At 70.2% G+C, this 57671-nt stretch carries 49 protein-coding genes (2 of these 49 running past the window's edge); 32 read left to right on the top strand and 17 right to left on the bottom strand.

The genetic code is table 11. The features are described 5' to 3' along the window. Positions 1–347, top strand: the end of a protein-coding gene (locus OV208_RS04070; protein WP_267572468.1) for a hypothetical protein. Its footprint begins 685 nt before the window's first position; the window shows 347 of its 1032 coding nt (coding positions 686–1032); the start codon falls outside the window, past its left edge; the stop codon is at positions 345–347. Positions 348–350: 3 nt separating this feature from the next. On the opposite strand, the gene OV208_RS04065 is transcribed toward OV208_RS04070, so the two are convergent. Continuing rightward, positions 351–2936, bottom strand: coding sequence for a GAF domain-containing protein (locus tag OV208_RS04065; RefSeq protein WP_267572467.1), 2586 nt, complete (start codon positions 2934–2936; stop codon positions 351–353). Between the two features lie 330 nt (positions 2937–3266). Here OV208_RS04065 and OV208_RS04060 point away from each other — a divergent pair, with 330 nt between their 5' ends. Together OV208_RS04060 and OV208_RS04055 are read left to right on the top strand one after the other, a co-directional pair. Next, complete coding sequence (locus tag OV208_RS04060; RefSeq protein ID WP_267572813.1) at positions 3267–5114, top strand: potassium transporter Kup; 1848 nt, start codon at positions 3267–3269, stop codon at positions 5112–5114. Positions 5115–5533: 419 nt separating this feature from the next. Next, positions 5534–6547, top strand: a complete 1014-nt coding sequence (locus OV208_RS04055; RefSeq protein ID WP_267572466.1) for a hypothetical protein — start codon at positions 5534–5536, stop codon at positions 6545–6547. Positions 6548–6598: 51 nt separating this feature from the next. Here OV208_RS04055 and OV208_RS04050 read toward each other — a convergent pair whose 3' ends face one another. Continuing rightward, positions 6599–7180: a DUF2378 family protein gene (locus OV208_RS04050; RefSeq protein ID WP_267572465.1), complete on the bottom strand. Its 582-nt coding sequence runs from the start codon at positions 7178–7180 to the stop codon at positions 6599–6601. Positions 7181–7384: 204 nt separating this feature from the next. Continuing rightward, positions 7385–8122: a metallophosphoesterase gene (locus OV208_RS04045; protein WP_267572464.1), complete on the bottom strand. Its 738-nt coding sequence runs from the start codon at positions 8120–8122 to the stop codon at positions 7385–7387. 441 nt (positions 8123–8563) lie between these two features. On the opposite strand from OV208_RS04045, the gene OV208_RS04040 reads away from it, so the two are divergent. After that, positions 8564–10180 (top strand): N-acetylmuramoyl-L-alanine amidase, encoded by a 1617-nt coding sequence (locus tag OV208_RS04040; protein ID WP_267572463.1) that lies wholly within the window; start codon positions 8564–8566, stop codon positions 10178–10180. A 67-nt stretch (positions 10181–10247) separates the two neighbouring features. Continuing rightward, positions 10248–11309 (top strand): TolB family protein, encoded by a 1062-nt coding sequence (locus tag OV208_RS04035; protein WP_267572462.1) that lies wholly within the window; start codon positions 10248–10250, stop codon positions 11307–11309. Here OV208_RS04035 and OV208_RS04030 read toward each other — a convergent pair. The 3 genes from OV208_RS04030 to OV208_RS04020 form a co-directional block, all read right to left on the bottom strand. Next, the gene (locus tag OV208_RS04030; protein ID WP_267572461.1) at positions 11306–13300 is read right to left on the bottom strand and encodes a PAS domain-containing sensor histidine kinase; all 1995 of its coding nucleotides are present in this window, start codon (positions 13298–13300) and stop codon (positions 11306–11308) included. The genes OV208_RS04035 and OV208_RS04030 overlap by 4 nt on opposite strands. A 235-nt stretch (positions 13301–13535) precedes the next feature. Beyond that, positions 13536–14378, bottom strand: a complete 843-nt coding sequence (locus OV208_RS04025; RefSeq protein WP_267572460.1) for a carboxypeptidase regulatory-like domain-containing protein — start codon at positions 14376–14378, stop codon at positions 13536–13538. Between the two features lie 260 nt (positions 14379–14638). Further along, positions 14639–15655: a hypothetical protein gene (locus OV208_RS04020; protein WP_267572459.1), complete on the bottom strand. Its 1017-nt coding sequence runs from the start codon at positions 15653–15655 to the stop codon at positions 14639–14641. Positions 15656–15865: 210 nt separating this feature from the next. Here OV208_RS04020 and OV208_RS04015 point away from each other — a divergent pair, with 210 nt between their 5' ends. After that, entirely contained in the window at positions 15866–16864 is a 999-nt protein-coding gene (locus OV208_RS04015) for a hypothetical protein (protein ID WP_267572458.1), read from the top strand. Between the two features lie 69 nt (positions 16865–16933). Here the strand turns inward: OV208_RS04015 and OV208_RS04010 are convergent, their stop codons facing one another. Both OV208_RS04010 and OV208_RS04005 read right to left on the bottom strand, forming a co-directional pair. Continuing rightward, positions 16934–17605: a DsbA family oxidoreductase gene (locus tag OV208_RS04010; protein ID WP_267572457.1), complete on the bottom strand. Its 672-nt coding sequence runs from the start codon at positions 17603–17605 to the stop codon at positions 16934–16936. A gap of 203 nt (positions 17606–17808) precedes the next feature. After that, entirely contained in the window at positions 17809–18828 is a 1020-nt protein-coding gene (locus OV208_RS04005; RefSeq protein ID WP_267572456.1) for an ATP-grasp domain-containing protein, read from the bottom strand. 77 nt (positions 18829–18905) lie between these two features. Here OV208_RS04005 and OV208_RS04000 point away from each other — a divergent pair, with 77 nt between their 5' ends. The 5 genes from OV208_RS04000 (at position 18906) to OV208_RS03980 (ending at position 27690) form a co-directional block, all read left to right on the top strand. Beyond that, positions 18906–20339 (top strand): sigma 54-interacting transcriptional regulator, encoded by a 1434-nt coding sequence (locus OV208_RS04000; protein WP_267572455.1) that lies wholly within the window; start codon positions 18906–18908, stop codon positions 20337–20339. A 38-nt stretch (positions 20340–20377) separates the two neighbouring features. Then, positions 20378–20701, top strand: coding sequence for a hypothetical protein (locus OV208_RS03995; RefSeq protein ID WP_267572454.1), 324 nt, complete (start codon positions 20378–20380; stop codon positions 20699–20701). 82 nt (positions 20702–20783) lie between these two features. Beyond that, entirely contained in the window at positions 20784–23678 is a 2895-nt protein-coding gene (gene ileS / locus OV208_RS03990; protein ID WP_267572453.1) for an isoleucine--tRNA ligase, read from the top strand. Positions 23679–23743: 65 nt separating this feature from the next. Then, on the top strand, positions 23744–26551 hold the full coding sequence (locus tag OV208_RS03985) for a xanthine dehydrogenase family protein molybdopterin-binding subunit (protein ID WP_267572452.1): 2808 nt from the start codon (positions 23744–23746) through the stop codon (positions 26549–26551). After that, a complete protein-coding gene (locus tag OV208_RS03980) occupies positions 26548–27690 on the top strand; it encodes a (2Fe-2S)-binding protein (RefSeq protein WP_267572451.1) in 1143 nt (380 codons plus the stop codon). The genes OV208_RS03985 and OV208_RS03980 overlap by 4 nt, the downstream gene beginning before the upstream one ends. Positions 27691–27701: 11 nt before the next feature. On the opposite strand, the gene OV208_RS03975 is transcribed toward OV208_RS03980, so the two are convergent. After that, entirely contained in the window at positions 27702–28463 is a 762-nt protein-coding gene (locus tag OV208_RS03975; RefSeq protein ID WP_267572450.1) for a Mut7-C RNAse domain-containing protein, read from the bottom strand. 267 nt (positions 28464–28730) lie between these two features. On the opposite strand from OV208_RS03975, the gene OV208_RS03970 reads away from it, so the two are divergent. Then, entirely contained in the window at positions 28731–30014 is a 1284-nt protein-coding gene (locus OV208_RS03970) for an endonuclease/exonuclease/phosphatase family protein (protein WP_267572449.1), read from the top strand. A 73-nt stretch (positions 30015–30087) separates the two neighbouring features. On the opposite strand, the gene OV208_RS03965 is transcribed toward OV208_RS03970, so the two are convergent. Continuing rightward, entirely contained in the window at positions 30088–30441 is a 354-nt protein-coding gene (locus OV208_RS03965; protein WP_267572448.1) for a hypothetical protein, read from the bottom strand. Between the two features lie 140 nt (positions 30442–30581). Between OV208_RS03965 and lspA (OV208_RS03960) the strand changes: the two genes are divergently transcribed. The 6 genes from lspA (OV208_RS03960) to OV208_RS03935 all read left to right on the top strand — a co-directional run bounded on the left by lspA (OV208_RS03960) (position 30582) and on the right by OV208_RS03935 (position 35602). Beyond that, a complete protein-coding gene (gene lspA / locus OV208_RS03960) occupies positions 30582–31217 on the top strand; it encodes a signal peptidase II (protein ID WP_267572447.1) in 636 nt (211 codons plus the stop codon). A 32-nt stretch (positions 31218–31249) separates the two neighbouring features. Beyond that, positions 31250–31858: a signal peptidase II gene (lspA, locus tag OV208_RS03955; RefSeq protein ID WP_267572446.1), complete on the top strand. Its 609-nt coding sequence runs from the start codon at positions 31250–31252 to the stop codon at positions 31856–31858. Between the two features lie 124 nt (positions 31859–31982). Next, positions 31983–33284 carry a prolipoprotein diacylglyceryl transferase gene (locus tag OV208_RS03950; RefSeq protein ID WP_267572445.1) on the top strand — a complete coding sequence of 434 codons (1302 nt, stop codon included), beginning with the start codon at positions 31983–31985 and terminating at the stop codon, positions 33282–33284. 39 nt (positions 33285–33323) lie between these two features. Further along, positions 33324–34373, top strand: a complete 1050-nt coding sequence (locus tag OV208_RS03945; protein WP_267572444.1) for an MXAN_5187 C-terminal domain-containing protein — start codon at positions 33324–33326, stop codon at positions 34371–34373. Positions 34374–34386: 13 nt separating this feature from the next. Beyond that, the gene (locus OV208_RS03940) at positions 34387–34908 is read left to right on the top strand and encodes a KdsC family phosphatase (protein ID WP_267572443.1); all 522 of its coding nucleotides are present in this window, start codon (positions 34387–34389) and stop codon (positions 34906–34908) included. 307 nt (positions 34909–35215) lie between these two features. Then, the gene (locus OV208_RS03935; RefSeq protein ID WP_324291339.1) at positions 35216–35602 is read left to right on the top strand and encodes a hypothetical protein; all 387 of its coding nucleotides are present in this window, start codon (positions 35216–35218) and stop codon (positions 35600–35602) included. Positions 35603–35609: 7 nt separating this feature from the next. Here OV208_RS03935 and OV208_RS03930 read toward each other — a convergent pair whose 3' ends face one another. Then, positions 35610–36437 carry an SDR family NAD(P)-dependent oxidoreductase gene (locus OV208_RS03930; RefSeq protein WP_267572441.1) on the bottom strand — a complete coding sequence of 276 codons (828 nt, stop codon included), beginning with the start codon at positions 36435–36437 and terminating at the stop codon, positions 35610–35612. A gap of 181 nt (positions 36438–36618) precedes the next feature. Between OV208_RS03930 and OV208_RS03925 the strand changes: the two genes are divergently transcribed. The 3 genes from OV208_RS03925 to OV208_RS03915 all read left to right on the top strand — a co-directional run bounded on the left by OV208_RS03925 (position 36619) and on the right by OV208_RS03915 (position 38643). Next, a complete protein-coding gene (locus OV208_RS03925) occupies positions 36619–36873 on the top strand; it encodes a hypothetical protein (protein WP_324291338.1) in 255 nt (84 codons plus the stop codon). Further along, the gene (locus tag OV208_RS03920) at positions 36870–37790 is read left to right on the top strand and encodes a tetratricopeptide repeat protein (RefSeq protein ID WP_267572440.1); all 921 of its coding nucleotides are present in this window, start codon (positions 36870–36872) and stop codon (positions 37788–37790) included. Before OV208_RS03925 ends, OV208_RS03920 begins: the two co-directional genes overlap by 4 nt. A gap of 103 nt (positions 37791–37893) precedes the next feature. Next, positions 37894–38643, top strand: a complete 750-nt coding sequence (locus tag OV208_RS03915; RefSeq protein WP_267572439.1) for an SDR family NAD(P)-dependent oxidoreductase — start codon at positions 37894–37896, stop codon at positions 38641–38643. 10 nt (positions 38644–38653) lie between these two features. On the opposite strand, the gene OV208_RS03910 is transcribed toward OV208_RS03915, so the two are convergent. The 4 genes from OV208_RS03910 to gloA form a co-directional block, all read right to left on the bottom strand. After that, positions 38654–39562, bottom strand: a complete 909-nt coding sequence (locus OV208_RS03910) for a DUF6929 family protein (RefSeq protein WP_267572438.1) — start codon at positions 39560–39562, stop codon at positions 38654–38656. A 30-nt stretch (positions 39563–39592) separates the two neighbouring features. After that, entirely contained in the window at positions 39593–40921 is a 1329-nt protein-coding gene (mgtE, locus tag OV208_RS03905) for a magnesium transporter (protein WP_267572437.1), read from the bottom strand. 202 nt (positions 40922–41123) lie between these two features. Next, entirely contained in the window at positions 41124–41288 is a 165-nt protein-coding gene (locus tag OV208_RS03900) for a hypothetical protein (protein WP_267572436.1), read from the bottom strand. Between the two features lie 25 nt (positions 41289–41313). Continuing rightward, the gene (gloA, locus tag OV208_RS03895) at positions 41314–41700 is read right to left on the bottom strand and encodes a lactoylglutathione lyase (RefSeq protein ID WP_244237915.1); all 387 of its coding nucleotides are present in this window, start codon (positions 41698–41700) and stop codon (positions 41314–41316) included. 192 nt (positions 41701–41892) lie between these two features. Between gloA and hemL the strand changes: the two genes are divergently transcribed. Beyond that, entirely contained in the window at positions 41893–43188 is a 1296-nt protein-coding gene (gene hemL / locus OV208_RS03890; RefSeq protein WP_267572435.1) for a glutamate-1-semialdehyde 2,1-aminomutase, read from the top strand. Beyond that, a complete protein-coding gene (locus OV208_RS03885) occupies positions 43172–45877 on the top strand; it encodes a protein kinase domain-containing protein (protein ID WP_267572434.1) in 2706 nt (901 codons plus the stop codon). Before hemL ends, OV208_RS03885 begins: the two co-directional genes overlap by 17 nt. 56 nt (positions 45878–45933) lie before the next feature. On the opposite strand, the gene OV208_RS03880 is transcribed toward OV208_RS03885, so the two are convergent. Next, entirely contained in the window at positions 45934–48600 is a 2667-nt protein-coding gene (locus tag OV208_RS03880; protein WP_267572433.1) for an ATP-binding protein, read from the bottom strand. A 314-nt stretch (positions 48601–48914) separates the two neighbouring features. On the opposite strand from OV208_RS03880, the gene OV208_RS03875 reads away from it, so the two are divergent. The 7 genes from OV208_RS03875 (at position 48915) to OV208_RS03845 (ending at position 56343) form a co-directional block, all read left to right on the top strand. Continuing rightward, on the top strand, positions 48915–49190 hold the full coding sequence (locus OV208_RS03875; protein ID WP_267572432.1) for a PqqD family protein: 276 nt from the start codon (positions 48915–48917) through the stop codon (positions 49188–49190). A gap of 775 nt (positions 49191–49965) precedes the next feature. Continuing rightward, complete coding sequence (locus OV208_RS03870) at positions 49966–50589, top strand: hypothetical protein (protein WP_267572431.1); 624 nt, start codon at positions 49966–49968, stop codon at positions 50587–50589. After that, positions 50586–51899, top strand: a complete 1314-nt coding sequence (locus OV208_RS03865; RefSeq protein WP_267572430.1) for an MFS transporter — start codon at positions 50586–50588, stop codon at positions 51897–51899. The genes OV208_RS03870 and OV208_RS03865 overlap by 4 nt, the downstream gene beginning before the upstream one ends. Beyond that, entirely contained in the window at positions 51896–54025 is a 2130-nt protein-coding gene (locus OV208_RS03860) for a carbohydrate binding family 9 domain-containing protein (protein ID WP_267572429.1), read from the top strand. The genes OV208_RS03865 and OV208_RS03860 overlap by 4 nt, the downstream gene beginning before the upstream one ends. 14 nt (positions 54026–54039) lie before the next feature. Then, on the top strand, positions 54040–54882 hold the full coding sequence (locus OV208_RS03855; protein WP_267572428.1) for a class I SAM-dependent methyltransferase: 843 nt from the start codon (positions 54040–54042) through the stop codon (positions 54880–54882). A gap of 18 nt (positions 54883–54900) precedes the next feature. After that, the gene (locus OV208_RS03850; protein ID WP_267572427.1) at positions 54901–55731 is read left to right on the top strand and encodes a DUF692 domain-containing protein; all 831 of its coding nucleotides are present in this window, start codon (positions 54901–54903) and stop codon (positions 55729–55731) included. Positions 55732–55743: 12 nt separating this feature from the next. Next, a complete protein-coding gene (locus OV208_RS03845) occupies positions 55744–56343 on the top strand; it encodes a hypothetical protein (protein WP_267572426.1) in 600 nt (199 codons plus the stop codon). Positions 56344–56361: 18 nt separating this feature from the next. Here the strand turns inward: OV208_RS03845 and OV208_RS03840 are convergent, their stop codons facing one another. Further along, positions 56362–56907, bottom strand: coding sequence for a YbhB/YbcL family Raf kinase inhibitor-like protein (locus OV208_RS03840; protein WP_267572425.1), 546 nt, complete (start codon positions 56905–56907; stop codon positions 56362–56364). 376 nt (positions 56908–57283) lie between these two features. Here OV208_RS03840 and OV208_RS03835 point away from each other — a divergent pair, with 376 nt between their 5' ends. Both OV208_RS03835 and OV208_RS03830 read left to right on the top strand, forming a co-directional pair. Further along, positions 57284–57550: an AtpZ/AtpI family protein gene (locus tag OV208_RS03835; protein WP_267572424.1), complete on the top strand. Its 267-nt coding sequence runs from the start codon at positions 57284–57286 to the stop codon at positions 57548–57550. Next, a protein-coding gene (locus OV208_RS03830; protein ID WP_267572423.1) for a hypothetical protein crosses the window boundary here: on the top strand, positions 57547–57671 show its 5' end (the start). 289 nt of this gene lie beyond the right edge of the window; the window shows 125 of its 414 coding nt (coding positions 1–125); its start codon is at positions 57547–57549; its stop codon lies off the right edge, out of view. Before OV208_RS03835 ends, OV208_RS03830 begins: the two co-directional genes overlap by 4 nt.

Here is a 57671-nt window from a genome sequence, read left to right as displayed (position 1 = left end):
GCCAGCGCTGCGACAAGGGCTACGAAGGCGAAGTGCCCGTCTGCCAGCCCTTCGTGGGACAGGCCTGCCAGGACGACGCGCCCTGCGCCGCCAACCAGGACTGCCTGCGCGGCTTCGCGGAGCCCAGCCTCGAAACCCAGGCCTTCGAATGCCGCACGCGCTGTTCGCAAGAAGCCCCCTGCGCCCGGGGCCTCACCTGCGACGCGGCCAGCGGCTACTGCGTCCAGGCCTGCGCCCAGGATGCGGACTGCGCCGCCCCCGAACGCTGCCACGTCCTGCACCCCCGGTCCCCCGAGCGCGGCTGTGGCGTCATCGCCGAGGGCCTCCCCACCATCCTCCGCCGTTGACGCTCAGCCGCGCGGCAGGTCCACGCGGAACGTGGAGCCTTCGCCCAGGACGCTGTCCACCTCGATGAAGCCGCCCATCGCCTCGACAATCTGGCGGGCGATCCACAGGCCCAGCCCGAAGCCGCCGTAGTTGCGCTCGGACACCGCGCGCTCGAAGCGGTGGAACAGGCGCGGCAGGTGCTCCCTCGCGATGCCGATGCCGCCGTCCTTCACCCGCAGCCGCGCCCTGCCTTCGGCCACCTCCAAATCCACGCGCACCGGGTTGCCCCGCCCGTACTTCAGCGCGTTGGACATCAGGTTCGTGAGCACCTGATCCAACCGCAGCCGGTCCCACTGCCCCCGCACCTCCGGCGCCAGGGACAATTCCAGCGGCGTGCCCGAGCGCGCGAACTCCGGCTCGAAGCGCTCCGCCACCTCCCGCACCAGCGCGCCCAGCTCCAGCGGCACCAGCACCAGCTCCAGCTTCCCCGCGCTCAGGCGCGACACGTCCAACAGGTCGTTCACCAGCAGCGTCTGCCGCTTCACCTGCCGGTCCACCCGCTCCAGGCCCCGCCGCAGGCGCTCCGGGTCGAACTGCGCCCCCGAACGCGCAAGCCCCGCCATCAGGCTCTGCACCTGGAGCACCAGCGCGCTGATGGGCGTCTTCAGCTCATGGCTCGCGATGGACAGGAACTCCTCGCGCAGCCGGATGGCCTGCCGAGCGTCCCGGTAGAGGCTCGCGTTGTCCAACGCCAGCGCCGCCCGCCGCGCCAGCTCCTGCGCCAGCGACAGGTCCTGCGCGTCGTACGCCCGCTTCGACGTGACGAACGTCAGCGCCCCCAGCGTGTGCCCCCGCACCTGCAAGGGCACACACAGGTACGCGAACGTCCCGCCCGCGCAAGCGCTCGTCGGGTCCGCGTCCGACAGCCCCGAGCGCGTCTCCGGCCGCCCCGACTGGATGACCCGCGTCACCACCACCAGCCCCGGAGGCGGCACCTCGGAGACCTCGCCTCCGCCCGCCGTGGCCACGCACCGCACCGCGCCGGATTCGTCCTCCAGGAACACGCCGCACGTCTCCGCGTACGCGGGCACCGCCAGGTGCGCCACGCGCTCCAGCGTCTCCTCCTCCTCCAGGCTCCCCGCCAGCACCCCGCCGGCCTCCGCGAGGAAGCGCTGCGCCGCCTCGCCCCGCTGACGCTCGGTGATGTCCACCATCATGGTCAGGCACTGCGGCGGCCCGTTCGCCGGGTACACCCGGCCCGTCCACACCGCCATCTGCACCGCGCTGCCGTCCCGCCTGCGCCCCGCCAGGGGGGCGCCGTCCAGCACCGTGCCCCGCGTGGCCCGCTCCAGGCTGTGCCGGAACGCGTCCCAGTGCTCCGGCGGCACCGCCGGCAACACCTTCCCCATCACCTCCTCCGCCGTCCACCCCAGCATCCGCTCCGCGGCCGGATTCCACAGCCGCACCGTGCCGTCCGGATCCAACAGCATGATGGCCGCGGGGCTCGCCTGGATGATGGCCTCCAGCGTCTGGTGCGCCTCGCGCAGCGCCGCCCGCGCCCGCTGCTCCCCCTCCAGGAGCCGAGCGCGCGACAGCGCCTGCGCCGCGTGGTGAGCCACCAACTGGAGGAAGGCCCGCTCGTCCTCGTCGAACCCGTGCGGCATGCTGAACGCGAACACCAGCGCCCCCAGCGCGCGGCCGTCCACCACCAGGGGCAGACACGCCGACGACAGGGCGGGCTTGCGCATTCCCTCCAGCGCGTCCCCCCGCTCCAGCCACACGGGCCGCAACTCCCGCAGACAGCGGGCCGCGGGCGCCTCTTCGGTGAGGGGCACCCGCCGCAGCCGCTCCTCCGCGTCCGGGGTGCAGCCCGCGCAGCGCAGCAGGGTGACGCGCGCCGTGTCCGGGTCCACCAGCCACAGGCCCCCGCCCGTCGCGTCCGCCACCGCCAGCCCCTGCTCCAGCACCACCTCCGCCACGCGCGTGGCGGTGAGCGCCTCCGACAGCTCCGCGGTGACGTGCTGCAGCCGCGCGAGCCGCCCCGCCGCCACCTCCGCCGCCTGACGGGCCTGCCGCTCCGCCGCGTACGCCCGCGCCACGTCCAGCGCCATGGCCGCCCGGTCCGCCAGCTCCTGGAGCAACAGCTGTTCCCCAGGGTCGAACGGTTCGCTGTCCCTGGGCTCCGGCGCGTCCCGCCACACCGTCAGCGTCCCCATCGCCTGCCCGCGCGCCCGCAGGGGCAGCACCAGCACCGCCTCCACCCCCTGCGCCTGGCCCGTGTCCAGCACCTCCGCCGCCACGCCCTCGTCCGCGCGCATCCGCTGGGAGATGAGCGCCTGGAAGCGCGCCCGCGACTCCGGCGCGGAAGACGCCGACGCCACCGTGCGCAGCCACAGTCCATCCTCCGAGAGCAGCCGCAGCGCGCACGCGGTCCCCAGGAGCGGCACCACCAGCCCGCACAGCCGCTCCATCACCGCGGGGGGCTCCAGCGATGCATCCGCCAACACCCTCGAGGCCTCGGCCAGAAGCGCCAGCCGCTCCTCGATCTCCGGAGCATGCGCCCCGAAATGCCGCGCCTCGCCCAGCCTGCTGGTCGCCACCATCGTCATGCCATCCCCCCGCTGCCTCTCCATGGAAACACAGCAGCCCCCGGCACGCACTGCGTCCCAGGTCCCGCCATCCCCGCTTTCGCGGATGCAGGACACCCAAACCCCGGGACCGTTGGTGGAATGCACGCGCCTCGTTCCCGGGAGCGGCGCCCCGGGGGGCAGGGGGCCTGGGTGCCCACATGGGAGCACCTGGGAGCGGTTGGAAAGCAAAGGAGGGAGGTGGCCACGGTTGCGGCGGCCCGGGGTTCGGCTAAAGCGGGGGCCGTGAACGCACCCTCGGACTCAACGGCCCCCTCTTCGGAGGGGCCGGAATCCCCCAAACGCATCGCGATGCTGGCGCTGGGCGCGCTGGGCATCGTCTACGGAGACATCGGAACCAGCCCGCTGTACGCGCTGCGCGAGTGCTTCTCCGGTGTGCACGGCGTCACCCCGACGCCGGCCAACGTGCTGGGCGTGCTGTCGCTCATCGTCTGGGCGCTCATCATCGTCGTGTCGGTGAAGTACCTCATCTTCGTGATGCGCGCGGACAACCGGGGCGAGGGCGGCATCCTGGCGCTGATGGCCCTGGCCATGCAGCGCCCCCGGGGCCAGTCGCACCGAGCGCGGCCCATGCTCATCACCCTGGGCCTGTTCGGCGCGGCGCTCATCTACGGCGACGGGGTCATCACCCCGGCCATCTCCGTGCTGAGCGCGGTGGAGGGCCTGAGCGTGGCCACGCCCGTCTTCGAGCCGTACGTGATTCCCATCTCGCTCGTCATCCTGGCGCTGCTGTTCCTGGTGCAGCGCAAGGGGACGGGCGGCATCGGTTCGGTGTTCGGGCCGCTCATGTGCGTGTGGTTCCTGGTGCTGGCGGTGCTGGGCGTGAAGGAGCTCGTCCACAACCCCGCGGTGCTCTGGTCGCTGTCGCCCGTGCACGCCGTGACCTTCTTCATGGACAACGGGTGGCACGGCTTCCTGGTGCTGGGCGCCGTCATCCTGGTGGTGACGGGCGGCGAGGCGCTCTACGCGGACATGGGCCACTTCGGCGCGGGCCCCATCCGGCGCGCCTGGTTCCTGCTGGTGCTGCCGTCGCTGGTGCTCAACTACCTGGGGCAGGGCGCGCTGCTGCTGCGCCACGCGGAGGCCGCCCGTAACCCCTTCTTCCTCCTGGCCCCTGACTGGGCGCTGTACCCGCTGGTGGCCCTGTCCACCGCCGCCGCGGTGATTGCGTCGCAGGCCCTCATCTCCGGCTCCTTCTCCACCACCCGGCAGGCGATGCAGCTGGGCTACTGCCCGCGCATGGAGGTGGTGCACACGTCCGCGGAGGAGATGGGGCAGATCTACCTGCCCGGCATCAACGGCGCGCTGCTGGTGGGCGTCATCACACTGGTGCTGGGCTTCGGCTCCTCCAGCCGGCTGGCGGCCGCGTACGGCATCGCGGTGACGACGACCATGGGCATCACCACGATGCTCGCGTACGTGGTGGCCCGCGAGCGCTGGGGCGTCCGCCGCGCCGTGGCGCTGCCCATCGCGGGGCTGTTCATGCTGGTGGACCTGGCCTTCTTCGGCGCCAACGCGGCGAAGATCGCCGACGGCGGCTGGTTCCCGCTGCTGCTCGCCGTGTGCGTCTTCACCCTGATGACCACGTGGAAGCGGGGGCGCGACATCCTCTCGGCCAAGCTGCGCGCGGCGAGCATCAGCCTCAAGGACCTGCTGGACAGCTTCGGGGACCACCCGCCGGTGCGCGTGCCCGGCACCGCCATCTTCATGACGGGCAACCCGGAAGGCACCCCCCCGGCGCTCCTGCACAACCTGAAGCACAACAAGGTGCTGCACGAGCAGGTGGTGCTGCTCACCATCATCTCCGAGGAGATTCCCCACGTGGTGGGCGCGGAGCGCGTGGAGGTGGAGCCCCTGGAGCAGGGCTTCGTGCGCGTCATCGCCCGCTACGGCTTCATGGAGAACCCCAGCATCCCGGACATCCTCAAGCGCTGCCGGGAGAAGGGCCTCCAGTTCCAGCTCATGGGCACCAGCTTCTTCCTGGGCCGCGAAACCCTCATCCCCACCAAGAAGCGCGCCATGGCCGGCTGGCGCGAGGCCCTCTTCTCCTGGATGAGCCGCAACGCCCGCAGCGCCACCGCCTACTTCCGGATTCCCCCCAACCGCGTGGTGGAGCTGGGAAGCCAGGTGGAGCTGTAATCCGGCACCGGGGGCCTTCCCGGCCTCCGGCGCCTGACGCACCCGGACTTCACCCCGTGAATAGAAAATGTTTCGGCATTCACGCGGTGTCTTGGTTGCTGGAGGGCCCAGTCCGCTGTACAAGCCCCCGGAATCACTCAAAAAACGCCTGTAACCCCGGGGTCGGATTGACCCTTCAGTGGATGACACTGTTCGTCATCAGGGGGTTTACGTCGCGCTACAGGTGCTCCATCTTGGCCGCCCGGCGTCCGTGAATTCCGGTTCGGATAAAAAAATACGGTAGGGCAGCAACACTTTCGCCGATCAATCGAGAATCTTTTCGCGGGGCAGAAATAATCCTGTCCCGACGTACGAGAACTTGGTTACCCTGCGGCCAGGTGTCCCCCGACACCCGGCGTCTGAAACGAGGTCAGCCTTCCATGCTCCAGGCCATCGCCCCCGCCTCCATGTCCTCCTCGGTTTCCGCCGTGAAGTCCGTCATGCCGTGGACGGACCGGCCGCTGATGCCTCTGTCGGAGGCGGCGCCGTACACGGTGCTGAGCGCGCAGGAGCTGTACCCGCGAATCTGCGTGCGTGATCCGTACTTCGCGCTCAAGGACGTGACGGTGCTGCCGGGTGAGGTGGTGGCTCGGGTGCCGGTGCAGATGGACCCCGACGCGCAGGCGATGCCGATTGGCCTGGGCGAGGCGGGCCGTCACCTGGCCATCCTGGGCTCCTGCGCCTCCGCGCTGGTGGCGCCCAAGGACGGGCAGCACTTCTATCTGGCGAGCGCCGCGCGCGGTCAGTGGCTGGCGCCCCAGGCGCAGGAGCGCACCTCGGACCTGCTGTGGGCCCTGGCGCAGGCGGAGTACACGGGCAAGCGCACCTGCACGGCGCGCACGCTGCTCTCCGCGTCGGACGGCACGCCGCTGTTCCGGCTGGAGGTGGACTACAACGTGCTGTCCGCCGCCGCCTTCACCCGCCTGTTCGGTCAGGCGAAGCTGGAGATGCGCGCCGCGCCCCGTCCCGCGGACAACGTGCAGCGCACGCCGGAAGAGTGGGCGAAGCTGCGGTCCAACCCCTACAGCAAGCCGCTGGAGCTGACGGACTGGCGGACGGAGGGGGACGCGCTGCAGTCGTCGCTGGTCGTCACCCCGGAGCTGTGCAAGGGCCACTTCGCGATGCACCCGGTGATGCCGGTGGCCGTCGTCGCGGGCGGCATGACGCGCATGGCGACCACGCTGGGCCGCGCGCTGGAGAAGAGCGAGACCGCCCGCTTCGTGGCGAAGGACGTGAAGCTGGCCGCGGACAGCCTGGCCTATTCGGGCCAGACGGTGGTGTTCGGGTCCCAACGCACGAAGGTGCGCGGCGCGGACCACACGTTCGCGTGCACCGCGTCCGTGGGTGAGCGCGTCGTCGCGCAGCTGGATGTGACCTTCACCCGCGTCGACTGAAGTTCAGGCGACGCGGTGCGGGGAGCGACGGGTTCGGGAGGACCGAGGCCCTCAGCTCCACTGGATGTCGTAGTCCACGCGGTCCAGGCCCTGCTGCTTCGCGGTGACGCTGCCCGTGAGCCCCAGGACCTTGAGCGAACCGGTGAGGATGCCCACGTGGTACGCGGGCGGCATCATGTCCCGGCGCATGCGCAGGGTGCCGGACTTGGTCCCCGTGGTGAGGTACTCGCGGTTGCCGTAGGACACCGCCGCGCTGTACGCCATCTGCGCGCCAGCGAAGAGCTTCTGCGGGTCTCCGCGGGAGATGATGCCGAAGATGAGCATCCCCGGTCCGGTGGAGTAGCGCGTGATGCTCACCTCGCCGCACGCCTGGAACACGGCCTCGGCGGAACCCAGTTGGCCCTCCAGCAGGTCGGCCACGGTGTAGAGCAGGGTGAGCAGCTCCCGCGCCGGATACGAGCGCAGCTCCGCGTAGTCGTGGTCCAGCTCCCCCACGCGAACCTTCTCCATCCCGTTCGCGCCCGCGTGCTGCTGCACCAGGCTGAACACGGATTTGAAGATGAGCCCTCGGACGGAATCCCCCGACTGAAGGATGGCGATCCTGGCGGCGAGCTCGGTCTTGTCCGACGGCATGACTTCCAACTCCTTGCTTCCCGGTAGTGAGGAAGCCAACCCCAGCTTAACGGGACACTCCCGTCTGTCGACAAAGCACACGCAACGCTCCGCCCATCCGGTGGGATTCCCAGGCACAACGCCCCGTGTCGGGCTCCCGGGCCAACGTGGTGGGTCGGGTGCATCCCAGCCCGCCGAGCGCGGGGAGGGGACGCCCCCACTTCGTCACTGTTCGTCGAGCAGCAGGGGCGTGAAGCCGGCGGCGTCGCACGAGGCGAGCACGTACTTCACGCCGCCCCGCTCCCCGGTGAAGCCCGCGCTGATGCCGCTCGCGTGCAGGTGGCCGTAGACGCAGACCTTGGGCGCGAACGCTTCGATGGGGGCGCTGAACGCGGTGGTCCGCTCGTTGGCGTACACCGGCGGGAAGTGCACGGCGACGATGCGCGTGAGCGGTGTGCGACTGGCCTGCTCCTTCTTGTGCGCATCCTCCATCGACGCGGTGAGCCTTCGCGTCTCGCGCTCCACGTAGCCCGCGTCGGACGGCTCGTCGCCCATCTCCCCGCCGGGCATGGGCGGCGCTTCCGGCGCGGTCCACAGCCGCGTGCCGGCGATGACCCACGGGCCCATCACCACCGCGCTGTTGTGGAGGAAGCCCTCCAGCGTGCGGAACGGCTCCAGCAACTTGCGCAGCTTGGACGCGGAGTCGCCCCACCAGTAGTCGTGGTTGCCGCGCACCAGCACCTTGCGCCCGGGCCGCGCGTCCAGCCACGCCAGGTCGTCCATCACCTCATGCGCCCGCGTGGCCCAGGAGATGTCGCCCGCGACGATGACCACGTCCTCCGGCCGCACCCGTTCGTCCCACGCGCGTTGCAGCGGGAGCGGATGGTCCGTCCAACCGAAGCGGTGCATGTCCTTCTGCCGCGTGGAGGGCAGGTGCGTGTCGCCAATGCCGAAGAGCCGCATGATGCTGGCGTCATAGCGGATGGCCCGGCCCCGTGTTGGCCCTTCGCACCCGCTCGTACCTCCCCGCCCCTGGGGCCGATCGCCCTCGCGGTCCGCCCATGTCCGAAATCCCGCCTGATACAGGAAAAGATGTAACAAAACGTTACGTCAAAGATGTCCTGAAAAACGTCAGTGCGACAGGCATGCACCATCCTCGCCGCAATCCGTATCCTTGGGTCCTGGGATGTAGGCAATTCCATGATTTCAGGTGTTTGGAAACAAGGGGTGTCGGAGGGGGTTCGCGAGGGTGGTGCATGGATGTACCGATCACGGAAGAAAACTGGACGAAGGTGACGGGCTGGACGGGGCTGGCACGCATGGTGCTGTAGAAAGGACGTGGGCCTCTCCCGTGGAAATGCGGGGGCGGGCCATGGAGTCCTCCCCCGACTTTGGAGTTCCCTCATGTCAACGTTCCGCAATCCGTTCGCGGCGGCCGCCGCCGCCCTGGTGCTGTCCGCGTGTGGTCCCCAGGCGCAGCAGCCCACGGAGCCCGCCCCCTCCGAGACCGAGACCCCGTCGCAGCCGACGGACACGACCGGCAGCGCGACGCCGCGTGAGCTGGATCCGCTGTTCGCGCAGGCCGCGCAGGAGTTCAACGTCCCGGCGGAGCTGCTCAAGGCGGTTTCCTACACGGAGACGCGCTGGCAGATGGTGCGCGGCACGGAGGAGTTCCCGGGCCAGCAGCCCGCGTTCGGCCTGATGGCCCTGCGCGGCGCGGACCTGGAGCAGGGCGCGGCGCTGGCCGGTGTGTCGGCGGACGCGGTGCGCACGGACGCGTCGGCGAACATCCGCGCGGGCGCGGCGCTGCTCTCCCAGTTCGCCACCGAGGCGAAGGTGGAGCGCGGGGACCTGGGCGCGTGGGCGTCGGTGGTCGCGCGGCTGAGCGGCATCAGCAACGCGGACGCGCAGGCGGAGCACGTGCACAAGGGCGTGTACGCGGTCATCAACGAGGGCGCGGTGGCGCTCAACACGGACGGCTCGGTGGCCGCCACGCTGGAGCCCGTGCAGGTGGAGGCGAAGTTCGCGCGTCCCCAGGTCCGCGCGATGGCGGCGGGGCCGAACTACCCGGCGTCCATCTGGCGTCCGTCGCCCAGCAGCAACTACGGCGCGCGCGCGTCGGGTTCGACGGGCGACCCGTCGATGATCATCATCCACACGTGTGAAGGCGCCTACTCCTCGTGCTGGAGCTGGCTCACCAACAGCGCGTCGGGCGTGAGCGCGCACTACGTGGTGAACGAGAGCGGCAGCGAAGTGTCCCAGCTGGTGAACGAGGCCAACCGCGCCTTCCACATCGGCGCGACGTACGACTGCACGCTCAACAGCAGCAAGGAGTGCTGGCTCAACGGCACGCAGTCCAACCACTTCACCATCGGCATCGAGCACGGCGGGTTCGCCAGCGGGACGTTCACGTCGGGCCTCATCGAGACGTCCGCGAAGCTGTCGTGCGACATCGCGCGTGACAACGCCATCCTGATGGACAGCTACCACATCGTGGCGCACGGCAAGCTGCAGCCGGCGACGCGCACGGACCCGGGTCCCAACTGGCCGTGGGCGTCCTACCTCAGCAAGATCAACGGCTACTGCGGCACGGCGCCGTCCGCTGACATCATCATCGACAGCAACACCGCCAACAACGACGCCTCCAAGGCGCGCTTCGAGCTGACGGGCGCGTGGACCGCGGGCAGCAGCGCCGGCTACTACGGCAGCGGCTACTACTTCGCGAACACGGAGGCCGTCTCCGCGCCGGCGACGTTCTGGTTCTACCTGCCCACCGCGCAGACGCGCACGGTGGACGCCTGGTGGGTGGAGGGCACGAACCGCGCCTCCGCCGCGGCGTTCATCTCCTTCAACGCGGCTGGCACCAACCTGGGCACGGCGACCGTGAACCAGCAGGCCAACGGCGGCAAGTGGGTGCAACTGGGCTCGTACAGCTTCACCGCTGGCTGGAACAAGGTGCAGCTGAGCCGCTGGACGACGGCGGGCTCGGTGGTCATCGCCGACGCCGTCCGGGTGCGCTGAAGTGAAGGCACGGGGCCTTGAACGGAAGGCGCGTTTGGGGCCCCACCGGGCACGGACGTGGTGCGCCGTGCTCGGGTTGCTGGGTGCCGTGGGGTGCGAGGGCCGCTGTGGCGGCGCTTCCACCCCGGTCCCTGGCACCCCGTCACAGCTGTCGGACGCGGAGCGGCGGGCCCTGCCGGGCACCATCGTCTTCCTCTCCGAACGGGCGGGACAGAAGGACGTCTGGCGGGTGACGCCTGACGGGAAGGAGACGCAGGTCACCTCCGCGCCGGAGGATGAATACCCCGGCCCGCCGTCGCCGGACGGCAAGCAACTGCTGGTGGTGGCGTCGGGCGAGGCGAACGGGCGCGTGTTCCAGCAACTGCGCGTGCAGCCCCTGGACGGCGGCGCGACGGTGGCGCTGCATCCGCCCCGGACCCGCGCGCGCAACGCGAGCTGGGGCCCGGACGGCACGTGGCTGGTGACGGAGTCGGACGCGCAGGGCTTCAGCGACGTGGTGCGCGCGCTGCCCACCGCGAACGCCGTGGACACGCAGCTGACGCACGTGAAGCAGGGCTGCTTCGAACCGTCGGTGTCTCCGGACGGCACGCAGGTGGCGTGCGTATGCAGCGGCGACGGGGACCCGGAGGTCTACGTCTACCGCGCGGACGGCACGGGCGAGCCTCGCCGCATCACCACGTTCTACATGGAGGACCGCTCACCGCAGTGGAGCCCGGATGGCCAGTGGCTCCTGTTCGTGAGCAACCGCGAGCGCCGGGAGCGGATGTACCTGGTGCGGCCGGATGGCTCCGACCTGCGCGCGCTGTCGGGTGAAGGCTACGCGGGCGACGAGCGCGAGGCCGCGTTCAGCCCGGACAGCCAGCGCGTGGCGTACGTGGCGCGGTCTCCGGACGGCAAGAGCCGCCTCTGGCTGGCGAAGGTGGCGGGTGGGGCGCCGGTGGCGCTCACGGACGGCACCCACCGCGACGACATGCCGGCGTGGAGTCCGGACGGCAAGGCGCTGGTGTTCGTCTCCGAGCGCGATGGCGACACCGACCTGTACCTGATGCGCGCGGACGGCACGGGCCAGACGCGGCTGACCACCGCGAAGGGCGCGGACTGGCTGCCCCGCTGGTTCGTGTCCCGCTAGCCGGCGCGTTGCCTCACGGTTTCGGTCTCATTGGCTTCGGTCTCACTGGCTTCGGGCTCCGCGGCGGCCTCCAGCGGCACGCTGAAGAAGAAGGTGGCGCCCTGGTCCGGTTCGCTCTCCACCCAGATGTGGCCGCCGTGGGCCTCCACGATGAGCCGGCTGATGTAGAGCCCCAGGCCCAGCCCCTTGCCGTCCGCGGAGCGTCCGTCCTCGGTGCGGTAGTACTTGTCGAACAGGCGCGCGGCGTCTTGGGCGGCCAGGCCCGCGCCCAGGTTGCTCACCGACACCACGGCCTGGTCGTGCACGGCGGAGAGGCGCACGTCCACCGGCGTGCCCTTGGGGCTGTACTTGATGGCGTTGGTCAGGAGGTTGGTCACCACGCGCTCCAGCCGCGCGGCGTCCATGGGGACGGGGGGAATGGAGGTCCCCAGGTGCAGCCGGAAGCGCTCGCGCGCGTCGGGGGCCACGTCGCGCTCCAGCACCTCTTCCAGGAAGCGGCCCAGGTCGCGCGGTGCGCGGCGCAGCGTCACGCTGCCGGACTCCAGGCGTGAGCCCTCCAGCAGCTCTTCAATCATCGTGTTCATCCACTCCACGTTGTGGATGATGGCCTGGGCCATGTGGCCTTCGCGCTCCAGCTTCCGCTCGTGCAGCGCGCGCTGGAGCAGGTGGGCGCGCAGGTTGATGGTGTGCAGGGGGTTGCGCAGGTCGTGGGAGATGAGGCCCACGTACTCCTCGCGCAGCTTCTCCAGGTCGCGGCGTTCGGTGACGTCGCGCAGGATGGCGATGGTCGTGGCGTCGTCCTCGCCCTCCAGCGGGGACAGCCGCACTTCCAACGGCACGCAGGTGCCGTCCTGGCGCCGGCCGGACACCATCCGCCCGCCTCCGGTGGGGCGCGGCGTGGCGCTGGGGTTGGATGGTCCGTGGAGCCCTTCGGGCACCAGCAGCTCCACGCTCCGGTCCAGCAGGGCTTCGCGCCGGTAGCCGAACACGCGCTCCGCCTCCGCGTTGGCGAAGCGCACCCGGCCGGTGGCGTCCAACACGACCATCGGGTCGGGCGCGGTGTCCAGGAAGGTGCGGAATCGCACCTCGGAGGCCTCCAGCGCGGTGGTGGCCCGCCTGCGTTCGGTGTCCAGCAGGTCCAGCGCGCGCGCCGCCATCAGCACCAGCGTGGCGCCGCCAGCGGCCACCACGGTGGCGAAGAGGGGGAACTTCGCGTCGTGGCCGAGCGCGCCCGACAGGTGCAGCACCACCAGCGTCAGCCCCAGCACCGGTGGCCCCAGCAGCGTCACCGGCACCAGCCGCCGCGCCAAGAAGCCGCCCAGCGTGTCCTGCGTGAGCCGCGCCATCAGCCCCAGATCCGGGCGCGCGCACAGCGTACCCACCGCCAGGAGGATGAGCATGCAGGTGGTGTGCAGCCCCATGCTGCGCTCCTGGAAGAACGGCACGGCGGCGGGCGTCACCAGCGGGCCCAGCAGGAAGCCGTTGAGGCCCATCAGCGCCGCCATCAACGCCAGCGCCACCAGCGCGTCCGACCACGACAGCCGCTGGGGCGCGCCCTTGTCCAACAGCGCCAGCGCCGGGCCCAGCAGCAGCAGGCACAGCGACGTCAGGGGCGAGGGCTTGATGCCGGGGGACGCGAAGCCGTCTGCTCCGAAGAGGCGCAGCAACAGCGCATCCAGTCCTCCGGTGCCGCCGGTGATGAAGCTGTCCAGGAGGCTCGCCGCGCCCAGGACGGCGGTGGCCCAGGCCAGCACGGTGCCCAACTGGCGATGCTTCGCGCTCGCGTGGCACCTCAGGCGCGTGCCGAGCGCGCCGCCCGCGAACATCAAGCCGAGCGCGGCGCTGGGGCGCATCGCCGGCAGCGCGGCGCCCATGGACTTGAGCACCATGACGTCCAGTGCCCACCCCACCAGCACCAACAGGCCCACCAGGCAGGCTGCGGCCGCGGAACTGCGCGCAAGGGCACGGACCAACGCCGTGCTTCGTGGCATGGATCGGCCGCTCATTGTCCGCGTCCCCCCTGGAACGCCAGCATCGCACCTGCCCGAACATCACGCCTTCAGGGGTGCTCCGGCAATACGACGCCAGGGCCGCCGCATGTCCGCCGAAGGCAGGGATATCCGACCTGTCGGGGTGAGATGCGACAACGGGCGGACACCGCGCGGCGGTGGAAGTCCGGCCCGACCTCCCTCGAAGAAGGCCCGCCACGGGGCCGTCGAGGGTGGGTCATGGCGCGTAGCGTCCAGGGTACACGGTGAGGACCACGCCCAGGCCGGGGCCGACGTCCACGTTGCGCGCGACGTAGGCGTCCTGTCCTTCCACGGACACCTTGAAGGACTCAACGACGCCCGCGGAGTGCACGTAGAGGAACAGTCCGTGGGACGCGGTGCCCGCCTGGCTCACGGAGGCGAGGTCCTCGGACGGGTAGTAGAGCCGGTCCGAAAGGTCGCTCCGGTCGAGCGCCACGCGCACGCCGCTGACGGGCTGGCCGTTCAGGTCCACCACGCGGCCGAGCACGAAGCCCGCGGTGGCCAATGTGGCCGCCGGGTCGCCGGTGTGGCCCGCGAGGCGGGGCGCTCCCACGGCGGCGCCCAACTGGTCGACGAAGGCGATGGGCAGGGCCCACGCCCGCGCGTCGATGATGTCCGTTCGTGGACGGGTGCCGGTGAAGGCGGTGTCGTAGACGAGCGTGGTGCTGCGCACGAGGCCGTCGTGCGCGAGGCCCATCCCCAGCCCCTGGTGGATGTCGCGCACGGGCACGTCGGTGACGCGGAACGAGCCGTCCTCGGACACCTCGCCGGTGGCGAAGGTGGCGGCCGCGTCGTTGACGGCCACGCGCAGGGGCTCCTCGACCGTCAGCGCCATCCCGGCCAGCGAAGGCGCGTCCGCGCGCATGGCCTCCGGGAACACTGCGGCCTGTCCGCTCACGAGGATGCGAAGGTTCTCCAAGTCCACGGCCTCGGCGTCCTCGGTCCGCACGCCGGGGTCCGGTGTGAAGCCGCCGTCGCCACAGGCCATCGCCATCAGCCCGAGCACGGCACCACCCGCCGCCCGAATTAGTTGTCTCATCGCGCCGCAACATCTTCACGGTCCGTCGCGATCGCAATCCGTTCCCGGGCTCCGTCCGTCCCCTGCAGGACGCCCCGGTGCGCGCGAGGGAGGGATGCCTGGGACGGCGAGGCTTCCGGATGTTGAAAACACGTCGGCACCGGGAGCCTGCCTTCCGCCAGTGACGGAAGGCCGCGCCCGGTGCCGGGGTCCTGCATGGGATGCGGAGGAGCGCACGGAGCGCCTGGCCGCGCGCTCCGCTCTGGGTGTTGGAGCCGGAGCTACTTGCCCGTGTTCCAGCCGCCACCGCTGCTTCCGCTGCTGCTGCCACTGCTCCGTCCGCTGCTGCCACTGCTCCGTCCGCTGCTGCCACTGCTGCCGCCGCTGCTGCTGCCACTGCTCCCGCTGCTGCTTCGGCCGCTGCTGCCGGGGCTGCCCCAGCCGCCACCGCTGCTCCCACTGCTGCCGCCGCTGTTGCTCCGGCCACTGCCGCTGTTGCCGCTGCCGCTGTTGCTGCTCCCGCTGTTGCTGCTCCCGCTGTTGCTGCTCCCGCTGTTGCTGCTCCCGGGGCTGCTCCAGCCGCCACCGCTGCTGCCGCTGCTACGGGGGCTGTCGTTGTCCTTGTCGTCGTCGCGGCTCTTGTTGCTGTTGCCGGGGCTGCTCCAGCCGCTGCCCTTGTTGTCGTCGTCGTTGTCACGCCGGCTGTTCGCGGCGGGAGCGGCGTTGTTGCGGCCCCAGCCACTGTTGGAGGAACCACTGGGCGGACGGGCGCCGGTGCCGGTGCCGCCCGGGGGGCCGCGGCGGCCTACGTTGGAGTTGCCGTTGTACGGAGCCGGCTGACGCGACGGGCCGCTGTTGTAGCGGATGTTCCCGGCGGAGGCCGCGTGGGTCCGGTCCCAGCGGTAGCCGCGGGTGCCGCGGTCATACGAGTACCCACCGCCCCAGGAGCCCTGCGGGTAGAAGTCGTGCGAGTGGCGCCCGTGGAAGCTGCAGTAGGCGCCGTTCGGGATGGGGTGGTAGTCCCAGTACCAGACCAGCGTCGGGCCCCGGTAGTAGTAGACGTCGTCCGTGTAGACGTAGGACGCCTGGGGCGGCTGGTAGTCGTGGACGTGGCCGTAGTCCTCCGGGCACCACCCGCTGCCGTAGTCGTCGGGGACGGGGTGCGCGCCAGCGAAGCGGTACTGCGCCACGGGAGCGACGTAGGCCGCGCGGACGGGGCGGTGGTAGTGGCCGTCCACGACACATCCGGTTCCCATCAGCAGGGCGAAGGGGACGACCAGGGCGAGCAAGCGGTTCATGAAGAGTCTCCTGGCGCGGAAGTGGACCCCCAAAGCGTCCCGCTCCGCAACCTCTGTGCCTTCATGACGGCCGGTGGCGCTTTTAATTCATCCGGTGGGCCTGCCTGCCAGGAGGGCCCCCGCTGATATGACGCACCGGGCGCGGGCTCCCCGGAGGCCTTGGATGCCCCAGGGCCCGGGGATTGGGGCCCGCGCCTGGGAGATACACGGATGTCGGACATGGATTTCGGACGGGGGACGGGGGCGTCCTGCGCGCTGCACCCCGAACAGGTCGCCACGGGCACCTGCGCGCGGTGCGGCAACTTCATGTGCGGCACGTGCAGCGAGGGCGGAAGCTCCCCGCGCTGCCCCACGTGTCGGGCGCGCTTCGGCGCGGAGTTCCCCCTGAACCGGGACAACTGGAGCATCGGCGGGCTGTGGGAGGTGTGCTGGCCGGCCTTCCAGCGCGAATGGGGCATGTTGTCGCTGGGGGTGTTGATCACCATCGGCGTGTCCTTTGGCGCGCAACTGCTGGTGACCCTGGGCCAGGGCATCGGCAGCGCGCTGGACAGCACCGCGCTGGCCGTCCTGCTGAGCCTCGTGGGCTTCGCGGCGCAGGTGGTGGTGCAGGGGCTGGTGCAGCTGGGCCTCTTGCGCATGTGCTTCGACGTGCTGCAAGGCGGGCGCGCGGACGTGGCGCGCCTCTTCAGCCAGATGCACAAGGTGGGGCCCTACGTGCTCACGATGCTCGTCACCTTCGCCATCATCGTGGTGCCGCTGCTCATCCTGGGCGGCCTGGGGTTCCTGGTGGCCATGGGCGCGGGCTTCGCGGATGCCATGCCGTGGAACACGGGCGCGGACTTGTCGCCCGCCGAGCGCTGGGACTCCGTGGCGCCCGTGCTGGCGGTGATGGGCGGGGTCGCGGCGGTGCTGCTCATCCCGTTCGTCTACGTGGCGCTCCCGCTGTACTTCATCCAGCCGGAGCTCGCGTACGAGGACGTGCCGCCGGGGCCCCTGCAGGTGTTGCGGCGCTGCTGGGAGTGCGCCCGGGGCCAGCGCCTGGCCATGGTGGGCATGGGCTTCATCGTGGGCTGCATCGCCCTCGCGGGCGTCGTCGCGTGCTGCGTGGGCCTGATTCCCGCCTCGGCGCTGGCCCAGTTGCTCATCGCGGGCATGTACCTGGCGCTGCGCCCCCGTTCGGACGAGGTCGCGGGCCCGCTGCCGGGCTGAAGTCCTCCGGCGCCTTCCCGCGTGCGCGCCTTCGTCCAGGAACGAAGGCGCGCCGCGCGGGGATGCGGATCAGTGAACCAGCCGCTCGGCGGAACCGGAGCGCGGCAGGGTCACCTTGCCCAGGCACGCGAGGATGTGCTCCCGGTACTCGGTGAGCTCCCGCAGGCCGCACAGCATCCACCGGCCGCCGATGACGAGCGTGGGGACGCCCCTCACGCCGCGGCTGTTGGCCAGCCGGTGCTCGTCGTGGATGAGCCGGCGCGTCTCTTCCGAACGGAAGGCCGCGGAGAACTGGTTCATGGACAGGCCCACGCGCGATGCCAGCTCGAACACCACGTCCGAGCGCGACACGTTGACGCCCTGTTCCAGCGCCGCGCGTTGCATGGCCCGCGCGAGGAAGGCCCGCGCCTGCGGACCCTGCAATCGCGCGGCTTCCAGCGCCGCCAGGGCCGGCACGCTGGAGCGGGGAGGGTCTCCCCCCAGCCACAGGTCCGTGGAGAGCAGCGCGGCGGTGGGTTCGGTTTCGCGCTGTGCGCGCTTCACCTCCTCCACCAGTCCGCGCACTTCGCGCTCCGTGGGCAGCACGTCGTGCAGCCGCAGCGGGTAGGGCCGCACACTCCAGCGGACGGCTTCGCCAAACTCCTGGCGAAGCACGTCCAACCGCAGGTCGGCGAGGTAGCACCAGGAACACAACACATCCTGGTAGACGGTGATCTGCAGCGGCTTGTGCAGCGTTTTCATCGGGGGTCGCCAGATTAGAGGCGCATCCCCGTCGCTGCCAACACCCCCTGACAAACCACGCCGGTTGGCATTCCCGTATTCCTGTGGAGCATGCAAGGCACCGTGCGCACCGTGAGCCTTCGCACGCATGCCATGAAGCAGGCGGGCAGGCTCCAAATGCTGCTCGTGTGCCTGCTGTCACACCATTAGGCGGCACGCTGTCGCTAGGTGGCTCGCCCCGCGCGCGCGACGAGCGCGCTGCCCCGGGTCCCCGCGTACACCAACGCGTGCTCCACGATTTTTCCGGCGATGTCCTGACCGGTGGCGCCCTCCAGGCCCTCGAAGCCGGGGCTGGAGTTGATCTCCATCAGGCGCGGCCCGTTGCGGCCCTCCAGCATGTCCACGCCCGCGACCTCCAGCCCGATGATGCGCGCCGCCTTCACCGCGGCCTCCATGTAGTCCGGGGGCAGGACGATGGCGCGGCCCTCGCCGCCCCGGTGGATGTTGGAGCGGAACTCGCCCTTCTTCGCCTTGCGGCGCATGGCGCCCACCACCGTGTCGCCCACCACCAGCGCGCGCACGTCGCGGCCTTCGCTCTCCGCGACGAACTCCTGCAACACAATCTCCTGGCCCAGGTCCCAGAAGGTGTCGAGGATGGTCTGCACCTCCGGCAGCGTGTGGGCGATCATCACGCCCACGCCCTGGGTGCCCTTGATCAGCTTGATGATGACGGGCAGGCCCCCCACCTCATGCACCAGCTTGCGCACGTCGCCGCGATCATGCGCCATCACCGTCTTGGGCATGTCCAGGCCCGCGCGGGCCAGGAACTGGAGCGCGCGCAGCTTGTCGCGGCTGCGCGCGATGGCCGTGGGGGGGTTGAGCACCGGCACGTCCATCATCTCGAAGTGGTTCACCACGGCCAGGCCGTAGGCGGTGATGGACGCGCCGATGCGCGGAATCACCACGTCCACGCCCTTCACCTCCGCACCGCGGTACGTCATGCGAGGCCGGCCCTGGGCCAGCATCAGGCAGCAGCGCAGCGTGTCGAAGACAACGGCCCGGTGCCCGCGCGCCTTGATGGCCTCCACCAGCCGCCGCGTCGAAAACAGCGAGCGCTTGCGGGACAGGATGGCCACGGTCTTCTTGGCGCGGGGCCGGCGTGGGCGCGGTGCGTCGCCACGCTCGGGTGCCTGCGCTCCAGGCGGGACGGGCGCTTTCTTCGGCTTCACTTTTCGGGGGGGCATGCGGGGCGCGGGACACTAGCACGCACGGACCGTCAGGCATGGTGAGTGGGCGCCCTTTGCTATCCTCGCGTTCACTGATGACCGCCTCCAACCCGCATCCCGACGACATCCACACGAATCCCGGCGACGTCGGACTCGAACTGGCGTCCCAGTCCTCCCTGCTCGGGGAGACGCAGGTGGTGGATCCGCGCGCCAGCGTGAAGCTGCACAAGTGCCGGCTGCTGGTGACGGCGGGGCCGGACACCGGGCGCTCCATGGCCAGCGACAAGGAGCGGCTCAGATGCGGCGCCCACCCGGGCAACGACCTGGTGCTGGTGGAGGACCGCACGGCCAGCCGCCACCACTTCGAGGTCCAGTACACCGAGCGCGGCTACCTGCTGGTGGACCTGAACTCCACCAACGGCACCTTCCTGGACGGCCGGCGCATCGAACGGGCCTACCTGTCCCCGGGTTCGCAGATCCGCGCTGGCTCCTCCGTCATCACCTTCGCCCCGCTGGAGGAGGAGGTGGCGGTGGAGCCCGACCGCGAGGGCGAGCTGTGCGGCATGGTGGGCCAGAGCGTGAAGATGCGGCAGGTGTTCGGGCTCATCAAGCGCATCGCGCCCATGGACGTGTCCGTCATCATCCAAGGGGAGACGGGCACCGGGAAGGAGCTGGTCTCCAGCGCCATCCATGAGCTGTCCGGCCGCAAGAAGGGCCCCATGGTGGTGCTGGACTGCGGCGCCATCCCGCCCAACCTCATCGAGAGCGAGCTGTTCGGCCATGAGAAGGGCGCCTTCACCGGCGCGGTGTCCGGCCGCCCCGGCGCCTTCGAGCGCGCGCAGGGCGGCACCATCTTCCTGGACGAACTGGGCGAGCTGCGCCTGGACCTGCAACCCAAGCTGTTGCGCGTGCTGGAGAACCGCGAGGTGCGCCGGGTGGGCGGCAACGACGTCATCGAGGTGGATGTCCGGGTCATCGCCGCGACCCACCGCGACCTCGTGAAGGAGATCGCCGCGGGCAACTTCCGCGAGGACCTCTACTTCCGCCTGTCCGTCATCAACATCCAGCTACCGCCGCTGCGCCAGCGCCGCGACGACATCCCGCTCATCCTGAAGCAGGCCCTGGCGGAGCCGGAGGTGGTGGACAAGCACGGCCGCAAGCGCTTCTCCGCGGAGGCCATGGGCCTGCTGATGGCCTATGCGTGGCCCGGCAACGTGCGCGAATTGATGAACGTCCTGTCGCACGTGCTGACCTTCTCCGAAGGGGAGGAGATATTGCCCTCCCACCTGCCCCCGCGTGTCCGGGGCCAGGCCCGTGAGGGCCCGCTGCCCTTCAACGAACACCTGGCCTTCAAGGACGCCAAGGAGCAGTTGTTGGAGAACTTCGAGCGCGAGTACGTCACCAGCGTCCTCACCCGCTGCGAGGGCAACCTGTCCCGCGCGGCCCGGGAGAGCGGGCTGCACCGCAAGTCCATCGAGCGGCTGGTGAAGAAGTACCAACTGGACGCCAAGGGCCTGAAACCGCGGTGAAGTAGAGTTCTCGCCCTGCGTCGGACATCATCATGACCATGAAGACCCGAACCGCTGTGCGTGGCTGGATGGGAGCACTGACCCTGGGCGTCGCCTTTCTGGCCCCGCCGGCATTCGCTGGCGCGCCCAATCAGTGCCAGACGAACTGCAACCAGAAGGTGGGGGGGCAGATGCAGTCGTGCACCCTCTCCTGTCCCAAGCCGGGCAGTACGGCCGCGAAGGACAGCCAGGCCTGCATGCAGCGCTGCGCCGTGAAGATGAAGACCGCGATGACCAAGTGCAACAAGAAGTGCCCCAAGGGCGGCCCCAAGGCCAAGCCGCAGCACACCGGGCACGACGACGACGACGGTCACGACGAGTGACGGCGCCTGGCGGGTGGGGCGCCACGCGCGCCCTTCGTCCGCGTTGAAGCCCTGGCGCGAGGGTGTTACGGCCGCTGGAGCCATGAGCGACGCCCCCTCCCGCAAGGACCTCGACGCCACCGTCCACCTGCCGCGCACGGAGTTCCCCATGAAGGGGAACCTGTCGCAGCTCGAACCACGCCTGCTGTCGTGGTGGGCGGAGCGCGGGGTGTGGAAGCAGTTGCTGGAGAAGAACGCCGGCCGGGAGCCCTTCGTGCTGGCGGACGGGCCCCCGTACGCCAACGGCCACCTGCACGCCGGGCATGCGCTCAACAAGGTGCTGAAGGACATCGTGGTGAAGTACCGGAACCTCTCCGGACGCCCGTGTGACTTCATCCCCGGTTGGGACACGCACGGCCTCCCCATTGAACAGGCGGTGGAGAAGCGGCTGAAGGAACAGAAGCTCGACAAGCGCACCCTGTCGCGCGACGCGCTGCTGGAGCGCTGCCGCGAATACGCGCTGGAGTTCGTGGACATCCAGAAGGCGGAGTTCCAGCGGCTGGGCGTCTTCGGCACGTGGGACGCGCCCTACAAGACGCTCGACTTCACCTACGAGGCGCAGGAGCTGCGCGAGCTGGCCACGTTCGCGCGCCGGGGCATGCTGTACCGCCGCAAGAAGCCGGTGGCGTGGTGCCTCCAGGACCAGACGGCGCTCGCCGAGGCGGAGGTGGAGTACGCGGAGCACACCTCGCCGTCCGTGTACGTGGCCTTCGACGCGGGGGCCTCGTTGGGTGAGAAGCTGCCGCAGCTGCGTGGCCAGCGCGTGTCCTTCGTCATCTGGACCACCACGCCCTGGACGCTGCCGGCGAACCTGGCCATCGCGGTGAACCCCACGTTCGAATACGTCTTCTACCGGCTGGAGGACCGCGTCCTGTGCGTGGCCAAGGACCTGCTCGCCAAGGTGCTGGCGGAGGTGAAGGCGGACGAGCTGGCGGTGAAGCACGTGCAGCTTCCCACGGGGGAGGTGTCGTCCCCGGCGCTGGTGGACCCCTCGCGCATCCTCGCGTACGCGACGGGCGAGGACCTGGAGCACGTGACGTATCAACACCCGTTCCTGGAGCGGCAGGGGCGCGTGGTGCTCGGCGGACACGTCACCCTGGACGCGGGCACGGGGCTGGTGCACACGGCGCCGGGCCACGGGCAGGAGGACTACGAGGTGGGCCTCGCGTACGGGCTGGACATCTACAACCCGGTGCGCGCGGACGGCCGCTATGACGACACGGTGGGCGAGGTGCTCGCGGGCCGGCGCGTCTTCGAGGCCAACCCTGTCGTGTTGGACCTGCTGGTGCAGCGGGGCGCGCTGCTCAATGACAAATCAGACACCCTCACGCACAGCTATCCGCACTGCTGGCGCTGCCACCAGCCCGTCATCCAGAGCGCCACCTACCAGTGGTTCATCCCCATGGACGCGGCCTTCCACGGCGCGCAGACGTTCCGGGAGGCGGTGCTGGAGCAGGTGGACCAGGTGCGCTGGGTGCCGTCGTGGGGCCAGTCGCGCATCCGGGGCATGCTGGAGGGCCGCCCGGACTGGTGCATCAGCCGGCAGCGCAGTTGGGGCGTGCCCATCCCCATCGCGTACTGCGACGGGTGCGACGACGCGGTGGTGTCTCCAGAGGTGATGGAGCGCGTGGCGGCGGCGGTGGAGAAGGAAGGCGCGGGCGTGTGGTACCGCACGCCAGTGAAGGACTTCCTCGGGGAGGACTTCCGGTGTCCGCGCTGCGGCAAGGGGGACTTCCACCGCGAGACGGACATCCTGGACGTGTGGTTCGACTCGGCGTGCATGGCCTCCGCGGTGCTGGCGAAGCGGCAGCGCGTGCCGGCGGACCTGTTCCTGGAGGGGAGCGACCAGCACCGGGGCTGGTTCCATTCCTCGCTGCTGGTGTCGGTGGGTGCGCGCGACGTGGCGCCCTACAAGGCGTGCCTCACGCACGGCTTCGTGGTGGATGGCCACGGCGAGAAGATGTCCAAGAGCCGGGGCAACACGGTGGCGCCGGACAAGGTCATCCAGCAATACGGAGCTGAGGTGCTGCGGCTGTGGGTGGCGGCCAGCGACTACCGCAACGACGTGCGCCTGTCGGACGCCATCCTCAAGGGGCTGTCGGAGGGCTACCGGAAGATCCGCAACACCTTGCGCTACGCGCTGGGCAACCTGCACGACTTCAATCCGGCGAAGGACGCGGTGCCGGCGGAGGCGCTATCGCCGTTGGACCAGTGGGCGCGCGGACGGCTGTCGCAGGTGGTGGCCCGGGTGCGGCAGGCGTACGAGGACTACGAGTTCCACCTCGTCTACGCGACGGTGGTGGACTTCTGCGCCAATGACCTGTCCGCCGTGTACTTCGACATCCTGAAGGACCGGCTCTACACGGCGAAGGCGGACGGGCCCGCGCGCCGGGGAGCGCAGACGGTGCTGCACGAAGTCGTCACCGTGCTGCTGCCGCTGCTCGCGCCGGTGATGAGCTTCACGGCGGAAGAGGCGTGGCAGCACCTGCCGGGCGAACACACGGAGAGCGTGTTCCTGGCGGGCTTCCCGGAGCCGAAGGGCGCGATGGCGCCTGGCATCGCGGAGCGGTACGCGAAGCTCTTCGCGGTGCGCAGCGCGGTGCAGGGCGTGCTGGAGGTGGCGCGGCGGGACAAACGCATTGGCGCGTCCCTGGAGGCTCGCGTGGTGCTGTCGGCGGGAGGCGCGGTCGCGGAGCTGCTCCAGGCGCATCTGCCGGAGCTGCCCGGGCTGTTCATCGTGAGCCAGGTGGAATGGGAGGAGACGGCCTCCGACGCGGCGACGGCGCTGGAGGTGTCGCAGGCGTTTGGCGACGGCGCGTCCCTGTCCGTGGAGGTGCTGCCCGCGAAGGGGACGAAGTGCCCGCGCTGCTGGGTGTATTCGGAAGCGGTGGGGCAGGGCGGCGAGGTGTGCCTCAAATGTCGGGAGGCGTTGGCCTGAAGACAGACGGCTCATCCTGAGGGGATGTATGCCCATATTCTGGGTGTGTTAGTTCATGGGGGCACATGCCTCCATTCCTCGGTGACCGTGAAGACAAGGTCCGCGGCAAGAAGGTCTACGGACGCGATTTCAACACGCGCGACCTGGGTTGGGAGGGGGCGTGCCGCCACGTCTACCTGCTTCGCGTCACCTTCGCGGATCGCAAGTATCTGGGCCTGGATGACGCGCGGCTGTTGGAGGTCTTCACGCTGCTGGGAGTCCAACCGCCGGAGATCATCCAGGCCACGGACCTCCACGCGCGCGCTTTCACGGCGCCGTACAGACAGAAGGACTCCAGTGGCAGGCCCCGGACGGTCGTGCATCCGGCCCAGGGGCTCGCGCTGGATGACAAGAGCGTGGTGCCCGATTTCTTCGGGCTGTACTGGCTGACCCCGCCTGGCGGCTACGCGGACAACATCGGTCAGCCCGTGGCCATCCTCCTGTTCCGCGAGAGCAACGACCTGCGGAAGTTCGCCACCTGGAACCGGGAGCCGAGCCGACATGAAGGCAGTCCCCTGCTGCGCTTCGATGCCAGCTCGCGGGTGGAGTGGCAACAGGACATCCAGCGGCTCGTCAATCCGCTGCTGGGCGCGAGGGCCTTCAATGAAGAGGCCATCTACGGCGCCACCCACTTCATCCGCAGCCAGGTGAAGGACAACGAGTTCTCCGCCCAGGGCCACAAGGACCACGACCCCGACGCGCTGGGGCCGGACGTGGACCCCGCGAAGCGGGCCATCAACCTCCAGGCGAACAAGGCACGCGAAGCCATCCGCAGGTCCGTCTCCGAGGAGGGGATGACCGTGTTGCGCCGGACCTTCTTCAGCCAGAGCATCGATCCGATGTTCATGGAGCTGGAGACGGGCCTCGCCTTCCTCACCCGGGATGATGAATGCAAGCGGGTCATGCGCATCGCGGCGGGGACGCAGTCTCCGCGCAAGGACCGGGAGGGCGTGGAGACGCTCACCGCCCTGTGGCCCGAGGGTGAGGCCCCCAGGGTCGAGCTGAAGACCTATCCGATTGGCGGCGGCTTCGGGGGACGGGACCTCTCCACCTTCTCGATGTACCTGGCCCTGGCGGCCTTCTTCTGCGACGGGCCCGTGCGGCTCGCCTTCGACCGGTACGAGCAGTTCCTCTGCGGCATCAAGCGGCACGCCGCCGTGCTCCAGAACGTGCTGGCCTATGGGCTCAAGGATCCCCAGGACCCGAAGTCCGGCTACGTCCTGCACTCGCTCGACTCGACCATCTACATGGATGGCGGCGGCGTGCTGAACCTCACCAAGCCCGTCGTGCAGTTGTGCGCCCTCCACGCCGCCGGGCCGTACCGCTTCACGCACAACGCCATCAGCGGCTACGGCATCAGCACGGACGGCGCGCCCTCGGGGTCGATGCGCGGCTTCGGCATCCCGCAGGCGGCCTTCGCCATCGAGTCCATGATTGACGAGGTCGCGAGCGCTGTCGGCGCGGATCCAATCGCGTTCCGGCGTGAGAAGCTGCTCACGACGAACGACGTCGACGTCTCGGGCTTCGAGCTGCGGCACCGGCTGGACACCGAGCGCATCTGCGAACTCGCGCAGAGGGAGCCGCTCTGGACCGGGCGGGAAGCGAAGCGGGCCGAGTACGCCGCCCGGGGCAACGGGCTGGTGAAGTACGGCGTCGGGTTCGCCTGCGCGATGCAGGCGATTGGCACCAGCGAGGACGCGGTCTTCGCCGAGGTCAGCGTCAGCTCGACCGGCGAGGTGACGGTACGCTCCACCGCCATCGAGATGGGCCAGGGCAGTGAGACCTCGCTCGCCATCGCCACCCGACCGCTGCTGGGCCGCGAGGCGTCCCGGGTCGTCCTGGGGGTGCTGGGCCGCTTCGACCACGACACCATCCAGTTGAACAAGGCCCCCTACGCCCCGGGGCAGCCTCGGAACACGCCGAAGCTCGACAACACGATGAGCGCTTCGGTGACGGCGTTCTTCCACATCCACGCGGTCGAGGAGGCCGCGCGGGTCGTCTTCGATCACGGCTTGAAGCCGTGCGCGGCGGACATCTGGGGCGACGTCCCGGAGGACGCCCGCTGGGAGGATGGGAAGCTGGTCGCTCCGGGACGGCCCCCCATTCCCATGGAGGAACTCGCGGCCAGGGCCCATGCCCGGGCGAAGGAGGACGGGCTGTGCACCGGCGCCATCGTGCACACCTACTACCGCAACGCGTACGCCTGTTCGGAGTACACGCTGGGGGGCACGACGCGGCTGCGCTACATCGACGGGCTCGCCGTCCTCCACGGAGGCGACGCCGAGGACGTGAGGGGCTACCAGCACGTCACCCGGGTGGACGTGCCCTACGACGGGGTCGCGAACGACGCGAAGCACCACATCCGGAGCGTCTACGCTTCGGCCGGTCACCTCATCGCGGTCACGGTGAACACGCGCTCCGGGGTGATTGATGTCGTGGACGCGGTCACCCTCCTGGACGCGGGCGACGTCCACCACCAGAGAATCCTCGAGGGACAGGTGGAGGGTGGCTTCGCGATGGGGCTGGGGATGACCCTGTTCGAGAACGTCCCGCCCGCGCCCGTGGGCGTGGACGGCCGGCTCAACCTGCACCGCTATCCGGTGCCCCGCGCCACGCACATGCCCCCCTCGGGCGTGCAACTGCGGCTGCTGCCGATCCCCGAGGGGCAGCAGATCCTGCGCTCCGGTCCTCCCATCCGGAAGAAGGGGATCGCCGAGGCCGTCATGACGACGGTGATGCCGGCCATCGCGAACGCGGTCGCCCATGCCACGGGAGCACGTCTGGGCGTGCTGCCCCTCACGCCAGCGCGTGTCCTGGAGGGACTGAAGCCATGACCGGAACTCCCAAGCGCACCGAGCGCGAATACACCCTCCACGTCAACGGCATCCCGAGGACCGTCGTCGCGTCGGGGCAGGACCTGCTCGTCGACGTGCTGCACGAACAGCTGGACCTCACCGGCACGAAGCTCAGCTGCGGCATTGGTTCGTGCGGGGCCTGCAAGGTCGTGGCGCAGAAGGCGCCCGGCAGTCCCAAGATGGCCATGTTGGCGTGCTACGCGCGCATGGACTCCATCGAAGGGCTGCACTTCACGACGGTGGAGGGCCTGTCGGGACCGGGCGAGGAGCTCAGCCCGCTCCAGCGGGAGTTCCTGGAGTGCTATTCCTTCCAGTGCGGGTTCTCCACGCCGGGCTTCCTGATGGCGGCGGACGTGCTCATGGATCAGCTCGCCCGCGGGCCCATTCCGGCGGCCCAGTTGGACAACCGCATCCGTCAGGCCATCTCCGGGAACGTCTGTCGTTGCACGGGGTACGTGAAGTACGCCGAGGCCATCAAGAAGACCGTGCTCGCCGACCCGCGGCTCACCTGTGAGACGCCGGGGCCGGCGGAGCCGCAGCGCTCGGTGGTCACCTTCCGGGTGCGCAAGCAGTCCTCGAACGACCTGGAGGAGAAGGCGCTCGTGGGCTTCCTGGACGAGGTGGATGCGACGATCCGGTTCGAGGAATGGCTTCGGTTGGACACCTGCACCGCGCAGGTGAGCGCCAGGACGCGCTCCGTGCGCACGGGAGAGCCGGTCCGCGACTTCAACCTGGGGAAGTTCTTCTTCAAGACCATCGAGTCCGTGGACTTCACCCTGGACTCGGTGGACGCGCTCGACGGCCGCTACCAACTGGACGCGGTGCCTTTCGGCACGGCCATCCCGGTGAACATCCAGGGGCGCGTCAGTGCGCTCGGCATCCGGCTGCCGGTGACGGCGGACGCGGTGGTGACGGTGCTGGAGGGCACGAGCCTGCGCATCGTCTCACGCGCTCCGGTGACGCTCGACATGCGGGACCTGGGCTTCTTGGTGGATTCCTTCGCCGAGGAGTTCTTCCTCCGGCTCGCGCGCACGGTGGAGATCACCTTCGACCTGGTGCTGGAGAAGAACGAACCCCGGGGCCCGAAGGTGTGGGCCACGGTGCCCCGGAGCCGCTAAAGCCCGCGACCTCAGGTGCCGACGGTTTCCAACCGGCGCAGCGTGTCCACCAGGGCCTGCATGCGGTCGTGGTGGGTGCCGGGCCAGAAGACGCGCTGGCAGCCGGGACACTGGCGGAAGTGGGAGTGGCGTCCAGCCACGCCTTCGGGGACGCGGCCCTGCACCTCGTCCGGCGTGGCGGTGGACAGCGGCGCGTTGCAGGCCATGCAGCGGCTGAAGGGCCGCATGCGCGACGTCAGTTCGTAGCGGCGCACCACCTCCACCAGCTGGTGCGCAGGGTCGGTGGCGCGCGGGAAGTAGCCGTGCACCACCTCCGAACGCTTGAGCACGCCCAGGTCCCGCGTGAGCAGCACGCGCGACTCCTGACGGGACAGGCGCGCCAGATGATCATCCGCGGAGTCGTTGCGCCACAGGGTGTCGAAGCCGAGCATCCGCAGGAAGCCCGACAGCCGCCCCAGGCCCACGTCCAACACGAAGCGAGGCATCTCCGGGAGCGGCGGTCCCACGCGGGACTCCGGTGGAACCCGGGGCGCCTGGAGTGCGGGGTAGACGACGAGGCTCGTGTCCGCTTGCGCGCGGTGCTCGAAGCCCACCGCTTCACCGTCCACCAGCACCACGTCCACCTCCGGGTGCGGCGGCCCCAGCGACTCGATGAGGTCCTTCACCGAAGGGCTGCCCTGCAGGGCGTGCGTGAACGCCACGTTCCGGCGCTCCGGCGCGAGGAAGTCGTTCAGTGCGCCGTGGAAACGCACCATGAGCTGCCGTGGTGACATCGTGGACTCCTCACGTCCTGTTGCGTCGTATCGCTGCGTTGTATCGCTGTGTCGTCGACTGTTTTGGCGATGCCTTTCTTTGAATTCAAGTCTTCCGCAGATACGTGCGGGCGAGGGCTCTCGGATTCTGCGAAAGGAGAGAGAAAAACCTCACGGGCGGTCAGAGGACAGCCAACCTGCAAACTTCTATAATCACGCGCAAGTCGGCGTGCCGAAGCCGACGGGTCACCCCCTCGTCACCCTCGGAAGCAAGGATTCAGGTCCCGCATGTCCATGAAGCTCCCCCCGATTCTCCGCGCCCTCGTGGCGGTGGGGGCCCTGGCGACCGCCTGCGGCCCGGGTACTGAGCCCGCCACGCCTCCGGACTCTGGAACCTCGGCCGATGCCGGAGCCCGGAACGACGCGGGCACTGGGACGGATGCTGGCAGCAGCACGGTCGATGCGGGCGACGTGGAGGATGCCGGTCGCTCGATCGACGCGGGCCCGGACGCCGATGCGGGCTCCGAGACCGACGCGGGCACGACGAGCGACGCGGGTACGACGGTCGATGCCGGTACGACGGTCGATGCCGGTACGACGAGCGACGCGGGCACGACGAGCGATGCCGGTACGACGGTCGATGCCGGTACGACGAGCGACGCGGGCACGACGAGCGACGCGGGCACGACGAGCGATGCCGGTACGACGAGTGACGCGGGCACCACGGACGCGGGCTCTGACGACGCGGGCACCACGGACGGTGGTTCGGACACGGATGGTGGCTACACGAAGATCCGCATCATGGCGGCCAACATCACCAGCGGTAATGGCCAGGACTACGACCAGGGTCACGGCATCCGGCTGATGCAGGGCGTGAAGCCCGACGTCGTGCTCATCCAGGAGTTCAACTACAAGGCGAACTCCGCGGCGGAGATCCGCGAGATGGTCGACACGACCTTCGGCCCGGGCTTCTCGTACTACCGCGAGACCGGCGCGCAGATCCCCAACGGCATAATCAGCCGCTACCCCATCATCGAGTCGGGCGAGTGGAAGGACACGCAGGTGTCCAACCGTGACTTCGCCTGGGCGCGCATCGACATCCCGGGGCCGCACGACCTCTGGGCCGTCAGCGTGCACCTGCTCACCAGCGGCTCCGGCGTCCGCAACACGGAGGCCACCAACCTGGTGAAGTTCATCAAGGACAATGTCCGGGAGTCCGACTACCTGACCATCGGCGGCGACTTCAACACCGACAGCCGCTCCGAGTCCTGCCTCACCACCTTCAAGCAGGTGGTGACGACCGTCGGGCCGCACCCGGTGGACAAGAACGGCAAGGACGGCACCAACGCGAGCCGCGCCAAGCCGTACGACCACGTGCTCGTGGACAACGACCTGTACCAGTACCGCGTGCCCACCGTGATTGGCGCCAGCTCCTTCGCCAACGGGCTCGTGCTCGACAGCCGCGTCTACACGCCGCTGTCGGAGATCTACCCGGCGCTGTCCAGCGACAGCGGCGCCTCCAACATGCAGCACATGGGCGTGCTGAAGGACTTCCTCACGCCCAACTTCTAGTCGGTGGATGCGACACGGCCGGGCACCGGAAGTCCTTCGGTGTCCGGCCGGAGTCCTCGCCTTCAGAAGCGCTTCAGAAGCTCCACTTGTGCTTGTTCTTCGCCAGGAAGCGCGCCACTGGCGGAATGCGGGCGATGAGCGGCGTGAGCACGAACACCGCCGCCAGCCGCAACGGCTTCACCGCCTGCGACGCGATGTAGGCAGCGCCCCAGGCGCCCGCCTGCGCCCCGGTGCTCTCCGGCCGGAAGCCCGCGCGGATGGCCGCCCAGAAGCCCACGATGACCAGGCCGAAGATGACGTAGTTCACCGCGATGGCCAGCGGGCCGTAGTCCACCATCAGCGCCTTGAAGCGCGCCATCAACGACGGCTTCGCCGCCGGGGCGGTGGTGGTTTCGGGTGGGGCAATGTCGGGAGCGGAAGGTTTCACGTCGGGCTCAACAGGCGCCATGGGCGCACCATGCCCGAAAGACGCGGCGTCCGGGAGTGCGGAGGCAGGCGGCCCGGCGGGCGCCTTGAAGGCCCCGGGTTGTCAGGGCTCCCGGGGGCGCGATAGAGGTCTGACACCGCATGAAAGCCTCCCTCCGCCTCCTCCTCGTCGTGGTCCTCGCCGTGCTCGCGGCGGATCAGGTGACCAAGTACCTGGCCGTGTCCCGGCTGACGGAAGCACTGGACGGCCGCGAAGGCATGGCGCGCGTGTCCGGCTTCCTGAGCGAGCAGAACCTGGACAACGACCCTCCGAAGGAGGGCGAGTTCCGGCGCAACACGCGGCCGTACCGCTTCATCGAGGACTACTGGCACTTCCGCTACGTGGAGAACCCGGGCGCGGCGTGGGGCATGTTCGCCAACCTGCCGGACACGGCGCGCAAGGCGTTCTTCCACGTGGTGAGCCTGGCGGCGCTGACGTTCATCCTGGTGCTGTACCGGCGCACGGACGCGTCCCAGAAGTCGGTGCGGCTGGCGCTGGCGCTCATCACCGGCGGCGCGCTGGGCAACTTCGTGGACCGGCTCATCCGGGGCTACGTCATCGACTTCATCGACTGGCACTGGCGCAACCAGCCGGGCATGCGCTGGCCCACGTTCAACGTGGCGGACGCGGCCATCGTGGTGGGCGTGGCGCTGATGCTGCTGGACTCCGTGTGGGCGCGCCGGCCGGAGGAGACCGTCGCCACCCCGCCGCTCACCCCCCAGAGTCCTCAGCCGTGACGGGCCGGGGTGGGCTGGTATAAGCCGTCCCCGTGCCGCGCAAATACGTCATCCTCCTCGCCCTCACGCTGGGCGTCATCGTGCTGGACCAGTGGACGAAGTATCTGGTCGTGCGGGACCTCACCACCCGCTTCGACGGGGCCACCACGCTGGGGCAGCGCCTGGGCGCGATGTACACGCCCGCGGAGGCGGCCGGCCGCTACGGGCTGCACTTCCAGCCCCGCAGGCACGTGGAGGTGGTCGATGACTTCTTCCGCCTGCGCTACGCGGAGAACCCCGGCGCCGCGTGGGGCATGTTCCGCGACCTGCCGCCCCACGTGCGCGGCCCGCTCTTCCATCTGGTGAGCCTGGGCGCGGTGCTGCTCATCGTCTTCTACTTCCGGAAGCTCACCGGGACGGACCCCGCGGAGAAGTGGGCGCTGTGGGGCCTGCCGCTGGTGCTGGGCGGCGCGCTGGGCAACTACATCGACCGGGTGGCCCGGGCCTTCGTCATCGATTTCCTGGAAGCGCATTGGTACGACAAGGCCGCCTGGCCGTCGTTCAACGTCGCGGACGCGGCCATCGTGGTGGGCGTGGGCATGCTCGTGGTGGACGCCTTCGTCCGCAAGGAGAAGCCCCCCTCCGAACCCGCCAAGGCCTGACGCCTGTTGTCGTGCGTGGCCGGTGCGCGGGAATGTCCCGCCCGGCCGCTCGGGTTGTCCCCGCCGTTTCCCGGGCGCGGTCCGTCGTCGCGGTCCGCCTTCTCGCCGCCCGGCCGAGGTCTCCATGCTCCCCGTCCTCCTGCGCCTCACCTTCACCAGCCTCTGGATGCAGCTCCTGCTGTACGCCGTCGCGGTGGGGGTGGTGTCCTCCATCGCCTTCAACGGCTGGCAGGGCGCGGTGGGGCCGGTGGATGCGAAGAGCGACAAGGCCGCGCCCGCGTCGCTCCAGGACAAGCTGCTGCGCGCCCTGGGCTTCGCCGCCATTGGCGCGGCGCTGGCGTACTTCGGCCTGAAGTACGCGCTGCCCGCGGACGCCTTCCCGGGAGGCAAGGGCGAGGGCATCCCGCTGCACACCTACGGCGTGCTCCTGGCCGCCGGGTTCATCTGCGCGGTGTCGGTGGCGGGGCGGCTGGCGCAGGACGAGTGGCGCCGGGTGACGTTCGTGGAGGGCCGAGGCTTCGTGGACACGGAAGGGCCCCTGCGGCGCGAGCAGGTGCTGGACATGGCGTTCTGGGCGCTCGTCGGTGGGCTCGTGGGCAGCCGCGTGCTGTTCGTGATGGTGAACTGGCAGGACTACGCGAAGGACTGGACGCAGGCCTTCTCCCTGGGCGGCGGGCTGGTGTTCTACGGCGGCCTCATTGGCGCGGGGCTGGCGGCGTACCTGTTCGCCCGGAAGTACGACCTGGACTTCCTGCGGCTGGCGGATGTGTGCATCCCCACCGTGTCGCTGGGCCAGTGCCTGGGGCGCCTGGGGTGCTTCTCCGCGGGCTGCTGCTGGGGGGACATGGCGGGCAGCCACTCCCACACCGGGGTGACCTTCCCCGGCGCCGGGGTGGCCCAGGACCTGTTCGGCCGGCTGGGGCACGCGTCCAGCCTGGCGTATGGCTCCCAGGCGGGGGATGACCGCTTCATCGTGGAAGCCACCGGGCAGGTGCTCCACCAGGCGGCGCCGGGCGCGGTGCGCATCTCCGACTGGGTGGCCCAGCACGGCACCACGCTGCCGGTGTACCCCACGCAGCTCTTCGAGTCGGTGGGCCAACTGGGGCTCTTCGTGGCGCTGCTGTACGCGCGGCGCTTCCGCCGCTTCCACGGGCACATCTTCGCCCTGTGGCTGATGGCCTACGCCGTCCTGCGCACCACGGTGGAGCTGTTCCGGGGCGACGTGGAGCGCGGCACCCTGCACGGCCTGCTGGAGTCGCTGGGGGCCCAGGGGCTGGCGGCGGCGGTGCCCCTGGAGGCCTGGTACAACGTGTCCACCAGCCAGTTCATCTCCCTGTGCATGTTCACCTTTGGCGCCATCCTCCTGGGGCGCCACCGACCGGCGGGTGAGGTCGCTGGCCTGGGACCGACACCGTCGGCGGCCTGAGGTTGCGAGCCGCGCCCGGGTTGAGGACACTCCCGATACATGCCGCCGCCCGATAACGCCCGGTCCGCCAACAAAGGTGGAGCCCGGCCCGCGCAGGACGCCAGCTCCTCCAGCGAAGCCGCCCTTCAGGAGTGCGAGGCGCTGGAGGCGGAGCTCGCGGAGCTGCGCCACACCTACGAGCAGTACTTCCTGGGCATGGAGCGGCAGGCGCCCATCCGCGCGCACGAGGACCTGAAGAAGCGGATGGTCCGCCTCAAGGGCGCCTTCGTGCGCAGCACGTCGGTGAAGTTCCGCGTGCAGACCATCCACAACAAGTTCCTCACCTACGAACGCTTGTGGGTGCGCACCATCCAGGAGATTGAGGCCGGCACCTACCACCGCGACCTGGCCAAGGCCCGCCGTCGCTCCGAGTCCGCGAAGAAGCCCGCCGCCGCCGGTGAGCGCCGCAAGGACGTGGTGGAGCTGCCGGAGGAGATCTCCGACATGGAGATCGAGGAGATTGAAGAGCTCACGGGCCGCCGGCCCATCAACGAGCCCAAGGTCCCCGGCCGTCCGGTGAACGAGCCCGCGGTGGCGGCTCCGGCGGCCGGCACGCCGTTCCGGGGCACGCCCGCGGTGGCGCCCGCCGGTGGCACGCCGTTCCGGGGGACGCCCGCGGTGCCGGGTGTTCCGGCGGTGGCGGGGGCCGCGAAGCTGCCTTCGCTGACGCCCGCGGTGCCCTCGGTGGCAGGGGGCACGCCGGCGGCGGGACGTCCCGCGGTGCCTCCGGGCATGGCCGCGAGGACAGCGGCACCAGCGGCGGGTGCGCCCGCGCGTCCCGGGGTGACGGCGCCCCTCGCGGCTCCCCGGCCGGCGGCGGCCGGTCCTGGTGGCGGCATGTCCGACGACAAGCTGCGCGCGGTGTACGACGCCTATGTCACCGCGAAGCGCCGCTGCCAGGAGGACACGTCCAAGCTGTCCTACGAGTCGGTGGCGGCCACGCTGCGCAAGCAGGTGCCGGAGCTGCTCAAGCAGCACAACGCGAAGGCCGTGGAGTTCAAGGTCGTCATCAAGGACGGCAAGGCCTCGCTCAAGGCCGTGCCCAAGTAGAGGGGCGGTTGCGATGAACCAGGACCTGGAAGCGCTCAAGGCGCGGGTGGCGCGCCTGTCGGTGATGATCTTCGACATCGACGGCACGCTCACCGACGGACGCATCTTCTGGGTGCCCAACTCCGGCTGGACGCAGATGTACAGCGTGCGCGACGGCATGGGCATCAAGCGCCTGCAGGAGGTGGGCATCGAGGTGGCCGCCATCTCCGGGGGCGACAGCCTCTCCGCGCAGATGCGCATGCAGTCACTGGGCTTGCGCCACGTGCACTTCGGCAGCAGCGACAAGGTGGCGCACTTCGAGAAGCTGCTGAGCATCCTCGATGTGTCCGCCGAGCACTGCGGCTACATGGGGGACGAGGTCGTGGACCTGCCGCTGCTCAACGCGGTGGGCTTCTCCGCCACCGTGCCCGAGGCCCCGGACGAGGTGCGCTCCAAGGTGCACTACGTGGCCCAGCGCGCCGCGGGCTTCGGCGCCGCGCGCGAGGTGTGTGAGTTCATCCTGAAGCACCGGGCGCGCATCGCTCCGGTGCGCTGAAGAGGGAAGCACTTTCGAGGGGGGCGCCCTGTCCCCGTCGCCGGAGTCGTGACGGCTCCTTCCAGCGGAGGACCGCGAACGTGACAGGGCCCACCTGTGAAGGGTCTGGGGGCCGCGCAACACTGGAACGGGGGCCCTTCTGACTCATCGTCAAACCGGAGGGAGGGGTAAATGGCCCAAACGTTCGTTCCTGAAAACGCCTGCACCCCCATCGTGAGTCCAGGTTGTCGCTCCCGGAGGCCGTTCCTACCTTGCGCTGCCTGACGGTCGGTGGACGACCCGAGACACCTGGGAGGCGACGGTGGGGATGCGGCGGACGTGGCTCGGACTGACAGCGGTCGTGGGGCTCGCCGTCTCCACCGGATGCGGGGGACCGACCCCGGAAGACGCCGAAGCGCGGCTCGCGGTGCTGGAGGCCGAAGGCAAGCAGATGGACCAGGCCCTGGACGCGGTCGAGGACCGGCTCATGGGCAGCCAGGGCCGGCTGGCGATGTGGAGCGAATTGGGGCGGCGTCACCAGGAAGTCAGCGTCGTCCAGTGCAAGGTGGCGGACGCGCACCTCGCCGCCATCATGAAGCACTACGACAAGCAGGACCAGAAGGCGCGGATGGTGAAGCAGCGCAACTCGATGGCGTCCGTGGACACCGCCGTGCTCACCTCCGGCAAGGCGCCAGCGCAGCAGGGCCGCCCCTAGAGTCCGCTCAACCTCCGCGGGCCATGCGCGCGCGGAAGTGCTTGTCCACGGCGATGACGCCGTGGAGGAACAGCTCGGGCATCCACCGGCGCATGCGCCAGAACCAGCGCGCATCCATCATGGGCAGCACGTGCGGTGCGTTCCGGTCCACGGCCGTGAGCAACCGCGCGGCCACCCAGTCCGGTCCTATCTTCGAACCATCCACCAGCCTCGCGCCCATGCCCTTCAGCGTCGCATCCGAATAGCGCGCTGACGCGGCGATGTTCGTCCGGAAGAACGTGGGGCACGCCACCGTGACGCCCAGGCCCAGCGGCTTGAGCTCCGCGTACAGCGTCTCCGACAGCGCGACCACGGCGGCCTTGGACGCGTTGTAGGCCGCCAGGTGCGGCGCGAAGATGAGCCCCGCGGCGGACGCGATGTTGAGCACGTGCCCCGTGCCCTGCCTGCGCAGGCGCGGCACGAAGGTGTGGCAGCCGTGGATGACGCCCCACAGGTTCACGTCCAGCACGCGCCGCCACTCCACGAGCGGCAGGTCGCCCACGTCTCCCACCGCGCCCACGCCCGCGTTGTTGACGAGCAGGTCCACGCCGCCGAACGCGTCCTCCGCCGCGCGCGCCAGGGCCTCCACCGCTTCCGGGTCCGTGACGTCGCACGGGAACACGCGCGCTTCGCCGCCGCGTTCGGTGACGCGGCGGGCGGTCTCCTCGGCCGTGGCCGGGTCTACGTCCGACACCAGCACCCGCGCCTGACGGGCCGCCAGGGCTTCACACAGCGCGCGGCCCAGGCCGCTTCCGGCGCCAGTCACCACCGCGCGAGGACGTGAGGGAAGGCTCATGGTTTCAGGGCTCCTGGCAGGGGCGACGGGGGACGTCGTGACGCGACAGGGCTAGCACGCCTGGAGAGGGGGTGGCCATGCACCGGCAGGGGCTCCTCCGGGGAGTCCACGTTTTTCGACGGGCGGGCAGGCGGGCGCACGATTCGTGACCCGGGGGCGGAAGTTGGCTAGAACCTGGACCGTGCAATGCGCCTGGTTCGGAGCAGTGGCGGTGGTGTCGGCCATGCTCCTGGGATGCAACAACCTGGAGTCCTGCGGCTCCACGTCGGTGGACATCACCCGGACGGACGGGAGTCTCTACCGTTGCGTCACGTCCGAGGACTGTCCCCGGACCTCGCGCGTCTCCGTGTGCGTCACGGATGTGTCCTCGGAGCGTGAATGCGTGCGCTGCGACGAGACGCGCTGCGTGCGCCTCATCCCGGAGTCGTGCGAATGAAGCAGGCAGCCCGGCGCTGGATGTTCACGTTGGCGGTGGGGACGCTGGCCGTCACGGGCTGCCGCGACAAGCCGGTGGACCACATGCAGCGCGCGCGGGACGCCATCTTCGAGAAGCGTCCGGACGAAGCGCTGGTGGAGTACCGCAAGGCGTACGACATGCTGCTGCGCGACGAGACGCCGGAGGCGCTGGTGATGCGCGCCCGGGCCCTCAAGGGCGCCGCGGACGTGTACTGGCTGGAGCAGCGCAAGGTGAAGGAGGCGGTGTCCGTCTACCGCCAGCTCATCCAGCAGTGCCCGGAGTCCCCGGAGGCGCTGGACGCGCGCATCATCCTGGCGGAGCTGCTGCGGGTGCACTACCGCGACCTGCGCGGCTCCATCGACCAGCTCACCGCCGCGCTGCACCGCAACCCGCCGCAGGGCGCGGAGCTCCAGTACCAGGTGGCCAAGCTCTACTTCGAGCTGGCGGACTATCCGCAGTGCGAACTGGAAGCGCGCAAGCTGCCGGAGCGCTTCGCCACCAGCGCGTACGTGGATGACTCCATCTACCTCCAGGCGCAGGCGCTGGCCATGCTGGAGGGCAAGCGGCAGGAAGCGCTGCGCACCTTCGCGGACCTGCGCTCGCGCTTCCCGGACTCGGAGCTGGCGCCGCACGCCCTCTTCGAGATGGGCAAGCTGCGCGCGGACGCGGGCGACAACGAGAAGGCCATCGAGACCTGGGTGGAGACGCTCAAGACGCACCCGGATCCGACGCTCGTGCAGGATGCCATCGTGCGGGCGCGCCGCCGGTTGGCGAACCTCACGGTCGAAGGCATCGGCAAGAAGGAAGTGGCGTTTGACCGCGCCAAGCAGGCCCGCACCTCCGTGGAAGCCATGGGAGGCACCGCCGAGGAAGCCGCCCGCGACCGCGGGGACTGAACCTTCCGTGCGGCGCATTCGCGTGCGCCGTCCTCCCACGCATGCGATGTAACGGTGAGGCCTGGCCCTGTCGGGCCGGGCATCTCTTCGTGGGAGGAATCACATGAACGTGCTGGTGACAGGGGCCACCGCGGGTGTGGGGCTGGCCGTCGCGCGCCGCTTCGTGAAGGAAGGCGCGCGCGTCATCGCCACCGGACGCCGGGGCGAGCGGTTGGACGCGCTGAAGGCGGAGCTGGGAGACAAGCTCCTGCCGGTGACGCTGGACGTGACGGACCGGGCGGCCGTTCAGAAGGCCTTCGATTCGCTGCCCGCGGACTTCGCGCAGGTGGACGTGCTGGTCAACAACGCTGGGCTCGCGCTGGGGTTGGACCCCGCGCAGACGGCGCGGCTGGAGGACTGGGACGTGATGGTGGACACCAACGTCAAGGGACTCCTGTACTGCACGCGCGCGGCGCTGACGGGCATGGTGGCGCGTGACCGGGGCCACGTCATCAACATCGGCTCCATCGCGGGGGAGTTCCCCTATCCGGGGGGCAACGTGTACGGCGCGACGAAGGCGTTCGTGCACCAGTTCAGCCTGAACCTGCGCGCGGACCTGCACGGCACGGCGGTGCGCGTGACGGACATCGAGCCGGGGCTCCTGGGCGGCACGGAGTTCTCCAACGTGCGCTTCAAGGGCGATGACGCCCGCGCCGCGTCGCTGTATGCGAACACGCAGCCGCTCACGCCGGAGGACATCGCGGACACGGTGCACTGGGTGGCCTCAAGGCCCGCGCACGTGAACATCAACGTCATCTCGATGATGCCGGTGGCGCAGGCGTTCGGCCCGCTGCCGGTGAAGCGCCAGGCCTGAGGCTTTCTTCTCAGCCCGGCACGGGCAGCACGGCTTCCAGCAGCGGCGCGGGCACCGACGGGTCGTCCGCGTCCGCCACGAGCAGCAGGTGGATGCGCCCACCCTCCACGCGCGCGTCCACGCCCTCCAGCTTCACGCCCGCGTCCACCGCGTCCAGGTACACCGGCGTCCCATCCGGCGCGAGCACGCCCACCGCGGAGCCCTTCACCGGGCCATCCGCCACGCGGTCGCGCGAATCCTCCGCCGTGGCGGTGAACACCACGCGCCCGTCCGGCAGCGCCGACGCGTCCGTGAAGGACAGCCGGACGCCATTGGCTTCTCCCAGCTCCCACCGGCGCACGCTGCGCACCGCCGCCGGCCCCAGCGCGCCCGAGTCCACGCCGCCCAGCACGCGGTCCAGGTCCAGGTCCACCAGCGCGTCCACGCCACCGTCGCCGTTGCCCCGGTTGAGCAGCCGCAGGAACCGGCCCGTCACCGCCGCGCCTTCCACATTGAGCGCCACCAGCTCGCGCTCCAACTGCACGTACAGCCCCGTGCAGTCCACCGTGCGAGGCGGCCCCGCGAGCGTCCCGTCCGCGTTCAAGGGCAGCACCGACGCCCGGCGCCGCACCGGCGTTGAACCCGAGGGCAGCGCCAGCAGCGCGCCATGCGCGAACGTTGCGGAAGGGCCCAGCCGGCACAGCGCCTCCAGGTCCGGCTTCGCGGCCTTGCGCTCCGCGTGCCCGTCCGGAAGCTCCCCCGGAAAGAGGCGCACGGTGTGGCCCGGCGCGTCCCCGGTGGCGGGGAACACGGCCAGGTGGAGCGCGTCGTCCGCGACCACGTAGAGCCAGTCCCCCGCGCGCACCAGCCCGCTGGCGGCGGAGATGAAGCCCTGTGTGCCCGACAGGTTCAGCGTGCGCCGCGAAGTGGTGACGATCATGGAACGGCCTCCAGGGCGCGGCGTGGCGGATTACAGCAGGGTGCCGCGCAGGAAGAGGCTCGCCGCCGTGAAGTAGATGACGAGTCCCGTCACGTCCACCAGCGTGGCCACGAAGGGCGCGGACGCGCTCGCGGGGTCGAAGCCCACGCGCCTGAGGATGAACGGCAGCATGGAGCCGGACAGCGTCCCGAACAGCACCACACCCACCAGCGACACGCCCACGGTGAGGCCAATGACCACCGCATGGTCCCCATAGCTGTGGAACAGCGCCTGCCACACCATGACGCGGATGAAGCCCACGAGGCCCAGCACCGAGCCCAGCGCCAGCCCCGTGCCCAGCTCCCGTCGGGCCACGCGCCACCAGTCCTTCAGCCGCATCTCCGACAGCGCCAGCGCGCGGATGATGAGCGTGGTGGCCTGGCTGCCGGAGTTGCCGCCCGAGCTGATGATGAGCGGGATGAAGAGGCTCAACACCACGGCGCGGGCAATCTCATGCTCGAAGTAGCCCATCGCCGTGGCGGTGAGCATCTCGCCCAGGAAGAGCACCATCAGCCAGCCGGCGCGCTTCTTGAGCATCGCCAGGAAGCCGACGTCGAAGTACGGCGCGTCCAGGGCCTCCATACCGCCGACCTTCTGGATGTCCTCCGTGGCCTCTTCCTGGACCACGTCCACGATGTCGTCCACCGTGACGATGCCCTTCATGCGCAGGGCTTCGTCCACCACGGGCATGGCCATGAAGCTGTGTTCGGAGAAGGTGCGGCTCACGGCCTCCTGGTCGGTGTTCTCCGCCACGGTGATGACATCGCGTTGCATGACGTCCGCCACGCGCTTGTCCGGCGCGGCCTGGAAGAGCTGGCGCAGGGACAGCACGCCCTGCAGGCGCTGCTCGGCGTCCAGCACGTAGGCGTAATAGACGGTCTCCACCCGCTCACGCGCCTGCTTGCGCAGGTAGCCGATGGCCTCGTCGATGCTCATGTCCGGGCGCACGCGGGCGAAGCGCGGATTCATCAGACCGCCGGCGTCGTCCTCCGCGTAGGCCAAGAGGACGTTCACCTCGCGGCGGCTGGCGTCGTCGAGCTGCGACAGGATGGCGTTGACCTGGTCGGGCTCCACCGCCTGGACCAGGTCGGCCAGGTCGTCCGGGGGAAGCAGGCGCACCCAGGTGCGGCGCTCGCCCTGCGGCAGGCTGAGGATGAGCTCGGCCTGTTCTCTCGCGGACAGCCCCAGGAAGAAGTCGTCCGCCACCGCCGCGGGCAGCAGGCGGAAGCCTTCCAGGCGCTCGTCCACGGACAGCACGGCCCAGGCCTCGTGGAGCTCGTCGGGGGACAACGCGTTCTGGCTCTGGGGACTCTCCACCATGAAGTGCCTCGGAAGGGGAGGGTGCGCGCGCTCCGATGCGAGGCGCGCCGGCCTCTCTACACCCCTGAGGAGGACACGGCGAGTGGAAGGCGCGAAACATCGCCCTGAAATTTCGCCCGCCTGCCTGGTCCGTCCATCGTCTCCTGGCCAGGGCCGCAGGGCCCCGGGGTCATGTCTGCCTTCGCGGCCTGTCTTCCCTGTTTCAGTGGAGGTTCGGCGCGTCCGGCCGGGAGCCGGGGTCCAGCGCGTCCGGGTCGAACACGCTGGCCTCGTCCCCGTCGATGCGGCGCCCGGTTCCTTGGGGCACCACGATTCGAGCCCGCTCGATGCTGGCGGAGGCCCGCGTGCGCGGGAGCGCGGCGTCCACCGTCCAGGCGACCCGATGGGGCGGATCAGCTCTTCTGCTGGATGAGCTCGACCTTGTAGCCGTCCGGGTCTTCGACGAAGGCGATGACAGTGGTGCCGTGCTTCATGGGACCGGGCTCGCGGACGACCTTGCCGCCGGCCGCGCGGATGGCGTTGGCGGTGGCGTGGATGTCGCTGACGCCCAGGGCGATGTGGCCGTACGCAGTGCCCAGCTCGTACTTCGCCGTGTCCCAGTTGTGGGTGAGCTCCAGCGCGGGGTGGGTGTCCTCCGGACCGAAGCCGACGAAGGCGAGCGTGAAGCGGCCTTCGGGATAGTCGTGGCGGCGCAGCAGCGTCATGCCAACGACGCGGGTGTAGAAGTCGAGCGACTTCTCCAGGTCGCCGACGCGGAGCATGGTGTGGAGGATTCGCATGCGGGCGGTCATAACCGCCGGGACCGTCAGGGTGAAGCCGCGAGTGCGCTGCCCCTGGAGGAGGGCGGGACCTCCTGCCCGGGAGGGAGGTCCGTCGCCGTGCGGGCAGGCATCCGCATGGGGGTGGAAAGCCGACACCGGAGCCCCACGCGGAGAGGGGAGCGGCGCCCGGCGCGTGCTATGCAACCCCGCATGAAACACGCTCAAAGTCAGGCCCTCTTCGCCCGTGCGCAGGCGCGCATCCCGGGTGGCGTGAACTCTCCGGTGCGCGCCTTCCGTGGCGTGGGGGGTGACCCCGTCTTCTTCAAGGAGGGCGCGGGCGCGTGGCTCACTGACGTGGACGGCAACCGCTACGTGGACCTGGTGGGCAGCTGGGGTCCGCTCATCCTCGGGCACGCGTACCCGCCCATCATCGAGGCCATCCTGGAGGCGGCCCGTCGCGGCACCACCTTCGGCGCGCCCGTCGCGGCGGAAGTGGAGTTCGCGGAGCTGCTCTGCGCCACGGTGCCATCGCTGGAGAAGGTGCGCCTGGTGTCCAGCGGCACGGAGGCCACGGTGGCCGCCGTCCGCGTGGCGCGTGGCTTCACCGGCCGCGAGCACATCCTCAAGTTCGAAGGCTGCTTCCACGGCGCGGGCGACCCGTTCCTCGTGAAGGCGGGCAGTGGCGTGGAGACGCTGGGTCTGCCGGACTCGCCGGGCGTGCCCGCGGCGCTGGCGGCGCTGACGCTCACCGCGCCCTTCAACGACCTGGAGGCGGTGGAGCGCATCTTCGAGGAGAAGGGCAAGGACATCGCGTGCGCCATCATCGAGCCGGTGGTGGGCAACATGGGCGTGCTGGTGCCGCGCCCGGGCTACCTGGAGGGGTTGCAGGCGCTCTGCCAGAAGCACGGCGTGCTCTTCGTGCTGGATGAGGTGATGACGGGCTTCCGGCTGGCGCGTGGTGGTGCGCAGGAGCTGTACAAGCTCAAGCCGGACCTGACCACGATGGCGAAGGTGGTGGGCGGCGGCATGCCGCTGGGCGCGTACGGCGGCCGGCGCGACATCATGTCCAAGGTGGCGCCGGAAGGGCCCGTGTACCAGTCCGGCACGCTGTCCGGAAACCCCGTGGCGGTGGCGGCGGGCCTGGCGTGCGTGAAGGCGCTGGCGGCCCCGGGGACGTACGCGCGGCTGGAGCAGTTGGGGCTCTTGTTGGAGGAGGGCTTCCGCGCGGAGGCGAAGGCGGCGGGGGTGCCAGTGACGGTGAACCGCGTGGGCAGCATGCTCACGGTGTTCTTCACGGCGGAGCCGGTGTTCGACTACGCGTCCGCGAAGAAGGCGGACACGGCGAAGTTCGGGCGCTTCTTCCACGCGATGCTGCACGAAGGGGTGTACCTGCCGCCCAGCCAGTTCGAGGCGGCGTTCGTGTCGCTGGCCATCGGCGAGCCGGAGGTGGCGCACGTACTCGCCGCGGCTCGCAAGGCGTTCCGCTCGCTTGGCGACGCCCGTTGAACCGGAGCCCCTGAAGGGGCCGCTGCGCTTCGGTCCCTACACCCTCGTGCGCCGCATTGGCGCGGGCGGCATGGGGGAGGTCTTCCTCGCGCGCGAGGAGGGCGTGCGCCGCGCGGTGGTGGTGAAGAAGGTGCTGCCGGGGCTCTTGGAGAACCGGCAGTTCGTGGGGCGCTTCCGCGACGAGGCGCGCGTGGTGGTGCGGCTTGCGCACCCGAACATCGCGCGCGTGTACGCGATGGGCGAAGTGGACGGGCAGCTCTACCTCGCCATGGAGTACGTGCAGGGCAAGACGCTCAGCCGGCTGGCGTACCGGCTGCGGCAGCGCCAACGGATGATGCCCCTGGGCGCGCTGCTCCAGATGGGGCAGCGGCTGTGCGAGGGCCTTGCGTACGCGCACGACGCGACGGACGAGGACGGGCACCCGTTGCACCTGGTGCACCGCGACCTGTCGCCCGCGAACGTGTGCGTGAGCTACGCGGGCGAGGTGAAGGTCATCGACTTCGGCGCGGCGCAGTCCACGCTGAAGGAGCAGCAGACGGCGCCGCGCGTGGTGATTGGAAACCTCACGTACATGGCGCCGGAGCAGGCCCGCAAGCGAACCGTGGACCGCAGGGCGGACGTGTACGCGGCGGGCGTGGTGTTGTGGGAGTTGTTCGCGTGGAAGCCGTTGTCCCAGCGCGGAGACCCGTTGGATCGCTGGCGGCGCGCGGCCTATCCGCAGTGGGAGCCGGCGGGGCGTCACCGGCCGGACCTTCCGCGCGCGGTGGATGCGTTCCTGATGCGCGCGCTGGCGCCCGAACCGAAGGACCGCTTCCCGACCGCCGCGGCGATGGGCGAGGCGCTGGCGGCGCTGAAGGAGAAGCTGGCGCCGGGTGTGACGGACCAGGACCTGGTGCGGCTGATGTCGGCGGCCTTCCCGCGCGAGAAGGTCGTCGAGCAGCAGATGGTGGACGACCTGCTGCGCGAACAGCCGGAGCGCGCGAGCACGCGGCAGGAGTTTCCATCCGTGCTCGCGCCGCCGGGCGCGTCGGTGTCGGAGGAGGCGGAAGTGCTCCGGGCGCAGGAGGACATCGCGACGGAGGCCCTGGACGCGGCGAGGTTGCGCCAGGCCGCGGACAAGGCATCCCGGGAGCTGAAGCCCTGGGAGGAGCCCGGTGCGCGCAAGGCGCCCCCGGTGCGGATTCACAACCAGGAAGTCACCAGGGATGCCTGGGTGCCGGGCGTGGGCGCGGAGGAGTCCACCGCGCCCGCCCAGCCACCGCACGTCGCGTGGACGCCGGGCTCCGGCGTGGAGGAGTCCACGGTGTTCGGAGTGGATCCAAGGCGGAGCGCGGGCACGGCTCCCGAAGCTTCCCGGACACAGGACCCGAGCACGGCCGTCGCCCACACGCCCGACGCGGCCTCGGACCCGGCACCCACCCCGACCTCCGAACAGGACGCGAGCACGGCCGTCGCCCACACGCCCGACGTGGCCTCGGACCTGGCACCCACCCCGCCTCCCGAACCCGCTCGCCCGGACGGCGTGCCCGCGCACTGGACGCCCGGCCCCGGCGCGGACGACGCCACCCCCCAGGAAGGCGCCGCCCCCCGAGCCGCCGGCCCGGGCGCCGAGGACACCACCGACCCGGGCGAAGGCCCCCGCGCGGCGGGGACCGCCCCCCCGTCCAGGCAGGCTGCGACCGGGCAACTTCTCCAAGCGGATTGGAATTCGGCTCCGGAAGCGGAAGACTCCGGTCCACACCCTCGAGCTTTTCACCGAGAAGGGGCACCCCCGGCCCCGGAGGACTCACCCATGCAGAACCGGCCCTCGCGTCCGGGTTGGACCCCCGGCGCCGGCAGTGAGGACTCCACGACGAACGAGCGGCCCATGCGCAAGAGCGAGGACACCGAGCCCTCCTCTCCCGCCCCCGGGAAGGGCCCCGCGAAGGCCCGCTCCGGCTGGACGCCGGGCTCGGGCGCGGACGACGCCACCGAGGGCGCCGGCCCATCACCCCTCGCCCTGGGCCCCGACGAAGAAGGGGACTTCGACGACGAGCACACGGACGTGGACAAGCCCCAGCGCCCCGTCGCGAACGCGGCCTCGGAGCGGCGCTCCCCGTCCCGCACCTCCCTGGGCGCCGCACCCCCGGCACGCTCCGCCCCGCCCGTCGCGGAGGACTTCCCGGACGCCACCCGGCCCCTGTCCCAGGAAGAGATTCCGGTGCCCTGGACCCCCGGGGGCGCGGGCGAAGCCACCGAAGCGCTGGAGGCCGCGAAGATCTTCGGCGCCCTGTCGCGCACGACGGGCAACATGCCCGCCTACCTCTCCGAGAAGTCGACCCCCTACGTCCCGCCCAAGGAGGCCCCGCGCAAGGCGGCCCCCATCGTGGACGAGCGGCCCAACGAGACCCGCCCGATTCCGGTGCGCACCAAGACGCGCGAAACGCTCGTCAACGCGGACATGGACATCTCCAAAGCGCTGAAGATCGCGGAGGAGCTGAAGGAGCGCGAGCGCGCGCAGGCGGAAGCCAAACGCAAGGGCGCGAAGAAGCCGGCCAAGGTCGTCCAGTTCAAGCTGCCCGCCGGCCTCAGGTGGCCCCTGCCTTCGCGCTACCGCTTCTGGGTCATGCTCGCGGCGGTGGTGGCCGTGGCGCTCGTCCTGGGCTTTGGCGTCATGTGGCTCTTCATGGGCTCCTCCGGCGCGGAGTGAGTCGCGGGCTTCAATCCGCGCCATCCGGTGGGCCTGTCCGCCGGCGTGAAGACGCGTCAGCCGGCGGTCAGTGGCAGGACGTGGAGCGCGGGCGGCTCCAGGGGGAGGAAGATCCAGAAGACGGCGCCGCCGGTGTCGGGCACGTCCAGCCCCATCGCGCCCATGTGTGAATCGACGATGCGCTTCACGACGGCGAGCCCCAGGCCGGTGCCCTGGGCCTTGGTGGTGAAGAAGGGCTCGAAGATGCGCGTGCGCAGCTCCAGCGGGATGCCCGGCCCGGTGTCGATGATCTCCACCTGCACGCCGGGCCGCTCCACCCACGCCTTCCGGGCCACCACCCGCAGCGTGCCGCCGTGGGGCATGGCCTGCACCGCGTTGAGGGCCAGGTTGAGGAAGGCCTGACGGATGAGCCGCTCGTCCACCGTCACCGACGGCACGTCCTCCTCCATCACCCACTCCACGCGCACGGGCGGCGGAGGCTGGCCGTGGCTGCCCGCGTCCGACAGCGCCCCGCCCACCGACTCCTCCAGCAACTGCGTCACCGACACCGCATACAGGTGTGGCGACGGAGGCCGCGCGAAGGTGAGCAGGTCCGCGACGATGCGGTTGAGCCGGTCCGCCTCCTCGCCCACGATGTCCACCAGCGGCGTCGCCGGACTCTCCGGTCCGATGATGCGGCGGATGGTGGCCACCGAATTGAAGATGGCGCCCAGCGGGTTTCGCACCTCGTGGGCCATCACCGCGGACAGCTCGCCCAGCGCGGCCAGCCGCTCGCGGTGCACCAGCTGCTCCTGCGCGCGCCTCAATTCCTCGTAGCTCTTCTTCAAATCCTCCACCAGCCGAGCGCCCTCCAGCGCCAGCGACAACTGATTGGCGATGGCATCCGCCCGCTCCAGCTCCGCGGGCGTGAAGCGGCGGGGCCGTCGCGTCTCCACCATCACCGCCACGCCCACCATCTGCGCGTGCACGGCGAGCGGCAGCACCATGTACGCCACGCCATCCGTGGCCCGGCGCAGCTCGTCGTTCATCCAGACGTCCACGCGCGCGTCCTCCACGCGGAGCGGCTGGCGCGTGCGGAACACCTCCCCCGCCAGTGAATGCGGCGACAGGTCCAACGGCAGGTCCCGGCCCACCAGCTCCGGGTGCCCGCCCGTCGCCGCGCGGATGGCCAGCCGCTGCCCCTTCGCGTCCGGCAGCAGCACGTACGCGTCCGGCACGTCCACGATGCGCGCCAGGCTGGTGACGCCCGTGGCCAGCAGCCGGTCCAGCTCCAGCGTGGCCGCCAGCGCCTTGCCCACCTCGTGCATCAGCGCCAGGTCCTCCGCCCGTCCGCGCACCTCGTCCAGCAGCCGGTGGGATTCAATGGCCGCCGCGAAGTGCGTGCCCATGGCCTGGAGCGTCTCCAGCTCCAGCGGGGTGAGCCGTCGCCGCGCGTGGAACAGCACGCTCAACGTGCCCACGCCGCGCGAGCGCACCCGCAGCGGCACCGACACCAGCGTCTGGAAGGCCAGGGCCCGGAGCGCGTCGCGCGTGGGCGCGGGGCAGCCCTCCGCGTCCAGCACCTGCACCGCGTCCATCATCCCGCTCGGCCGGGGCAGCGACCCCATGCGCGCGCGGCGCACCCGGGCCACCGCGTCCTCGGACAGGCCGCGCGCGTACACCAGCTCCAGCGGTTCGCCCGGCTCGTGGCGCGTGTCCGCCGGCAGGAGCAGGCACACCGCGTCGCAGGCCAGCAGGCCGGCGATCTCCTCCGTGCCGGAACCGAAGAAGGCGCGCGGGTGCGGCGCGGACGCCGCCTGGGACGCCAGCCGCCCCAGCGCGGCGAGCGCCGTGGCGCGCACGCTCAGCCGCTGGATGGTGCGCGCCGCGTCCAGCGCGGACGACACCTGCTGCCCGAACAGCCGCACGGCGGCCCCGTCCTCCTCGCTGAGCCAGTCCGCCGCCAGCACCAGCATGGCCACGGGCGCGGTCTCCACGTCGATGCGCACCCCCACCGCATGGTGCGGCTCCACGCGCTGGAACACCGCCAGCACCGTGTCCATGCGCGCCTCCGGCACGAACCGCGACACCTCCACGCCCAGGTCCTCCACCCACGCGTTGCCGTCGCGCCAGGTGCGCACCAGCGCCGGGGCCCAGCTGCCCATCGCCTCCACCGGCACCCGTCCGCCCAGCGCCGGTGCGTGCGGCACCAGCCGGGGCGGCAGCCCCGCCACCGACAGCTCCACCCCCACGCCCCGGGGCGTCAACCACGCGAAGCCCAGCTCCAGCGCCTCCAGCCCGCGGAAGACCTCCTCGCGCACCGCCTCCTCGGAATGCAGCGCGCGGACGTGTCCGCCCAGCTCCGCCAGCTTTCGCAGCACCGTGCGACGCCGCACCCGGGACGTCACATCGCGCGCCTGCACCACCCAATCCCTGGCATGCGGATGCACCGTCAATTCCACACGCATCCCGCCGCCCGCGCTGCGCAGCCAGGCCTCGTACGTGCCCGCCACCGGCGCGGTCCCCAGCCGCCGCGCCAGCCGGTCCACCGGGGTGTCCGCCTGGGGCTCCTCCAGCAGCGCCGTCACCGGCTGACCCACCAGTTCCTCCCGCGTCGCGCCCACGAGCCGCGCCAGCGCGGCGTTCGCGTACACGAGCACGCTGTCCCGGAGCACGAACACGCCCAGGGGCATGTCCCCGAGGAGGCGGTACTCCGCCTCCTGCTCTTCCGTGACCGTCCCCACCCGACGGTTCGTCCGCTCAGTGCCTCTCACGCGCACCACGTTGGCACTGTCGGGACTCCGGGTGAAGCCTCCCCTGCGTCGCACCGCCCACCAGCGCACACCTCGCCCACGACGCGGCACGGCAACCGTCGCGGTCTTCCCATACGCCAGACGTCACATTTCCACCCTGGAGCCGCCAAACCCAGAGTCCGTGTGTCATTGACAGCAGGTATGAAGCTCCTTAGAACCATGAATCATCAATACGCGGCTTGAGTCTGGCTCCAGGGTCTTTCCGGAGCGCGCTCGAGGGTTCGCGGTCATCCAGGGGAACTGTCTTGAGCCTGCCCCGCACGACTTCCGGCGTCATCGTCCAGCAGCAGGACGGAGCCTTCTTCCTGATGGACACTGAGGGCGGAGAGGTCTTCCGCGTGAACGAGACGGCCGCCCGCATCTTCGAGCTGTGCCAGAGCGGCACGTCGCTCGACGGCGCGGTGCAAGCCCTTGTCCGGGGCCTGGACGCGGCGGACCAGGAGCAGGACATCCGCGCGGACGTCCAGCGCACCGTCGCGCAGTTCCAGGAGCTGGGGCTCTGCGAGCCCACCGCCGTCTGAAGAATTGAAACATTGACCCCCCCATCTTCCGGGTCGCCGCGAGGCTTTCCCCTCGCGGCGCTGATGCACCCGCACGTTCGAGGAGCCCCCTCCGGGAGGGGTTGGGCGAAGCCATGCCCTGGCTCCAGGTTTCGTGTGCGCCCCGACGTCGGGACGCCCGCGAATCCCTCCGTGAAACCTGTGTTTCACGAAGGGGTGAAGCGCGGTGAGGACAACAGGGAATGTCAGACCCCCTGTTCATGCTTCACGGCGCTTCACGGCAGTGGTTGTTCCGCGGCAAGTCCATCCAAGGAGAAACACCCCATGTACACCCAGGCCCAGATCGTCCGCGTCACCGCGTCGTCCGACAAGTGCACCTGCTCCAACGGCATGGTGATCCTCACGAAGAACGTGGCGGAGTAGTTCACTCCCGTCAGGTGCTTCAAGTCGTACCCAACCCAAACCAGGAGACACACCCCATGTACACCCAGGCCCAGATCGTTCGCGTCACCGCTTCGTCCGACAAGTGCACCTGCTCCAACGGCATGGTTCTGCAGTCGACCAAGCTGGCGGAGTAGTCGCACTTCCTGTCTGCCTGATACCCGTCGTCTGGAGAAACACCATGTCCCTCAAGGCCGAGTTCGTCCGCTGTGTCGTTTCGTCCGGCAGGTGCATGTGTTGCGGGGGGCTTCCCCCTGAGACGGGCGCCGTCGGGCAGGCGGAGTAGTCGCCAATGCGGCCGGGTGGAGGCCGTACGCCTCCACCCGGTTGTCTTTTCAATCGCTGACGCCCGCCCATGTCGCCAGACTCGCTCCAGTTGTTGCTCTTCACCCAGGCGGACGTCGGCGGCTGCGCGCTCTTTCGCGTCGTGCCCGTGCAACTCCGCGTCAGTCCCGGTCAGGGACGCGTGTGGTTGGACGCGTCGAAGGGGCAGGTCTTCACACCCGTCTGGCAGCGGCACGTCCAGCACCTCGCGGCGCTGGGGAGGGCGCACTACGCGCTGCCGTGGGAGCAGACCGACCTGCACGTCTCCGCGCGGGGCAGGAACGTGACGTTGGATGGCCGGAGCGCGTCGTTGCCGTTGTTCGTCGCCTGGGTGGCGCTCCTGAGTGGCCGCCCGTTGCCGTCGCCCTTCCTGGGCACGGGGGTGGCGCTGGAGGAGCACGGTGAGCGGCTCGCGCCCGCGCCGCGCGAGTTCCTCCAGGGAAAGCTGGGCGTGGCCCAGTCCTACGTGAAGCAGGTGTTTCCCCAGGAGGGAAGGGTGTCCGTGTACGTGCCAGAGGACAGCGGTTTCGACGCGGAAGCCCTGACGGCGCTGGACGTGCGGCCGGTGCCCACGCTCACGCGGGCGGTGTCGGAGGTGCTGGGGTTGGAGCCGCGCGCGGGCGCGGCGGATGTCACGAAGCTGGGGGGCTCATGATCCGCCAGGGCGTGCATGCCATCCGGGAGATGTATGGGTTGACGAAGGGGCTGGGCAACCTGCGGGTGATGCTCGGCTCGGGGCTGGTTGGCATGGTGGCCGCGGGCCTGCTCAACCCGGTGATGCCGTTGTACCTGCGCTCGCGCGGGCTGGACTTCCAGCAGATTGGCCTGCTCTACACGGTGGGCTCGCTGTTGCCCATCTTCGTGCAGCCGGTGCTGGGAGCGTTGTCGGACCGCCATGGCCGCAAGCCCTTCGTGGTGGGCCTGTCGCTGCTCACGTCGCTGATGGTGCCGGCGGTGGCGCTGGTGGATGACCCGACGCCGCTCGCGGCGGTGATGATCCTGAAGATGCTCCTGGCGCGCAGCGCGGCGCCCGTGTCCAACGCGATGGTGGCGGACTTCGCGCCCACGAAGCAGCGCGCCACCATCTTCGCCATGCTGGATGCCACCTCGAACCTGGTGTTCGTGGCGGCGCTGTTCGCCTCCTCCGCGGTCATCCGCACGCTGTCGGTGAGCGGCACCTTCTTCCTCGCGGGCGCCCTGTTCCTGGTGGGCAGCCTGATGCTGCTGTCGCTGGACGACTCGCAGGCGCCTCCGCGCGCGGAGGCCGGGGCGGGCGGGGTGCGGACGGGCTGGGCGCTGGCGCTCCAGGGACTCATGTCTCCCTTCACCTATGTGAAGGACCACCCGCGCCTTTCCGGCCTGTTCCTCTGGCAGTTCTTCTTCACCTTCGCGCTGGCGCTGTTTCCCACGTACCTGCCGCTGTACGCGGTGGAGCTGGGCGCGCCCGGGGAGCTGGTGGGGCCCCTGGTGGCGGCGTCCTGGCTCGTCTTCGCCTTCGTGCAGCCCTTTGGCGGACGGCTGTCGGACCGGCTGCCCCGGCGCGTGGGCCTCATCACGTCAGGCCTGGCGGGCATGGCGGTGATGGCGGCGGTGCTCGGCGCCTCCGGGTGGCTGCCGCACGGGTACGCGCTGGGCGCGCTGGTGGCGGCGTGGGTGCTGCTCGCGGTGCCGGATGGCCTGCACCGCGGCTCCGCGTCCGCGCTGGTGGTGGAGCAGGTGCCGTCGCCCGCGGAGCGCGGCCGCTTCATGGGCGCGCTGGGCTCCTGCGCGGCGCTGGCGGGCGTGCTGGCGCCCATCACCTACGGCTTCGTCGCGCAGAGGGCCGGCATCGGCTTCACGTTCCTTCTCTCCTCGGCGGCGCTCGTGCTGGCCCTCGGCTGTGTGTCGAGGGTTCGCGAGTCCTCCGAACTCCCCCCTGTCGCGGCCCCGGTGGCCGCCCTTACCCCCAACTCGGAGCCCGGATGAGCCCCGTTCATGATGTGTGTCGTTGGGGCGCCGCGCTGTGCATCGCGCTGGTGCCCGCCCTGGGGTTCGCTGATTCGACCTACAAGGTCACGGCGACGCCGACGAAGGATGCCATCACCATCGACGGCAAGGGGGACGAGCCGGCCTGGCAGACGGCGCCGGAGATTGGCGGCTGGTTCCTCACGCGCGTGGACTACGGCCGCCCCGCGCCGGACGACACCAAGGTCCGCATCCTCTACGACAAGGACAACCTCTACTTCCTCTTCCACTGCCTGGATTCGAAGCCGGAGCGCATCACCGGCTACACGATGCAGAACGAGGGGTTCCTCCACCAGGAAGACAACATCACCATCATCCTGGACACGTACCTGGACCACCGCAACGCGTACTTCTTCTGGACCAACCCGCTGGGCGTGCGCACCGACGGGCGCATCGTGGATGACGGCGAGGCGTTCTCCACCAACTGGCGCGGCGAGTGGGAGACGAAGTCCACGCTGGTGAAGGACGGTTGGGTTTCGGAGGTGCGCATCCCGTTCGCGAACTTCCAGTTCGAGAAGAAGGGGGAGCTGTCCTTTGGCATGCTCCTGGACCGCGAACAGTCGCGCAACCAGGAGTGGAGCAACTGGACGCCGGATGGCGTGAACAGCGCGAAGGTGAGCCGCTACCCGCACCTGGACGGGCTCAAGGACATCAACCCGCGCTCCGTCTTCAGCATCACCCCCTACGTGGCCACCACGCTGGCGCTCAAGTCCAGCGACGGCCGCGGCATGTTCCGACCCAACGTGGGCGCGGACGCGCGCTTCGACCCGGCCCCCTGGCTGTCCATGAAGCTGACGGCCAACCCGGACTTCAGCGACTCCGAAGCGGACCAGGACTTCCTGCTGCTGGACACCGACCAGCCGCTGCTGCCGGAGCGCCGTCAGTTCTTCCTGGAGAGCGAGCACCTCTTCATCGCGCCCATCAACGTCTTCACCTCGCGCCGCATCGCGCTCCGGCCGCATGACCGGGTGTGGGGCGGGTTGCAGCTCACGGGCAAGGTGGGCGACACGAACTTCGCGCTGATGGACATCCAGCACCGCGATTCCACCGGCAGGGACGCGAACGGCCGGGAAGTCTTCGAGAACGTCAACTCCGGTGTGCTCCGCCTCCAGCATGACATTGGCAAGCGCTCGATGATTTCGCTCATCGCGCTCAACCGCAGCGGCCGGGGTGGCCTCTTCGGCGACGCGGACTTCCAGACGGTGGGCCTGGACGGCAACTTCCACCTCTTCGAGGAGTTCTTCATCCAGGCCCAGGCCATCAAGAGCTGGAGCCCGCTGGGCAACGACGACTCGGACGCGTACCACGTGGGCCTGCACCGCTTCGACACGCTGTCGGAGTTCTGGTTGCAGTTCGAGGACATCGGGAAGAACTACGCGAACCCGCTGGGCTGGACGCCCGTCGTGGACAAGCAGGGCTACAACTCGCGCCTGTTCCTGAACCCGTTCCCCAAGTGGCGCTTCCTGCCCCGGCTGGACGTGACGTGGGACACGCTGTGGCGCCGCAATCACGAACACCAGCGCACTCGCTGGCGCCAGCGGCTCAACGTCCAGCCGTACCTGCACCACGACTTCGCGCTCACCTTCGACGGCGTCTATGACGACAACCTGGGGTTCCGAGACCGCTTCGGCACGTTCGGCTTCATCCTGTTCCCCCACGACTGGCAGAACTACACGCTGACGGCCATTGGCGGCCGGTTCCTGGGCGGACAGATTCGCGGCCTCAACGGCGCGGTCAACATGAAGGTGGGGCGGCACATCGTCGCCAAGTTCAGCGGCTTCTACACGCGCAACTTCGATGTGCCGGAGAGCAGCGACCTCTTCGGCACCTCCGGTGACGGCTACAGCTTCTCCGGCTACGCGCAGCTGCGCTACCACTTCAGCCCGGACCTCTACGCGCGTCTGACGTTGCAGAGGGGCACGGTCTACGAGCTGGCGGACTACAACTCCGTGAAGGGCACGTTCGTGGACGCGATGGTGGGTTGGCATTACCGCCAATGGAGCGACATCTTCCTCGTCTACACGGATCAACCTTTCGGCGGCTCCCAGGAGCGGCGGATCCTGTCCAAGATTTCCTTCAACTACTGAAAGAAAGCACACCCATGAGCACCGCCGACGCCGCCAGCCTCAAGCGCCGCTACGACGAGGTGTCCCCGAAGTACGACCAGGGGGGCCCGAACGCGATGGCCATCAAGCTGTTCTGGCTCACCTATGAGCACCTCACCTGGAAGCCGGTGGAGGCGCTGCTGCCGAAGGACGGCACGTCCTGGCGCGTGCTGGACGCGGGCGGCGGCGGGGGCAAGTTCGGCACCCGCTTCGCGGAAGGAGGCCACCACGTCACCGTGTTGGACATCTCCCCGGGCATGCTGGACGGGGCCCGCGCGCAGTTCACCGCGAAGGGCCTGCTGGACCGCGTGGCCTTCATGGAAGGCGACGTGGCGAAGCTGGCGCTGCCGGACGCGGCGTTCGACCTGGTCTTCTGTGAAGGCGACCCGGTGTCCTACTGCCTGGACGCGTATCCGAACGCGGTGAAGGAGCTGGTGCGCGTGGCGAAGCCGGGCGCGCCGGTGGTGCTGGGCGTGGACAACCGCTACGAGGCGTTCTCCGGTGCCCTGAAGCTGGGCCGGCCCGAGGAGGCGTTCCGCACGCTCCTGGACGGCCGGACGACGTGCCCCTACGGCCTGCCGGTGCATGCGTTCACGGTGCGCGAACTGGAACAGACGGTGGCGGACGCGGGCGCGGAGCTGCTGGAGATCTTCGGCAAGCCGGTGATGTTCTTCGACATGCTCAACGCGATGGCCGCCTCGCGCGGGGGCGGGTCGGAGAATCCGTGGGACGCCTGGTCCGCGCGCGAGGAGATATTGGCGTTGCAGCAGAAGCTGGCGCACGAGGGCTTCGCGGTGCTGGGCCAGCACTTCCAGGTGATGGCCCGGCGGCGGGCCTGAGGGGGAGGAGCGCGCACCGTGGGCATTCCCTTCCTTGGCGTGGGACTCAGCTACCGCTGGGACCTCAATCCGCATCTGGCGCGGGGCAACCCCGGCGTGGACTGGCTGGAGGTGACGCCCGAGCAGTTCCTGCCGCTCACACCGGATTCGGAGCGGCGGTTGGACCTGCTCGCGAAGCGCTATCCGCTGGTGGGCCACAGCCTGGAGCTGTCGGTCGGCTCGGACGGCGCGGACGCGCCCGGCTACCGCGAGGGATTGCGGCGCATCACGCAGCGCACGAAGAGCGTCTGGCACGGTGACCATCTGTGTTTCACGCGCGTGGGGGACGTGGCCCTGCGCGCGCTCACGCCGGTGCCGCTGACGGATGAAGCGGTGGCCACCTGCGTGCGCAACGTGCGCGCGGCCCAGGCGGACCTGGGCGTGCCCTTCGTGGTGGAGAACATCGCGTACCTCTTCCACACGCCGCTCAACACGCTGGACGAGGCGGACTTCCTGCGCCGCGTGGTGGAGGGCGCGGACTGCGGGCTGCTGCTGGATTTGCACAACGTGTATTGCAACGCGGCCAACCACGGGTTTGATCCGTATGCCTTCCTGGACCGGCTGCCGCTGGACCGGGTGGTGCAGATCCACCTGGCGGGCGGCGTGACGATGGAGGGGCTGCGATTGGACAGCCACTCCGCGCCGTCGCCGGAGGAGGTATGGCGGATGTTGGAATACGTGGCGCCGCGCTGTCCGGTGCGGGGCGTGAACTTCGAGATGGACAGCGGCTTTCCGCCCTTCGCACGGCTGGTGGAGGAGCTCGCGCGGGCGCGCGCCATCCTCCAGCGCTGCGGCGCGAGCGCGGCCTGAGGGGACACGACCATGGGGTATCCGGAGACGCTGGAAGTCCTGGCGCGGCTGCACGTGGATCCGCGCTTTCGCGAGGCGTGGGCGCGGGACGCTTCCCAATCCCTTGCACCGCTGGCGCTGACGCCGGGGGAGCGTGAGGCGCTCGGCCGCGTGGACCGGACGGTGGTGGACCGCGCTGGACGGATGATGGACTACCACCGCACCGAGCGCGTGCGCGAACAGCTCCCCTGGGTGGATGAGACCAAGCGGCCGGACCTGGCGCTGCTTCGCATGGAGTTCCTCCGGGACGTATCGCCGGAGGTCCTCAACCGCGAGGAGGCCATCATCTGGTGCCGCTTCCTGGAATCGGACCTTCCCGGAGTCCAACGCCTGCCGGCCTACGTCCCCCAACTGGCCCGCTGCGAACGGCTGCGCATCGCGTTCGCGTGGGGCCTGTTGCCCATGCCCCCGGTGGGTCCCCACGTGGAGTCCTTCGACTTCCCGGTGCTGGGGCTGCTCGCCGCGCTGGATGCGCCGGGCTGGCCCCCGGTGGAGGCCCGCCCCACGCGCGTGGAGTACCTCAAGGTGCCGGGCCTGCCCGCGGTGATGCTGCGCGAGCTGCCCGCCACCTGAGGCGGCGGCCGAGTCGCTTCAGTGGTTGCGGCTGCCGTCGCGGCGGGTGGAGGGCTTTTCGGAAGCCACGCCCTTCTCCCGGTGGTGCGCCTTCTCGTAGGTGCCCATGAGCTGGGCCTCGCCCAGGATGTGGCCGTCCATGGCCTCGCGCAGCTCCGCGCGGGAGGGCCGGCCCAGGTCCGGCAGCACCGTGTCCAGGGCGTACAGCCGGAAGTAGTACCGGTGACTTCCGATGGGCGGCATGGGGCCGCCGTAGTCCTGCCGGTGGAAATCGTTGAGCCCCAACTTCACCCCATCCGGCAGCACGTCCAGGGTGGCTCCGTCCGGGAGGCTCTGGGCGTTGACGGGCAGGTTGTAGAGGACCCAGTGGCAGAAGGTGCGCTGCGGGTGGGCCGGGTCCGGGGCGTCCGGGTCCTCCACGATGAGCGCCAGGCTCTTCGCCCCCGGGGGAAGGTTCTCCCAGTGCAGGGGGGGCGCCTTGTCCTCGCCTTCGCCGGTGTAGGCGATGGGGATGGGCATCCCTTCCTTGAACTGCGGCGAGGTGAGCTCGAGCGGCTTCGGCATGGGTCACTCCTCAAAGGCGTCCAACGCGTCCTTGGGCAAGCTGGCGACGCCCACCCCGGGTGCGTAGAGGCGGCGGGCGGGCCGCCCGGCCGGCCGTCACCCCTGGAGGAGGGCCGTTGCTGATCCACCGGACGCTCCCCGGCCCGCTCGCCGCCTCCAGCGGGGTTCCAGGGGAGAACCCCCCCTTTCTCTCCGGGCCGTGGTAGCTGCGCTTGCGGGTGCCGCAATCCCTGCTGCCGGCACCAGCTCCCGGGTCCCCGTAGCGGTTGCACGCGCCGCGCATTCGGTGCTAAGCGGCGCCCGCGCGGGTATGGGCGGGGTCGGGGTTGGCGAGAGAGAAACCCAAGACTTTCCCAGGGTTTGGTGAGGCGTCCGCATGGCAGACCAGGAGCCACGGGAACGGGTGGACGCGCCGGGCAGTGAGCTGGGCGAGACGGCCCGGCAGATGCGGGCGGCGGAGCCGTACATCTCCGCGGTCTGGAAGCTGGTGGGCGGGGCGGTGGTGGGGGTCCTGGGAGGGTACTTCCTGGACAAGTGGCTGGGGACGTCCCCCTGGCTGCTCCTGGGCCTGTCCCTGCTGGGGATTGGCGTCGGGTTCTACGGCTTCCTCCACGCGATGGCGCGGCTGGGGAAGCGCAAGTGACGGGGCGGGACGGAAAGCAGGCGCGTGACCCCTTCTGGGCGCACGCGGGGCTGGCGGCGACGGTGATGGGCGTGGGCGCGGTGGTGGCGGCGGTGCTGCCGAAGGTGGCGGAGGACCGGGT

It is taken from the genome of Corallococcus sp. bb12-1, from assembly GCF_026626765.1.
Taxonomy (GTDB): Bacteria; Myxococcota; Myxococcia; order Myxococcales; family Myxococcaceae; genus Corallococcus; species Corallococcus terminator.
This window is presented reverse-complemented; position numbering and strand designations above follow the sequence as displayed.

Excerpts from the sequence above, each read along its gene's own strand:
- OV208_RS03995 (WP_267572454.1), top strand. The coding sequence starts at position 20,378 with ATGAAGACCCGAACCGCTGTGCGTGGCTGGATGGGAGCACTGACCCTG.
- OV208_RS04065 (WP_267572467.1), bottom strand. The coding sequence starts at position 2,936 with ATGACGATGGTGGCGACCAGCAGGCTGGGCGAGGCGCGGCATTTCGGG.
- OV208_RS03845 (WP_267572426.1), top strand. The coding sequence starts at position 55,744 with ATGGGGTATCCGGAGACGCTGGAAGTCCTGGCGCGGCTGCACGTGGAT.
- ileS (WP_267572453.1), top strand. The coding sequence starts at position 20,784 with ATGAGCGACGCCCCCTCCCGCAAGGACCTCGACGCCACCGTCCACCTG.
- OV208_RS03970 (WP_267572449.1), top strand. The coding sequence starts at position 28,731 with ATGTCCATGAAGCTCCCCCCGATTCTCCGCGCCCTCGTGGCGGTGGGG.
- OV208_RS04060 (WP_267572813.1), top strand. The coding sequence starts at position 3,267 with ATGCTGGCGCTGGGCGCGCTGGGCATCGTCTACGGAGACATCGGAACC.
- OV208_RS03985 (WP_267572452.1), top strand. The coding sequence starts at position 23,744 with ATGCCTCCATTCCTCGGTGACCGTGAAGACAAGGTCCGCGGCAAGAAG.
- OV208_RS04040 (WP_267572463.1), top strand. The coding sequence starts at position 8,564 with ATGTCAACGTTCCGCAATCCGTTCGCGGCGGCCGCCGCCGCCCTGGTG.
- OV208_RS03975 (WP_267572450.1), bottom strand. The coding sequence starts at position 28,463 with ATGTCACCACGGCAGCTCATGGTGCGTTTCCACGGCGCACTGAACGAC.
- OV208_RS03935 (WP_324291339.1), top strand. The coding sequence starts at position 35,216 with ATGCGGCGGACGTGGCTCGGACTGACAGCGGTCGTGGGGCTCGCCGTC.
- OV208_RS03860 (WP_267572429.1), top strand. The coding sequence starts at position 51,896 with ATGAGCCCCGTTCATGATGTGTGTCGTTGGGGCGCCGCGCTGTGCATC.
- OV208_RS03915 (WP_267572439.1), top strand. The coding sequence starts at position 37,894 with ATGAACGTGCTGGTGACAGGGGCCACCGCGGGTGTGGGGCTGGCCGTC.
- OV208_RS03980 (WP_267572451.1), top strand. The coding sequence starts at position 26,548 with ATGACCGGAACTCCCAAGCGCACCGAGCGCGAATACACCCTCCACGTC.
- OV208_RS03950 (WP_267572445.1), top strand. The coding sequence starts at position 31,983 with ATGCTCCCCGTCCTCCTGCGCCTCACCTTCACCAGCCTCTGGATGCAG.
- OV208_RS04020 (WP_267572459.1), bottom strand. The coding sequence starts at position 15,655 with ATGAACCGCTTGCTCGCCCTGGTCGTCCCCTTCGCCCTGCTGATGGGA.
- OV208_RS04005 (WP_267572456.1), bottom strand. The coding sequence starts at position 18,828 with ATGCCCCCCCGAAAAGTGAAGCCGAAGAAAGCGCCCGTCCCGCCTGGA.
- OV208_RS04025 (WP_267572460.1), bottom strand. The coding sequence starts at position 14,378 with ATGAGACAACTAATTCGGGCGGCGGGTGGTGCCGTGCTCGGGCTGATG.
- OV208_RS03920 (WP_267572440.1), top strand. The coding sequence starts at position 36,870 with ATGAAGCAGGCAGCCCGGCGCTGGATGTTCACGTTGGCGGTGGGGACG.
- OV208_RS04010 (WP_267572457.1), bottom strand. The coding sequence starts at position 17,605 with ATGAAAACGCTGCACAAGCCGCTGCAGATCACCGTCTACCAGGATGTG.
- OV208_RS03835 (WP_267572424.1), top strand. The coding sequence starts at position 57,284 with ATGGCAGACCAGGAGCCACGGGAACGGGTGGACGCGCCGGGCAGTGAG.
- hemL (WP_267572435.1), top strand. The coding sequence starts at position 41,893 with ATGAAACACGCTCAAAGTCAGGCCCTCTTCGCCCGTGCGCAGGCGCGC.
- OV208_RS03930 (WP_267572441.1), bottom strand. The coding sequence starts at position 36,437 with ATGAGCCTTCCCTCACGTCCTCGCGCGGTGGTGACTGGCGCCGGAAGC.
- OV208_RS04050 (WP_267572465.1), bottom strand. The coding sequence starts at position 7,180 with ATGCCGTCGGACAAGACCGAGCTCGCCGCCAGGATCGCCATCCTTCAG.
- OV208_RS04055 (WP_267572466.1), top strand. The coding sequence starts at position 5,534 with ATGCTCCAGGCCATCGCCCCCGCCTCCATGTCCTCCTCGGTTTCCGCC.
- OV208_RS04045 (WP_267572464.1), bottom strand. The coding sequence starts at position 8,122 with ATGCGGCTCTTCGGCATTGGCGACACGCACCTGCCCTCCACGCGGCAG.
- OV208_RS03840 (WP_267572425.1), bottom strand. The coding sequence starts at position 56,907 with ATGCCGAAGCCGCTCGAGCTCACCTCGCCGCAGTTCAAGGAAGGGATG.
- OV208_RS04015 (WP_267572458.1), top strand. The coding sequence starts at position 15,866 with ATGTCGGACATGGATTTCGGACGGGGGACGGGGGCGTCCTGCGCGCTG.
- gloA (WP_244237915.1), bottom strand. The coding sequence starts at position 41,700 with ATGCGAATCCTCCACACCATGCTCCGCGTCGGCGACCTGGAGAAGTCG.
- mgtE (WP_267572437.1), bottom strand. The coding sequence starts at position 40,921 with ATGGTGGAGAGTCCCCAGAGCCAGAACGCGTTGTCCCCCGACGAGCTC.
- OV208_RS03945 (WP_267572444.1), top strand. The coding sequence starts at position 33,324 with ATGCCGCCGCCCGATAACGCCCGGTCCGCCAACAAAGGTGGAGCCCGG.
- OV208_RS03910 (WP_267572438.1), bottom strand. The coding sequence starts at position 39,562 with ATGATCGTCACCACTTCGCGGCGCACGCTGAACCTGTCGGGCACACAG.
- lspA (WP_267572447.1), top strand. The coding sequence starts at position 30,582 with ATGAAAGCCTCCCTCCGCCTCCTCCTCGTCGTGGTCCTCGCCGTGCTC.
- OV208_RS03940 (WP_267572443.1), top strand. The coding sequence starts at position 34,387 with ATGAACCAGGACCTGGAAGCGCTCAAGGCGCGGGTGGCGCGCCTGTCG.
- OV208_RS03870 (WP_267572431.1), top strand. The coding sequence starts at position 49,966 with ATGTCGCCAGACTCGCTCCAGTTGTTGCTCTTCACCCAGGCGGACGTC.
- OV208_RS03865 (WP_267572430.1), top strand. The coding sequence starts at position 50,586 with ATGATCCGCCAGGGCGTGCATGCCATCCGGGAGATGTATGGGTTGACG.
- OV208_RS04000 (WP_267572455.1), top strand. The coding sequence starts at position 18,906 with ATGACCGCCTCCAACCCGCATCCCGACGACATCCACACGAATCCCGGC.
- OV208_RS03855 (WP_267572428.1), top strand. The coding sequence starts at position 54,040 with ATGAGCACCGCCGACGCCGCCAGCCTCAAGCGCCGCTACGACGAGGTG.
- OV208_RS04030 (WP_267572461.1), bottom strand. The coding sequence starts at position 13,300 with ATGCCACGAAGCACGGCGTTGGTCCGTGCCCTTGCGCGCAGTTCCGCG.